We start from the raw sequence: 57,671 nt of genomic DNA, 5'->3' as shown, positions 1-57,671 counted from the left end.
AGAATTAATCTGCTTCGAGCCAATAACAAAAGATTATAGCGTCAATAGCTAATTTTACGCCTTTGGCGCTTCCCATATTACATCTAATTTAATCTCAAACTCACCTTCTGAAATTCGCTACTCTCCACTTCCTTTTAGATAAGGCATGTTTAATTAGAACTCTCTACAAGATCACAAATAGGAGAAACCGATGAAGACATGAAGACAAATATTGCTTTAGCACAAGGTCATTTTATAGAAGTCAAAAAAGCGATAGTATGACATGTAAAGTTCAATTATCACAAAGAGTTCATCATGAACATTGTCAAAGTAGACACTAATAATGCTCAGGTTTATGCCAACCTTTACCAAGGTTATGGCGCAGAATTTTCTCCAATTATAGACGATAAACCAAACGAAAATGGTTTGTTTGAGATTTACCCTCAGCTTACAGGCTCTGTTACAGGTTACTTATTATATTTGGACGGTATCCCTGCAGCTCTCACGGCAATAGACGAGAAATCTCCAAAAGCATATGAAATCTGTGATTTTTATGTATTACCGTATTTTCGTAAAAACAAAGTAGGAAAACGTTTTATCTCCAGTTTGTTTGAGCAGCTTGGTGGTTCTTGGGAAATCAAGCAAGTTGCAGGAGCGGAACATGCAACCAGTTTTTGGAGAGATGTGGTCGGGGATTATACCTCAGGTAATTACATTGAAGACATTTATGAAGACCATAAGTGGGGTACCGTAACAAGGCAGTGTTTCTCACACTAATGAATGCCATCATTTAATGCTAGGATCTTGTTAACGAGTATTTTCATAACCCATAATTAATATTTAGTGGTTTTTGTTGTAATATTTTTGGTTTAGCTTCACCTTACCCGATTAAAAATCACAATACATTAAAAACACTAAATTCAATAAAAATTTAAATTAAAATATAAAAATAAATTTAAATAAATTGAGAAATATGAGCGTAGCTTTAGCCACGCTCTTTTTATTTTTTGTTACTTAATCACATGTTCTTCATGGATAACATTAATGCTATTTGGATTTGTTAATGACAAAACCTTAACTGCTAGTGTTTTTCCTGCCGCATTTTCACATTCAATGATCTGATACAAGACAGGCTGTCCAGCCTGAGAATTATCAACTGTGATGTCAGTCATAAATACATCTGAATGGAATGGACCTTTGCCACTTTCACCGTGGAAGAGTCCAAGTTCAACTCCGCGGTTAGACAGTGTTGTGCAGCGTCCACTATTACTTTGACTATCCACACTTAGGCGACTCTCAACATGATACGCACTATGGTAGCCGTAGGTATTCGGACGGTGTACAAATTCACCTGCAGGTTGCGCGTTTATCTCCCATTCTACAAGTGGTGCACCAGGCACATTAACATATACGTCGTATTGTTCCCCTGATGCGCTGGTGCAAGAGACTTCAACGCGTTTATTCGCTGTTAAGTACTGCTCAGGAATGGTAGCTGTTGCCTGCTGAACATAATTACTTCCTGATAGCCCTTGTACGTTAGCATGCGCGATTTGCTCACCAGTTGTATGGTGATATACGTTCGCGTAACTACAAAAATCGCCCTCTCCTCGTGGGTGTAAATCAACCTTTAGGTTATGTGCAAACTCACTTGCAAGGATCGCTGTCGCTACAGGACCGTTGGTGTATTCAGTTACGCGTTCGAATCCATCAGTATCATGTGCCAGACTTGGTAAAGCCATACTATTTGCTGAGACAAATACAGCTGCTAAGGATAGTGCGAAACAAAACTTCTTCATTTTAAATTTTCCTTTTTTAATCTCATAGAGGGCATTGTTGTCTATTTGAAAGGGCCCGTTCGTAAACAACGAGTTGATAATAATTCCCAATGACAGCGCTGACAATAGCTTGTGAACACATTTTAATGATTTAAATCAATTTATCTAATTTTATTTTTAAAATGTTAATTTATTGAATTTATATGACTACATTTTAATCTAGGTTAATTTTAAACTTATCATTATTGCAAGCAAAAAAGTAGAAGATAGTAAATAACAGAGGAAAGGCCATTTAAAATAAAAAGTGAGCTAAGTGCTTTTATCTCGACACTCAACTCACCTTATTATAAAGAATAGAGTTTATAAGGGTAAAATCATCGCTGAGTCTTTACCAAACTCAAATACATTCGTTTTTCCACATTGTGCAAAGTGGTTGTTACTCATATAAGGTGTACCCTGCTGATTAATATCAGCTTCCCAACCTTGTCCATTGTTCACAAAAGCTTTAACTTCAAACCAACCGTTAAAGGTATGATTGCAATTCATCTCGACTTCCAAAAGCCAGTAGTGAGCGCCCCACTGATTAAGCGGCATCACACCAAAACCATCTCTATCATAACGTTTTTCAGCTCCCCACTGAGCAGGCCATACATCTGAGGTCCAATCGAGTGGGCTCCCCTTTGCACCATTTGCTTGCCCGTTTTGAGCTTCAGACCAGTCCAACATGGTGTCACCTACCTTCCAAGGCGCAGTGGTTACATTTCTCATATTTAGATGCTTTATTGGTAATGCACAGCGCATGGGATTAGCAGAACAATCAACACCACGCTGTGATGACGCGGTATGGTCAAGGCCACCACGAATGAACATATCTTGTCCTGATTGTGTCTGTGCTTTGATAAATACTAAAGTGCGCTGCCAATCCTCTAAATCCGGTGGTGGCGCTGTTATTTTACTTTGGTGATGAATTGCAAGTGCCTGCATCGCCTCAATTGACACATGTGCATAGCCATTCTCGTCAACTTTTATACTTTGGCCTAAGCACTGTCCTTCAACCTTTGCACCTGTTAATACATTACAATAAGTACCTGGCTCCATGCCTGTCTGCAATTGTTGGTTCATTCCAAAAGGCTCTCTGTTTATCGCGACAAATCCTAAGTTACCTCGAGAAAAAGCGATTTGGTTATTGCCGTTATCCCACCAATTGTCGACATTCCAATTTCCCGATGTATGGTTTCTAAACTGCATTGCTCCAGAGATCATTGGACGACGATGCTCACATTGCCACTGTGCACTGTTACAATTTAGATTACCGTTTTGATGTACAGGTAATGAAGGCGCGCCAGCATCAGTATTACCGTTAAACTCATAGCTAGACATGACTTTTGGATAGCCGTAAGGAAACGCCAACATAAATACATTAGCTAAGTCATAGAGGTTGCCATCTTTAAAGGTCACAATCGAGCCTGCACCTCCATGTCCGCGTTGATTGTCATGATTATCCGTAAACACTACCGCTTTATGACTCGGCATTAATCCCCATGATTCACCAAAACTTTTTAGCCACGCCAGCTTGCCTTGTTTAAAGGCGTTACTGAGCTTTATGCTATATTTAAATTCTGTGACTAACCCATTTTGATGATATTCAGATGCGGTAATGGCTTCACCGCCTTGATCAATCACCTCTTGAAAAATCACCGCTGGCTTATTTAATTTTGCAAGCACATCGGCAATATCATTTGCCGGCATGTGCTTACTGGCATCAAGACGAAAGCCTGCAACTCCCAGTGACAAGAGGTCATTTAGAAAGCCTGCAATAGTATTTTGTACGTAGTCTGCGTCAGTATCTAAATCATGAAGCCCTACCAGTTCACAATGCTGAACTCGCCAAGCATTGTTTGCGTAATCTTCAGAGTTGATTGCACATGTGTTATGAAAGTCCCGATGGCTATATATTGGGTACTGCTTGTTACCGAAGGCATTTCCAGCAACGCCTTCACCGCTCCCGTGTGCCATGTGGTTTATCACAGCATCAACATATATATCAACTCCAGCTAACTTACAACGTGAGACCATATCGGCAAACTCAGCGCGATTGCCACCGCGACTCACAATCTCATAGCTTACCGGTTGATAACGCGTCCACCATTGTGAGCCCGTTATATGCTCATTCGGTGGTGATACTTGCACGGCTGCATAACCGTTTGGTCCTAAAAATGTTTCACACTCAGTCGCAACGTCACGCCAAGACCATTCAAATAAGTGAACAAATGTTGTTGGATCGCCCTGCGAGGCATTAATAGGGGCAGCTAAGCCTAACGCAAGTAGTGCTGTAGCCATAGATTGGATTCGTTTTGTTGTCATCATTATTGCACCTTTTAATGTTACACAAATTTAACAATATAGGTATCAATAATGATCGATCCATTGAATACGTATGCAGCAGTGGTTTTTGTCAATGCACTTAGAAAAGTGCATAAACACGACTTTGCATAACTTCAATGACATTTGACCTACAACCACAAACACTAAGTAAACCAATGTAAACAAAACATCAAGTTTAATTGAATTGTCATCAATAGTGATTAGAATATCGACCCGAATAAATATTCGAAAAATTATAATACACGGGAAAATAAAAAATGATTAAAAAATCAATTTTAGCCTCTGCTGTTACATTAGCTTGCCTAAACGCTCAAGCAGACGTCATTATCTCCGAATATATTGAGGGTAGTAGCTATAACAAAGCAGTAGAGCTCTATAATGGTAGCAATACTGCGGTAGACTTGAGTGGCTACTCAATAAACTTCTTCTTTAATGGTGCAACCGAAGCCCGCACACAAATCGAACTATCTGGAGCGCTAGCGCCAAAGTCTACTTACGTTATCGCACATGCTGATGCAGCTTCAGATATCTTAGCCAAAGCGCAGTTAACTAACTCTAGCAGCTGGTTTAATGGTGATGATGCGATCACACTGACACTTGATGGCAATACTATTGATAGCTTAGGTCAGCTAGGTGTTGACCCAGGTAGTGAATGGATTGATGGCGAAATCAGAACAAAAGACAAAACTCTAGTCAGAGATCCGGCGGTAACGCTTGGACGCACCGATCCTGGTGAAGCATTTATAGGTGAAGGGCAATGGCTCGCGCTGTCTAAAGATGACTTTAGTAACCTAGGTGTACACTCAAACGGTAATGATATACCAGAGCCAGAACCTGTAAAGTGTGGTGAAAACAATACCTTAATCAGTACAATTCAAGGTGCGGGCGATTCTAGCCCAGTTGCGGGTGAGGTCGTTGAGGTTCAAGCTGTGGTCACCTCAAGCTTGCAGTCTGACACAGGTCTTAAAGGCTTCTTTATTCAAGAAGAAAGCGCTGATTACGACAGCGATGAAAATACTTCAGAGGGTATCTTTGTCGCATATAACAACACCTCGGTTAGCGCCGGAGATGTTGTGAAGCTGCGTGGTAAAGTTGAAGAAAAATATGGCCAAACGCAACTTATAAATGTTGATGCAATTGAACTTTGTGGTACAACAAACGTGTTTGCAACCGCCATAACATTGCCTGTTCAAAGCAGCCTTGAGGCATACGAGGGCATGCTTGTTTCTATTACTAACGAGTTGGTCGTCAACGATACATACGGACTTGCACGTTACGGCGAAGTGCGTTTAGCTACCGAGCGCTTGTATCAGGCGACTCAAATCGCAGCGCCTGGTGAGCCAGCAAATCAATTAGAAGTACAGAACAAACGCAAAGAAATTTTGTTAGATGATGGTTCGTCAGTACAAAATCCTGAGGTGATCCCATACCCTTCCCCTACTCTTGACGCTTATAACACGTTACGTTTGGGTGATTCGGTGACTAGTCTCGAAGGCGTCATAGGCTATGGCTATAGCCAATACCGTATTCATCCAACCACAACACCAAACTTTGTTCATACCAATTTACGTACACAAGCCCCTGAAGTGGAATCCCGTGGCGATCTGCGTATTGCCAGTTTTAATGTCCTTAATTATTTTAATGGAGATGGCCAAGGAGCCGGATTCCCTACTCCTCGAGGCGCTGACAACGCTGAAGAGTTCGAACGACAAAAAGCAAAAACAGTCGCAGCAATCACTGCACTCGATGCTGATATTGTTGGCTTGCTCGAACTTGAAAACGACGGTTTTGATGAGCGCAGTGCGATTGCTGATCTGGTTAATGCGCTAAATGTGTCAGATCCTGTTAATACCTATGTGTTTGTTAACCTAAATACTGAGCGAGTTGGTGGTGATGCTATTACTTCAGGCATTATCTATCGCAGCAATAAGGTATCCGAAGTGGGCACACCAGCTTATACGGAAACTGTCCCCTTTGACTATGGTAACCGTCCACCAGTAGTACAAACTTTTAAAGACATCACTAGTGAAGAAACATTCACTGTCGTAATGGCTCATTTGCGTTCAAAGGGAAGTTGTTCTAAAGCTGAGGGCTCAGATCAAGATCAGAACGATGGTCAAGGCTGTTGGAATCAAACGCGTGTCAATGCAGTAAATACGCTGTCACAGTGGTTAAATACCAACCCAACAGGGGTAGTAGAAGACGATGTCATTATATTAGGTGATATGAACGCGTATGCAAAAGAAGATCCAATTAACACTTATATTACAAATGGTTATGCTAATATCAAACAAGCCTTGCATGGTGATAATTTAGACTACTCGTACGTATACCAAGGACGTATTGGTAGCCTAGACCACGCGTTTGCTTCAACTTCCATGATGACAAAAATAAAGTCTGTGACTGATTGGCATATTAATGCAGATGAGCCTGTTGCGCTGGACTACAATACTGAATACAAATCAGATAACCATAAGGCAAGCTTGTACGCGCCACACCCTTATCGCGCGTCAGATCATGATCCAGTTGTTATCGATCTTAAGCTAGCGGTAGAGCCTACTGTTATCGAGGGTGAATTTTCTGGTCTTGCAGGGTGGTTTTGGTGGCAACATCGCGAAATAGAGCTACCAGCAGGTTTTGATAAATTAGAAGTGTCAATGACAGGTCAGGGTGAAGCTAATCTGTACGTGCGCCACCAGCATGTGCCAAGCTTTTTCCAGTATGACTGTCGCCCATACCTTTGGGGTAGCACTGAGAGTTGCACATTTAATCAGCCAGCCGAAGGAAAATGGAACATACGTGTGCGCGGTTTGTTGCCGTATTACAATGTCACTATTAAATATAAGGCAACCAAAGCAAATTAACCTAAGGTTTGGCTAGTTAATAACACTTATCAGCCTTTACTAATTGGCTTATTTAGATTTTCTAAATAAGCCAATTCATCACTTTTCAAACCTTTCCTTAACAAGTTGAGCTAAGCAGAAGCTTTAAAACAATTTTCTTATTGAAATGCGCTAGCCGTTAAACGCAGCTGACTGGACACTTGTCGGGGCCAAGTGGATTTTTCCTACGTACGCTATCTAATTGTACTTCAATCGCATTTGAAATTTTTACGTTTAGTGAAGCTGTATGAGGCTGATCACCATATGTTAATGAATTACCAGACACAGAGATGCGAACCGATTGACCATTACTCATATTGCGAATAGCATCTTTGGCTTTGACACCCAAGTCTTCACCAGCATAGAAAAACTCACCACTGGGGATCGCTTTATCCAAAGAGAAGATGGTACGAGCGCCGCTGAGTTTATCGTCATTTACAAACCCTGCCATTTCTTTTTTCATTTTTGACTCAAAAAATGAATCAACGAGGTTAGAAAGACCAGGAATGCTGATCCCCAAAAAGCGTGTTTCAATATCAACATCTAAATTGATAGGTCTAACACTTAAGTTGGATACTTCACCACTGTAGGGGTTGTAAGTTGCGGTTGCCCAAATCTCAGGTGTACTTATTCTTCCATACGCTTTGAATATAATAGAAGGTGTGTTTTTAAGGGTAATTTTTGACTTTGAATTAATACCAATGCCGCCGATCTTAGCGGTTACTTGACCATTCGACTCTTTCAACTCAAATACCAAAGGCCCATTGATACTTGTTGAGACATAGTCTAGGTCAAAGCTGCCATTAAGATTTGCATCCATCATCTGATACATTTGCTGTTTGATGTCCGCTTCTAGCGCATTTCTACGTGCCGAAGTCTTAGCCAACACTGATTTTACATAATTGTTTTGATCCAATGCGCAGCTTTGATAGCTACCATACGCAACTGAAGCCGAAACACGTGTAACATAATCATCACGGTTATACTGCTCGAACAAGTTATATAGGTTACATTCGCCAATATTATTATTAATTGCGGCAGAAGCGGCTGTTGGTACAACGCCAGCGGTAAGCACAGTTGCAAACACAAGTGACTTTGAAATCATTTTACATCTCCTTTGGTCTATTTCAGATTTCGGGTACAAGTTAATATTCCTAAACTTCATTGTCAAAGAATAATTAACCTAATTAACAACCAAAGTAAGGGTGTAACAAGTTGTTACATAAGTGTTTTGTTTTAGAGTTTTCATCCTAGCTGCAATGCCTAGCTATATGACAAACGAGGCAAAATACTAACGCCTAAGTTGTGATGCAAACTGACATACTCGCTGTGCTTCATCTGCGTTGCTTTGCCCTTGGGTAACCCAAAACTCGAGCTTAGTATCAATAAGAATAGCTTGACGGGTAGAATTACCCGGCTCAGGCTCCCAGCGCCATTTATTTACCGCTTGAAGTGCTGCGTCGTCAAAAATCCCTTCTGGGTAACTCTGGATCACTTTATAGCCCCCAGCTTTTCCCTCAGGAGTGATAGCTATTGATAAAGTAACGCATCCAGAGAGACCCTTTCTAGCTGCATCTATTGGGTATAATGGCTCACTCCTTTGGGTTTGCACCCAATATCCATCAGCTTGTACCTTCATCGGTAAATGTCTCATATCAAGATATTGGAAACGTTCTGCCTGTTTTTCGGTTGCTGTGGTAGCCGCATTGTTACTTTGGCACCCACAAAGTAGTAGTAATGCTACAAGCGAGATTTTTTTCATATTTAATGATTCCCTTTAAATAAAAGCGATAACGAGTGTGTAGTTGAATCTTACATATTTTGTTTGCTGCGCTTAACAGATTTTTTTATTGTAAATCTGATAGGTATAAGCATCATGCTTGTCACCCGCTATATCTAAAAATGCCGGTAAACAACTTTTACGTTTCATGCCCAATTTAACCATAAGTCTCTGAGATTGAAGATTATCGACAGCACATATGGCTTGAATAATATTAACATTAAAGCTGTTGAATCCCTGCTCAATGAGAGCGCTTGCTGCCTCTAATCCGTATCCTTTACCAATCTCACGTTCAGCCAAGCGAAGTCCAATTTCCCCTATTTTTTGCGTTTTATCAACATATTTGAACACCAACTCACCGATAAGTTGTGCTCGCGTTTTATGTATAATCGCAAGAATAAGGCGCTCACCTGGTTCTGCGTTCCAGGGTTTACATGCTTGTCTCAGCCTTTCTTTTGCAGACTCTCGAGTAGCTGGCAAACCAATATACTTAGAGGTGATCGGGCTTTTTCTGTGTGCGAATACAGCATCTAAATCTGCCATTGTCATTCGCCTTATCGATAACCGTTTTGTTTCAAACTGCATCTTCACTTTCCTTATTAACCAACGTAAAACACAACCTTGCGGCCTACTCAAACACCGGCGTTACATGCTTTACATCACCACAAGGACTATTAGTTAATCGTAAAGATTATCGTTTTTTACATTTGTTCACAAATTGGAGTCAGTGGTGTCTCTGTAAAACCTATACATCATGATAAATTAGGTTGTTTACTCCAATATAAGTGCTAGTAACGCAATGTCAGATTGCTGCAAAAGTGCATCAGCGGGCAAGTACAAGATTTGTAATACAAATATGCTTAACTAAGTGATCGATTTTGAGGCAAGAGTTTTTCTGTTTAGGTGTCCTAAACAAGAAATTTTTAACGCAATGGGCGTCAGATTTAGGCCTTCGAATTGAGCAAGAATTAAGACTAATTGATATAAATTAACGTCTTAACAAAGACAGTACTCCAGCAGTTTAGATTATGCTCACTAGCAAGCTAGATAATGACTCTAAAGGAATAACAATGAGTTCAAACCGTTTATACTCAATCAAATTTCTCTCTGTGCTATGTGGCATGACTATAATAACTACCCATGCTCAAGCGCAGTTACAGACTGATAACGTTATAGGCTCAGCAGTAGAGTGTAATAGCAAGATAGACTTGCTCACCGACAACCTTAAAACAACCATAGGTCACCATTCTATACCCGCAAAAGCGCAACTAGAGCTAATCGCTACAGACTGTCAGCAAGCGCAACCTACTACAACTGCCGACCGTACACCTCCTGAATTAAAGTCCATTTATCTCAGTAGCAAAACTGTTAATGTTGAACAAGGCGATAAGACCATTAATGTAACCATTCGGCTTTACGACGAAAGCGGTATCAAGAGTACGCGTGTGTATCTATCTCCTCCAACAGGGTTTAATTGGGGAACCAATAAGTCTGCGTTTGCAGCAAATTGGCAACAAACGGATGAAGTAGGCGTTTATGAAAGTACCGTTAGCTTTAACTTTACCGAAACAGACCTCAACGGCACGTGGTTTTTGACCTTAGCGATGCTAATAGATAATAACAACGCAGCACGCTTTTGGGTACGAGATAGCGAAATGGAAGCTGCAGGCTTCGACCCGTATGTCACCGTGGTGAATAGTAAAGTCTCAGAAACAGTTGCACCAGAAATAAAGAATATCACCATTTCAGCATCAGAGATTGATGTAGATTCTGGCGACAAAAACATTGATATAACCATTGAAGCTTATGATCAATCAGGAATGTCCAAAGGGGTTGTGAAACTATCGCCACCAACTCAGTATAAATCAGTAGCAACTAAACAGGCAGAATCTACACAGTGGCAAGAAACGCAAGAAGAAGGGATTTATAAATCGACTTATTCATTCGTATTTTCAGGGGATGCTCTGCCTGGTGAGTGGCTTATTTCTTCTGCAACATTAACAGATAGCAGTGGCAATACTGGCGTTTTCAACCATGGGCAATTACACCAACTTGGTGTGCCTGTTACTTTCAAAGTAAGCAACAGTAACCAGTTAGACATTTTCCCTCCCCGCACTGAATTTGTTGCGCTTTCTACAAATGAATTGTCATCCGCAGTAGGAGAGCAAAGTATTACTTTACAAGTCACTATGTCTGATACTTCTGCTATGGAAAAAGGCTACTATGTACTGCGCTCACCAGAAGGCAGCACGGCTCAGGATAAACTATTTACCATCGAGCAGTGGCAACAAGGCGACAAGGAGCATGAACAAATAGGCACTACAACAATCCAGTTTAGTGGTGAAGAGCTAAAGAGCGCTCAAGGGGTGTGGACGTTCGAGTCAAGTATCCAAATCGACTCGAAGGGAAATTACAGCTTCGGTGCGACGGCTCGCGAACTAACAACTTTAGGGGCAACACCATACCTGTTTGTTGATGTTGATAATGTAAGTAACCTTGCAGTATTAAACCTACCAGATCCGCATTCCATTAAACTAGGTGCTTCACAGACAATAAATTTTGAAGTATCGGAGCAGACACTGAATTTGTTGCCTGACTATTTCACCATAGAAATAGACGCAGCTTCTGAACTGGCTGTGGATGTTAAATCAGAAGATCAAAATTATTCCGTGACCTGTAGTAATGAAGGCCAAACTAAATCATGTCTGTTTAGTGGTATTAGTGGAGTTAAATCAACTTCTGCGGCGCTGACTATCACGCCAAATAAAATAGGTACTTTCCCTGTATCTTTGAGACTGACAAGCCAAAATCATGAGTTAAAGTATAGTGATAATCAACGCACTTTAGCTGTGTTGGTTGATGAGCCAACGTTATTTGAAGTTATTTTTAAGAACTGGGATGGCACCTTACTCTCAACTCAAACCATTGCTGAAAATGCTCCTGCAACAGCCCCAGAAGTACCACTTAGAGAGGGCTACACCTTTTCAAACTGGAGCGCTGATTTTAGTAAAATTACGCAAGATCTCACTATTACTGCAAAGTTTCAAATTAATAAATACCAAGTCAAATTTGTAGATTGGAATGATGCGTCAATAGCAACCGTTGAAGTCGAGCATGGCGCCGCAGCAACACCTCCGAGTGCACCAACACGCAGTGGCTATACTTTTATTGGCTGGGATACGACATTTGAACGCGTAACCGGTGAGATGGTGGTAAAAGCAAAGTATCAGGCGGATCAAGGCACCGAGAGTGGTGTACAAAATGATGCCGGTAGCTCTGGTGGTAGTGTTGGCTTTTTCATTCCGTTATTGAGCGCCTTATTAATCTCGTTTAGACGTAAGTATCGTGCTTAACTAAAAGTGATGAAAGAAACGGCTCAATATAACGTATTGTGCTGTTTCTTTTTAGGGCATCATCGATTTTTCTTTGCATATCTTTTCAATTGATTTTCGCTACAGAGCGTAACCCAATATAACACCTCTTGTTACAAACAAAGCGATGCCCCTTGGTGTGTTCTACTTTATATGTTGCTAAACTGCTAACAACAATCACTTATCAGTTAGAAGGAACCTCTATGTCACTACAACAATGGGGAGGTATTGCTGCACTCACCAAAGCTGCAACTTATCTATTTGGTTTTGTGCTTTTTTTCGGTGTATTAGATACCAGTAAGTATGATACTCCTGAACTTTCTTTAGATTTCTTAATACAAAACCGAGATACATTTTTTCTTGGCTATATTGTTATCGGCATTATCTTTAGTTTAGCCTTAATTGTGTTAGTGCAGACTATTTACCAACGCTTTAAGCGGTTTTCGCCCGAACTGATGAAGTTCACTAGTGTTATTGGTTATATTTGGGCAACAATCGTGCTGGCAAGCACTTTTGTATTCTTGACCAGTATTGAAGTAATTGCAGCATTGTATGAACAAGATCCAACCTTGGCACTAACGATAAAGCAAACCATTTCTATCGTTGTGAATGCGCTCGGAGGAGGCATTGAATTAGTGGGAGCCTTGTGGGTGCTGGCAATCAGTTATGTTGGCATAAAACATCGGGTATTTAGCCCTCTATTACATTATTGGGGGCTATTGGTCGGGTTAGCTGGGGTCTTAACTTTGTTTTCTGGTCTGTCTTTTCTCATCGAAAACCCGTTTTTTGAAGTCACCACGGCTATATTTGGTTTGGGACAGATCGTATGGTTTATTGCACTTGGTGTTATTCTCATCAAACACGCACCTGCTGGGTCACCTGACTCATATCAAGGACAAACGAGCAAGCATTCACCCATATAAAAAGTAGCTTGAATGGGAAAAGAGCTTAACCTCATTCTGTTTCAAAGCTTCTGGTTACTAGCGGGAGCTTTGGATACCACCTCCACCGGTATTATACGCGTCTGTGTTCAGTGTTTTTTTGTCTAAAAGCCTTTGGGGTCATACCCGTTTCTTTTTTAAATGCTTTGTAAAATGACGAGCGGGCATTAAACCCTACTTCAAGCGCAATATTAAGCACTGATGACTTACTTGATAGCAAATGTGACTTTGACGCTTCTATGCGCCATTGATTAACAAAATCAAAAAAGCTAACTCCTAAGGTCTCGTTTAGTGTCTGGGAAAGATAATTTGGAGACACCCCCGTGGCTTGCGCCAACTTTTGTAATGTCAGGTTGGGATCTAAAAATAATGCCTGATCTTGCATAGCCTCGTTTATTTTGCTCACAATGCGTTTTGACTGAGCAGCCCCAAGTGCAGATTTAGCGTATTTTTTATTGTCCAATTCGTTTACTATGGTTCCATCGGTTCCTTGCAAGGTGCCCGCAGCTTGAAACTCCAAAGGCAAAAGTAGCCGTTGCTTTTGTTGCATCGCAAAAAATGTCACACACCAGATCAATACCAATGCTGTAAACACCTCAAGTCTCAGTGTCAGTATGGCCTGACCCAATAAATTAGATAAAAACGTAGTAAATAGTACAAATATCCAAATACAGATCAACGCAAAGACTAAGCGCTTAGCAGCATAAAAGTGATGGTTGTCTAGGTTGGAATAGTAGCCTTTGATATGTGCATTAAATACAAACAGCCGCTTTGTGATGATAATAAGCGTATATGCACATTCAATTAACCACATACATATAAGTAACAACATCGAGACCGCTAATAAAATAGAGAAGCGTGCACTTGGCTCTTCATTTTTAACGAAAAGTGCATGGTGTTGCTCTGGTGGAAGCACGGCCATCATCGCAGCAACGAGCATCGCGGGCCATAACAACAAAAATGCGCGCAATTGTGAGCGATGCAACGTCCAGCTGTCTACCGTTGTGATCCCTTCAATATATAACCTCATTGCGGGGCACAATACAAATAGCATGACAAACCCAAAAACTGTGTAGGCTTGATACCACGTCGGTAAAAACGTCTGCACTAAGGTGTTCATCGCCAGCACACCACAAGCTGACAAAAATAGTACTAAAGGTAAGCGAAAAGTCCGAGCTCGTTGATGACTCAGCAATACTGGCACACTTAACACAATTTGACCAACAAGCATTGCGCTTAACACCATCACTATCGGATCTGTCACTTTTCACCCCTGAAATGTTATAAACAGACTTATATAGTCCTTTGTTTTTAATACTTTTAAATTTTATTTTGGCACTTTTATGTCCGTGCCTTTACGCATGGACGACCCATTCGTACATAACACTTATCCTCAAATGGTTCTGTAAGCAACCACGAAACAAAAAAAGTAACCTAAATGGGTACTTCATACGACTTGAGGAATTGGTATGACACATTCAACACCAGCAGATGAATACAAACAAGACCCAAAAATACGAATTAAACTAGCAACACTATGGCTTTTAGTCATGCTCAATATGGCATACGCTGACATTCTTGCTTTTGTATCAGCGTTTATCACACCAGGTGTGATTGACTCACTCATGGCCGGCTACTCTGGCGATGTTAAGCTATCACAACCGTTACTACTGATTTCTGCAATATTAATAGAGATCCCAATCGCCATGATTTTTCTATCTCAGTTTCTTAACTATCCATGGAACCGAGTATGTAATCTGATTGCCGCCCCATTAACCTTTGTATTTATACTCGCAGGCGTTGAAACTGAGCCATTTTATGTTTTCTTGGCAACCATTCAGCTCACTTTACTTTTATACATCGCATGGACAGCCATTAGGTGGCCTAATCCACTCACCCTTTCTGTGCAAAAAACACTTTCATAAACTCGCAGCCATTACATATTGTTGAATTTAAGGAATAAAACTATGTATATTCACGCTATATTACTATTTATGTTATTCGCCCATAGCACACTTACCCATGCTAACCTTGAACTCAGTCAACAAGCGTTTGATGAAGGAAACCTGCACCTTGCTCAGTCATTGTTAATCGAGCAACCGGCCTCAAGTTATAAAAAACCATTGCTGCTTGCCCACATTGCCATGAGGCGCGATGATTATAAAGCGGCGCGACAGCAAATCGAAGAGGCACTCAATCTTTACCCAACAGTGCCAGAACTTTATTTTGCCCACTCTCAAGTGGTGGCAAAAATCGCTGAACAAGCCAGTATTTTTAGTGTTGCAGGACATATCAAATCCCTCAAGCAATCTCTTATCAAAGCTGTTGAGCTTGCACCAGAGCACGCCGATTATCGTAGCGCTCTCATCAAGTTTTACATTAATGCCCCGTCGATGTTTGGCGGTGATAAACAAGAAGCTAAAAGACACATTGAAAAACTAGAAAAAACAGACGCTTTCTCTGCTCTATTAACACGGCTATGGCTGTATGCAAGGTTAGACGAGCAAGCAAAGTTTACTTATGAACTTGAACAAGGAGTACAGCAATACCCTCTAGAGCCTGCGCTTTATCATACTTTAGGTGCACTGTACTACGAATTAGACAAGCCACAACTTGCCTTATCATATTTACGTCAAGCCACCGAGATAAAAGCACAAACCAAAACACAACAAAAATACAAAGCCTTGTCGTTAGTGTTGATAGGGACTGTTAGTCTGCAACTTGAAGCGCACTATGATGAAGGCCAAAAAGCGTTAGAGCAATACCTAAATAACATGACCCCTAGTCATGATATGCCTGATAAGAGTCAGGTTAAATTTAAGTTAGCAACCATCGCCATACAGCAAAACAATGGTGAAATTGCCCGGCAATGGCTACAAGCGGTAATACGGGAAACGCCAAGCAACAAACTCAAACGCGAAGCGAAATCCGCACTCAAGAAGCTGGCTCGCTCGTAACGAGTACTTTCGCTTTGCAGCAACATAAAGTAAGAGGGCTTACCTGCACTCTCACTTTTTGTGCGTAAATTAGCCGTACTAGGATTATGACCGCTCTGCATTACTCCCAGCGCATCACACTATCGTAGGTTTCACAATACTGCATAGCGTCTTGCGCTTCTACAATAAAAAGTTGCTGAGACTCAGAAACAGGATAACTGAGATATTCCGAACATTTTGCACTTTGGCCATTGCCAACCACGACTTTGGTTCCAGCCTTTAACGTGCATTTTGCCAACTTATCCAGAGGTGACCACTGGTAGCAAATCTCAAAATCTTTGCGATAGTCAGCTGTGAGGCCTGATGGACGTGAAAATGACCACCATTGACCAAACTGGCTTTTTGGATTGGTGCTGTTCCACGCTCTATACACAACAATGTCTTGCGTGCTTTGATAAACGGCGCCTTGACACAATTTGCCTTGCAATGGCGCTCCTATCGCCTTGGAAAGTAAAGCGTCGTCTTGGATTGGCAAAAATTTATCGCTAAATTCACTTTGCACCGCAGTACTGCCGATACAGTATGACTGTGGCTCTGCTGTTGCCGCTGTGTGGGTATTGGCACACCCTTGAAGCGCACCGAGAGCAATAAAAATACCAACCTTCTTCATATTAGCTACCTAATTTTACTGATTTAACCTGAGGTTTAGATAAGGAAAAGGAATGCGCTAACTCTGGTTTTTAAAGTCACACTGAATTATTGCTGCTCTAGCCAGAGAGTTTTGGCGAAAACACCGCTTCTGCTCACGCCGAGGTACCTACATCATGTAGGCAAACCGAATTCACTTCCAATAGCTGGGATTAGAAGTGAATTCAATTCAGTTCGCGCTAACACCAAATGCTATAAAAACATTAATAATCAAAACTTTAGCTTGATTTAACCAAGCAGGCTACGCTTTTGCCTTTTCCAATTTAACTTTGCTACGCGCCAGCGTTGAAATTGAGATTAGCTTTGGCTTCTAGTTCCGCTTACTTTTGCATTCCTGTCGAAATCCAACTATCAAAATCTGCAATTTTATTTCGACTCAGGCGACCCGACGGTGGCATGGCATGGGCTGCATTTACGTGAATAATGGCTTGTTCGACACTGGCTTCGACAGCCCCTTCAATACCTTCCACAATCGCCTCTAATTTATGAATACTATCTATGATATCAATGAGACGACTCTCAAAGTTCACATTGAAGCCCTCAATATTATTAGATAATACATAGGTCTCAGTAGTACGCAGCGCTCGTAATTGGGCTAATACATTTCGCGCATCTATTATTTGTGAAAGGTATTCGGTGGTATCTGCCGCTTTAGTTTTGTCCAAGTCGTGACCATGAATTGCTACTTGTATTTGTGAGGCAAACCGCACCACAACATCATAATCAGACAAGTCTAAAAACTCTGTGCCATCATCATCCGAAACTTGGATGTTTCTCATGCAATTGGTTGCACTGGCAAAATTATTTTTGACTTGATCAAAAGTCACTTGAGCCATGTCCATTCCCCCTTATTTAAACTCAATTTTTAATGGTTCAAAGTGGTCAGCAGTTGCAGCTTCATGACCGCTTACTACCAGTACCAATTGCCATGGTTTGGCTTTATTTTTACCACGCAGGATGGCCCCGATTAGATGTACTAACTCTTGATCTAAAGAGACTGATGAGGCTTTACTCATATGTTCACTGTGTCCGCCATGACCATCGTGGGCACTATGATCACCTAGTGCCCAATACGCCGTACTGACCGCTAAGTGGCTCGCCCTAAAGTCATCATTTTTAATCACCTCTGGCGTTACTTTGACGCTTGCTGGAACCAAATAAATGTCAGCTTGAAAGCTGTAGTCTTCAATGTCCATTGGCTTGCGAACAATCTTTAACTGCGCCGTATTAATCGTCGTAAGATTAGCCTCAGGTAATATCAGCTTGCTTGTTTTGATTTGCGACTCAGTTACGCGCGACGCGGGCGCATGTGCGCCATAGCTTAATAACTCACTGAATAATGACGCAGTCGTATCAATGGATTGACGTGTAGTGCCATCTTGAAGATAGAAGTCAAAGCCAGCATCGCGATGCTTTTTAATCAGCTGCGCGATAACTTCACCATCTATAAACTCCTTGCTCGGATCCGCATAGTTATAGCCAACTTTCTCACTATCAAAGTACAACTCTGCACGGCCCATATTGGCAAACCGTCCTTCAACAGGCTTGGTTTTTCCTTCACTAAAACCTTGTGGTACAGGTAATGAGTCACTTTGTGTGCCGCGCATGAACATACGCCCACCAGTGACACAATATTCGTTATTATTTACACATTTAGCAGCATTTGTTTGCAGCCATTGATCGTACGCAAAGTCGATAAAAGCATGAAACGAATAGAAAACCGGATCAAACCCTGCTTGGCTATTATCTTCCATAAAGCAAACTGGTCGATTTGACTGTCCTTCACATCCAGCATAAATGGCGTGCATTGGATTATGAATTTGCGCTTCAAACGCGCCAAAATTACCAGCGCGGTTATAAGGAGAGCCACCAAACTCACGCCAATTATTAAAGTGGATTTGGTATGCTAGAAGATAGGGTGAGGTATAACCACAACTAAGTGGTTTGTCCGTTGTCGAGCCTGAGCGATTGAAGCCACAGAAATTGGGATCAGAGACCGTCGAACTACGTCTATTGTTACTAGGGCTCAGCGCTGGCTTCATGTTTCGATGAATTGAATACAAGGGTGAATGTGTATTCTCAAATGCCTTAGGGTAGCGCTGGCCAGTCGGTGCTTTGGTAAAGTTCCAAAAAGGGACTGTTACATTCTTAGTGCTTGGGCCAAATTTGCCTTCGGGATCAGCATTTTGTAATGCCTTTTCAAAGAAGTAAAACTCCGCCCGATGCCAATGCAAAAATGTATCTTTGGCATGTTCACACTGACCAGGATGTACTTTCACAAAATCATCATCACCCAGCCCTAGTTTGCTTTTCAGCAAGGGTCTAAAGTCACAATATTGCAAAAACTCATTACTATTACCAATCCAGTCCTGTTGCGTGCTCAATGCTGCTAATGGCACTACACCTTGGTTCTTAGGTTGCCACACGGTAGGGCAATTATGCACCCAAGCTTGCCACAAAAAGCCTTGAGGATCGTAAATATTGTCACGACTCTTTTGCTTCATTCTGGCAATAGCGTGCTCATAGGTCTTTAGCTCATTATCCGTCAAGGCATCGATGTTTTTTCTGGTTAGCACTTCATCATGGCGTGGCGGCTCACTTGGAGGTGAAGTTAACTTACAGCCCCCAGTAAAAGCCGCCAGAGTCGCTAACGCCAATGAGCTTAATGTATTACTTTTCATCTTCATTTTCCTTAACGAGTATTACTTGCTCTCTATTAACTTCACTTTTTGCATCATGCCTTGATCTTCATGATCCAGAATATGGCAATGTAGTACAAATTCACCGGTGTATTGTTGTTTTACATTGCCGTTAAAACCTGGCAGTGACTCCGGATAGCGATACTTGCTATAAACCACAGTATGCGGTGCTGAGCCTGATAAATTGACGCCATTTTCGTCAGTTTTAGGCTTATCTGCGCCTTTTTCTATCGCTAAAGTATCTCGCCACACCCATTGCTCTTTCCCATCAGGCCCAACTCTTGGAGCATAAAAAGGGTTCACATGAATATGAAACGGGTGCATTGGAGCAAGCCCTCGAGTACATAAGTCCCATCTTTGCCATGTGCCCAGTGTCAATTCTCGAGTTTCAATTTGACCATAAGGTTTACCATCTACAGAGAAAATAGTGTCTTTGCCTTTCTCTTTATCACTGAGATGATGGTTATCTAAAAGCACCCCATTATTAATATCTTCATTCCAAATGTTCTGACAATTAAAGTCTTTTTTCTCTTGTTTTGCCGTTGCTATCGCTGCATTGACTGACACGCGAGATCCCAGATAAAACATCATGCTTTCTTTATTTTCGCTCTTATCCATCGCGGCGATTTCACCTTGGGTTGGTGCATCATGAGCACGGTAAGATATTAGCTCAGCACTGGTTGGTAACACCGCATCTTTGCTGGCAACAGGTTCACCTTTTACTACTATTTGTAGTAACTCAGCGGTGTCTTCTGGTACACCCTGCAAAGATTTTTGCGGTGCAGAGTCTAAATCCACTAGCCAGTACACCCCCGCTTTACTCGGTGCTTGATACAGGTAGTCAGCACGATAACCAGGTTGAAGTGCTTCAATTTCAGTCTTTTGACCGTCTAATTGCCATCTATCGATGCGGCCAGTATTGAGACCATCAACCGATATTTGGTTCAAAAAGCCCAGTGGAACTGGGTTCATATTGTTTTGCCATTCAGGCTTATCGATCACAGACAACTTTATCGTTTCTCGTACACCTGCATGGATAAAGCGCCAGCGCTGAATTTCATTTGGTCGCATCTCAATTTTTGGTACAACCTGACCATTAATCAGTGTTCTTCGTTTGGTTTTTTGCCAGTCTCCAGGGCCAAAAATATTGAGTGCTTTATCGTCCGCTTTACAATCCTTAACGTACTCAGGTCGTTCATCGGCTTCATAATATTCAATGGTACCATTACAGTCATAGGCAACCTGCTGAAGCACAAACAGCTGATCTGTTTTATCTTTGATCTGAGCTTGAGTACCAATATCTTTTTTAGGGTTACCGCCTTCAATAATAATGGCACCTGCCATACCACTAGAAACTTGTAATGCTGTAGAGCCGTGAACATGGGCGTGATACCAGAATGTTCCCTGAGGATGAGATTCAGGTATTCTCACTTCATATTCAAACCCTTGACCTGGCTGGATCTCAAGTAATACGTTGTCACTTCGCTCGCTCGGTGATACCCATAAGCCATGGGTATGGAAATTAGTGACATTAAAGTTATGCGGGGTGTTGATGTGATTGGCTTCTTCATCTGATAGCATGGCATTTGAGTGATGACCCGCATGACCTTTTCCTGAGCATAAATAATCAGGTGCAAGTTCACAGCTCGGTAAGCGATTTTCAAGCGTGAAACGCAATACATCTCCCGGAGCAACTTTAAGCGTCGGTCCAACTGGTGCAGGTTTAAATTCTTTTTGGCCATCTTGTTTATACGCATAGTTTCTTAACCACGTATTACACCCTGCTATCTCTCGCTCGTGATACTGTACCGCTAAAGTAAAGTTAAGTGAGCCACCTTTTGATTGGATGACGGCAGGCGCTACAAACTTATCCAGTTCTGGCGCAATATATTGATAGTCGCAGCTATTTATCCCTTGGGTATGGGCTGCTGATATAAACTCGGGTGTTATGTTAACGGGGTTATAATCTCGTAGATCAAAGTAATTCGGTTCGAATACTTTGTGCTGCTCACTATGGTTTGGGTGATCCGCTGTGTGGCTCTCATGTGAGTGTTCTACTGAAGTACATGAGGCGGTCATAACCACACCTAAAATCGGTAGTATCAGGTTTTTCATATGCGCTGCTTATATGCGTTACAAGTATGTAAAAACAATATTAAAAGCAAAAAAAATATAGCGCTATTACATGGCATTACATCAAATTACGAGCGTCAAACTGTTAATGCTAAGTTTTTCGAATAAAAATCATATTCTCGGCGAGACATCGAGCACCTTAGCTCTGGATACTTTGTGGCTCAATATCAAAATTCAGCAAACCCTTTCCACTAACTCAAATAACTCGTCAAGCCCAGTACGTTGCTGCTCAATGGCTTGTGCTGCAAAACCCAAGCGTATATGGCTAAACCGACTTCCTTTATCAAGTGAAAATTCTGGTTCACATTGCACATAAATATCCTGCTTTTTCGCCAAACGAGACAACTCAGAAACATCACGTTTGCTATCCACCCAATATGCCATACCACCTTGGGGGACAATAAAATCAATATTTAAACGCTCCTTAAGTTCACTTAAATGTGTATTCATGGCTTGATGACGCGTCTGATACGCTTTAGTCATGCGTCTCATATGCCGCTCAAACCCGCCCTCTTCCATCCAGTAAGCCACTGCCAATTGAGTTAGCGCGTCATTCTTATGATTCAACAATTGCTTTCGAGCCACAAGCTGCGCTAACACATCAGCCCGAGCACTCAAATATCCGACTCTTGCGCCTGCAAACATGATTTTAGAAAAGCTAGAAATATAAATCACAATGCCACTGGGGTCATTTGCTGCCATCGGCTGAAGCGGTGGACACAAATAATGAAATTCATGATCATAATCATCTTCAATGATGAACACGCCGTACTGTTGACATAGCTGATAAATTGCCATCCGCCGTGGTACAGATAACGTAACCGTTGTCGGATATTGATGCAGCGGTGTCAAGTACAGCAATTTAATATTATTTTGCCGCAAACAACGCGCTAGAGCCTCAACTTTGACCCCTTCATCATCCTGTGCCAGCGCAAAAATATTAGCACCGATACTTTTAAAAGCATGTCTTGCGGGAGGGTAGCCCAGCATTTCAATTGCCACTCCATCGCCTTTATTGATAAACGCACTGGCAACCAACGATAGTGCCTCTTGAGCACCATTACACACCAATAAATCGTCACAAATAAGACCCCGGGCTCGGCGCAGGTACGTTTGGATTTGGACTTTTAATAACCCACAACCTGCACCACCTGCGTAATGGAAGTGCTCAATATTACTCTTACGACATGCCTTCACTAAGTAACGCTTAAACTCATCATATGGAAATGCACTCAAGTCAGGCAAGCCTCCTGCGAAATTATAGCGAAAACCACTGCGCTCGCTGTCTTTAGGAGGGTTAAGAACAGCAGCAAACCTTGGCGCGACTACAACATTTGGCGACAATGCCGTGCTCACCTGCTCACTACTTGATATTGGCAGTTGAGCATTTACCCAATACCCACTTCTTTCCTTTACGACTAGCCACCCTTCAGCCACCAAATTTTGTAAGGCGGACATCACAGTGTGGCGGTTCATTCCGTGAAGTTGCGCAAGTTTACGTGCAGAAGGAAGCTTATCACTTGGCTTTAATTTACCTTGCTTGATCATGCTCCGTAATTGATTAGCAAGCTTTTTATGTTTTGCCTCTGACTGATGAGAGTTAGTGTCTATCGAAATCACAAACTGGTCTATTTAAATTGTAAATTCTGGTTGTTTTATATCAACCAAAAACAGCGCATTATGCAAGCAGTAAAACACAAGAGGTGCAATTATAATGCTATCAAAACAAACCTTAGAATCTAGCCGGATAAGATTGGTTCCACTGGCGAGTGAACACCTTCCTGAATTACTACGCTGCGGTAAAGATAGTGAGCTTTGGAAGTGGGTATTTACTAACTACTGTCGAGATCAACGCACTATAGAGCAATGGTTTTATGGTTCTGCTCAATTTGATGAAAGCGAACAATTAGTGGTAGCAATCATAGACAAAGCATCAGGTAAAGTAGCAGGTAATACTCGGCTTTTTAGAGTCGATAAGTTAAACCTAAGCGCAGAAATTGGCCATACCTTCGTTGCCACTCAGTTTCAGCGCACTCATATAAATACCCACGCCAAGTACTTGCTTTTAAAGTACGCATTTGAAGCAATTGGATTAGTCCGGGTGCAGTTCCAAACTCATGAACAAAATCAAAAATCTCGTGATGCCATCACAAGATTGGGCGCACAGTTTGAAGGTATATCTCTCAAAGATAGGCGCTTACCCAATGGCAACTATCGTAACACCGCACGCTTTTCTATTACTGATGAAATGTGGTCAGACGTAAAAATGAATTTAGAGGCAAAGCTATGAGCTATCCAAGAAAGTATTACACCGAAAACAACCAAGAAACACTATATGCACTCATCGCGATGAACCCCCTTGCAACGATTAACGTGATCCAAGCAAACAAAGTTCGTTCTGTTTTTATACCACTCACCCTAAGTGATGATAAAACCTATTTGCTGGGGCACGCTACTAAAGATAACCCACTCTTTAGTGAAGATGATGATAGCTTCCAAGCCATTTTTCATTGTCAGAATCATTACCTATCGCCTGCGCTGCTTCCCGACATCAAATTACCGACTTGGCTATATGCCAACGTGATTGTTGAAGGTGAGCTAACCTTGGTCAGCCAAGACAATGAAAAATACGCACTAATGCAAAACCAATTACAGCACTTTGAGCAGTTTTCACGAAGCAATTGGCAGCTTGATAGTGTACCACAACCACAACAACGGTCTCTTTTTAACGCCATTAACTTCTTTCAAATCAGGATCACACAACTGCACGGCGCTTTTAAGTTAAGCCAAAACAAATCACCGCATACCCGCATGCAGATTAAGGCTCACCTTGAGCAGTATAAACCCACATTGAGTCAACGAATTATATAAATAACCTGCGAGTTGAACGTAATTTGATAGTAATCACCAACATTAAAAAAAGGTGACATCTATGCCTGTTTTTACTATGTTATCCAACGGATTGGATAACAATCAACCTAAATCTGTATCTATACTGCTAGACTGACCTTAGAGTAAGTTACTTTGTAAGGCTAATTTTCACCAAAACCGAATATATTATATTAGGCTGGTGCTGCTAATAGTGTCTCACCGCACCAGCTGCTATGTTTCAATAAAAAACTTCTATTTTAAGGATAAAATAATGAAAAAATTGACCATGCTTGTCTCTTTATACTTACTCAGCGGTTGTGCAACAACAGACTACACTACTATCCCCCTCAGCAACGCCTCGCTATCTAATCTAAAAACGTCAGAAACAGGGAACATACAGCAACGAGAGCACACGGTTACTGTCTCGTTTGATTACGCCATTGAAAATTTCAATGAAGCAACCAACCTATACACTTGCTCTGTGCTATTTATTAACGTTGATGGTACAGCCGTCACCAGCACCAAAAGCGGTAAAAAACATCCCTGTATACTTGATAGTGCCAACGGCAGTATTTCTGTAAGCTGGCCTACACCACTGGATAAGAGCAGAAATGCACCTCAAATGGTGCTATCAAGAATGAAATATCCAATTGAGTACTTTGTTACTATCCATCAAAAAACGGGCAAACATTCCACAAAATTAATTGCAAAGTCAGAAGTAATTAAAAGCCGTCTATAATCTGACATTGTGAATATGCGTTAGCCTCACAGCACGTAAAGCGTAACTGTGGGCTACTACAGTTCACTTTGTTGCCTGATCTGCGCCCTTGTGGGCGCATTGGATGGTGTAAAATATTCAACTTCAGCATCCGCCCCAAAGGCTTGCGTAAACAGTTCGGCTACCTGCGAGGGGGAGCGCTTGGGATCTATCATAAACAAAGGCTCAAGTTCAGCGTTATCAATACCTTTTTGCTGCGCTATATCCAATAGCTTTCTGCCCATATCAGCAAAGCCATTTTCATCTATACCACCCACTATCTGGCCTTCCACTTTAAATACTGCCACTTGAGGAGCTTGATCAAACATGATTTTATTACGCAGATATTGGTCTTGCTCCAGCTTCGCTTGATCGCTTGCGTGCTGACGTGAAGTGATTTCTTCTGCCACAAAACTCTGAAAGCTTTGGCCAGTGTATCGCTCAAAGATTTCGGCATTAGTTGGCCGATTTGAACCTTGAAAAACCTCAACCATAGCGCCATCGCCATATTTTTGCTGAACTAGTCGTTGCAGCTGCTTTACATCGCCATTAGCTTGTTTGATAAGCTCTCCAGCTTCATTCTTACTTGTTATGTAACCCTGCTGATTTTGATATGCCTTCAGCTCACCGTTGATAGTAATACCAAGCACAACTTCCTGTGCTTGCCCATGCTTCAAATAGGCTGATTGAGCTACATCAGGTAACACCTGACTTCTTTCTAGGATCTGCTTAATGTCATTGAGGGCTTCTGTTGAAATCTTGTTGATGGCTTTATTTTCTATCTGAAACATCAGATTAGTTTTTCCAACAAGGTCTGTGGACTGTTCAGTCGCGTGTGCTTTTTTTGAGGATAATGATTCAGCCCCGGTGCTCAACATCGAGTTATATGCACCCTTTGGACTTACCGAATTAAAATACATAACCTAGCTCCTTGATTAAAAATCAATATCGGTGTTTTATTGCCGCATGGCGGCGCCTTTGTAGTTTTTAGCAAAAAATACGCCAAATTTATGAAAGCTAAGTCTTTATAAGTAGAGCCAATTTTTTTAATTAAACACACTATATTGAGGCGAGAAAGCATGGTTAAAAGCTAAGCTAGTGTCACTTATTCTCGGCAATACGCCATAGTACTCCACTTGGATCCGTCACACAAAATTCAAGCATCCCCCACGGTTGTTCAACAAGTTCAGAGATCTGAGCACTAAACTTTTCTTCCAAATCTAATTGTAAAATGTGCTTGTACCAGCTTTGCGCATCCTCGACGAGCAAGTGCATCATGAAGTTTTGACTGTGAGTTGGCTCATAAAAGTCTTGGAGTAAAAATGCGCACATACCTAATTTAAAATAAGCAACTCCCTCAAACTCAGAGGCCATTTCGAAGCCAATAGATTGGTAAAATCGCTTAGAAAGTGCAAAGTTTTTAGCAGGCACGAACGATTTTATTTCAACTGTATTGAGGTTATACATTTTATTGTCCTTGTGAAAAATATATGGAGGCAAACCATTTTTGTACTGCTAACCTATGCGTTTTAAAACCAACGCATGATTACAAGGTAAATAGCTTTCAGCTCAGTTAAATAGTTTAAACTCCTGATAAGACAAACCTTTGGAGCTTTCTATTGTGCCATCCTCTGTGAATGTCACCAGAGCCCACGCTTCACATACATCTCTACAATTACCTCCGCTCCAAAAGGCAATAATAGCCTCTCGTTTGTCTGTACATTGCTTGATCGTCGCAGAATAATACCTGGTGGGGTCTATGCGTTCATATTCAGGCCACACATTAGATATTGAATGTGTTGTGACGCCAGCCTTCGAGATATAAACCAGTTCTTGCGTCAACAGATAAGGGTTGCCAAAGTGACCCGCTGACTCATCTAAGATGGATTGTTCAGGGATGTTACGATTTAACTCAAGAGAAACTATTTTTAATTGATAGTCCCCACATTCAGAAACCACTTCCTTTCTAACTGGACCGGGCTGCGCACCAGGAACTGATGGTGAAAACAATATAAAGCTCAACAATAGCCACAACATAATACAATCCTTTTTTATAAAAATACCAATTCGCTAGATGAGCTTGTTATACCAATTTTCTTAATTAAGTGGTCTATTTTGAGGCGAGAAAACCTTGTCGATAACTCCGCTACTGCGTCCTGCTATCGCCAAGGTACCTACATCTGTGTAGGCAAGGTAAAAATGGTGCTATTTAGTCGTTCTAAATAAGACGTTTTTTACACTGTTAGCGTCAGATTTACGCCTTCAAATTGAGCAAGTATTAAGACTAATTGGTATTAACCCTAATGTTACTCAACAACACTATCGCACTCGCGATAATATATCAGAGTTCGAACAACTCTCATAAAAGTAAAGCATTATGGTTTTGTTTGTACTTCAACCCTATCTCTGCCTAACTCTTTGGCACGATAGAGGCATTGGTCAGCAGCTTTAAAGGCGCTATCATCATCCAAATTTGCGATTGGTCGGCTAGCGCTCACACCGAATGATGCGGTGACAGAAATGCGCAGCTCACCTAATTCAAAAGGTTCAGAGCGCAATGCAGAAGCCATTTTTTCAACAGCATCTTGAATGTTTTCTCGGGCCTTTAACACCATCAAAAATTCTTCGCCTCCCCAGCGTATAAATAGCTCTTGAGGCTGAACAAAACGCTGTAAGCGAGCGGCTGCTATCGCCAATACAATGTCTCCTTTATCGTGTCCATAGGTATCATTGATACGCTTAAAATGATCCAGATCGATGATCACTAAGTGATACTCTGCTTTTTTGTCCAGCATACTGGGAGTGTGTATTTCTTGGTGATAAAGACGGCGATTTGACGCTCCCGTTAATGGGTCTCGATAGCTTAAGTCATGTAATCTGCGGTTATCTTTTCGCATCAATCTGGTGTTTACTCCAAGCCAAATTAGGATGATCACGGCAGCAAACAACCACAGAGCAAGGAGCCTTAAGCGTTGTTTATCTACGAGTAACTCAAGCTTAGAAAGTTGATGTTTGGCACTCAATAGATCTCTTTCTTGTGCGATCTGCTGAATTTCTAATGCGCTATTTAATGCAGATAACTGCCCTATAATCATTGCTTTTTCTTGTGTATGAGCAGCTTTTAACACGTTCAGTGCATTGCTGGACTCCCCCAGCCCTTCCAGTATTTGTGAGCGTGTAAATTGACTTCTAAGCAACCACCTTTGATGATTCAGCGTAGTAAATATTTGAGTCGCTTGGTTAATCAAAATGGCTGCTTCATCTAAGCTATTTTGCTGATAAAGCGCCTGTGCTTGAATAAGCGCACAGATCCCCTGCTGCTTGGCAAGTACTTCCTGTTTGGCGAGCTGTATACATAACTGAGCTTTTGCTATAGCAAGCCTAGTATCGCCTTCAAGTAACAGTAATCTCGCTTCATTTTTGAGTAATATTGCCTTGTAGAATTCACTTGTCTGTTTATTTTTGAAGGTCAGCGCTTGTTGGAATTTCTCTCTCGCGTCACTAAGTTGGCCAAGACGACCATACGCAAATGACTGATTTAACAGAATAACCAGCATATAATTGGGGTTACTATTTGGTGATAGCGCGTATAGTTCTTGTGCTTTGCCAAGATGTAATAACGCATTTTGCCATTGCTCTAAATGCACATAGAGCAAACCCAAGTTGTTATTAAAAAGTGCATTAAAGTCACTTTCTGGGTATGCCCCCACCAGCTTTATACCATGTAAAAAATACTGCTGTGCCTTAATCAAATCATTTGTCGCATTATATGCAACACCAGCCGTGTTATAAATCTCTAGCAATAAAAGCTCAGCTTGCGCGCTTTTTGCCAGATTAACACTGTGCTCAATGGCAAGTTGTGCTTGTGCCAACTCGCCGGCTCTGATCGCTCGCTTGGCATCCTCCTGCGCACTCCATGCTGCCAACCAATCTAGCTGGTTTGTAACTGCAAAAGTGTCAATCTCACGCTTTATCTGTGCAAATTTAGTATCGTCTCCCATCTTTTGTGCCGCCCGTCTTTGCGTCCACAACAGATAAACTTGCTCTATGTGTGATAAAGATTGACGACTTTCACGCCAAGCTGATAGTGCTTTAAGCGCCGTTGCAGGTTCAGTTTTTGCGCGCTCATAAATGCTCAACAGCGGGTGGTCAGGTGCAATACGTTTTAACTGTGCTTCAGGCGTCAGCCATTTTGCTGTGCCTGTGTTTGTTGCCTTGTCGGCTTGATGAAACCAAAATGTATCTAGCGTTGCAACGACGAGCAATAACAAAAGGGTAAGGAGCAGCGCTATAGATACTTTTTTGTACATATTGGATATTGATAATCAAAATTTATCTAAATTATACAATAATGTCACCGGCTTGCCATGACCTCTCTTCGCAGATAGGAGTCGAAAATGTGCCTGTACCTTTGCGTGTTGGCCCCCATTTCGCCAACATGCTCCTGTCATTTTACCTCGATTTACTTTGTGTAAAAGCTCACTTTTAGATACAAACGCTTTATACTAATTATTAACCAGCTAATACCTTAGCTTTTCGTTCAACTTGAGCTGGAATCAAACCCACAGACACGTATCAGTTGCTACGATGTGCAAAACTAAAACGTTGCTCAGGTACAACTTGACCACTTAAGTCGCGTGGCGTGGTATAAAATGCCACGTTAAGAATATCATTGTGGTTATCAAGCTCGATATGGGCAAACCCCCAGATAAAAGCTTTGTTCCAGACTAAGTCATATTCTGGGTAACGTAGTGCTTGGTAGTGAGCAAGCGGAGAATGGGTGCCACGCATTTTTGAGGCTGCACCACTAATGATAAGTGGTAATTTAGGCTTTTTATTATTCGGTAAAACCCGTGAGCAGTCATCTGTTAGTAGCTCCAAATCATGCTCGTGACCCGCGATATAGGCATCAGCATATTCGCATAATTCAGGTAAAATCAGGCGGCGAAGTACGTGTGCTTCGTCATATTTAGTGCCACCCACAGACCAAATCACGTGATGGCCATACACAATTTTCCATTTTGCTGTGGAGTGCTTTAATCCATTTGCAAGCCATGCCAGCTGTTTATGATCTTCACCATTGACGGGCTGCTCATGTCTTTCAATATCTTCAACCTTAGCTTGACCACTAGCAAGTGCACTGGCTAGTCCTTGCTCGCTACCATCAGGCTTTAGAGGAATTTCGTAATAATGCTGACCAGAGAGCAGCATATTAGTATCTAACACAAAAAACTCAACGTCATTGCCTTGTTCTCCTATGGTATAGCTGTAGTATCCTTTCCTGCCCATATGAAAGTTAGCGTGCTTTTCCATCCATTGTGTTTGTAATTTGACACCACGGCGAGAGGTTTTCCAATCATGATTCCCCAGAGCCGAATAAACGACCAAATTAGGATTTTGAAGCAACAAAGGGCTAAGTGGCGCTAAAATTAAATCATCCATACGCTGCTTATCATCCTTACCATCGTTTGCAGCAGCGCCGTCAGGGTAAATGTTATCACCGAGCTGAATCGCAAAATCACAAGGTTTGTTTTGACATAACTCAGCCATCGCTTTGCCAACCACTGCGGCACCTGATGCTTCAGTTGCTGTTTCTGTTCCTGGGTAAACATAAATCGGCGCATGATTAAACTCTGCAATTGGACGGTGCTCTGCAAGCCAATCCGCTTTTTCAGCCGCGATAAACTCGGCCTTCGTTTTTGGAGAATGAATATGTTTAGCCTTGGGATAATCAGGGTGGTACCCACCATCTCCAAAAGCCAAAAAATTAATATTATTTGCGGCCAGTGCCGTGCTATTTAGCGTCAATAGTAAAACAACAAGGGTTATTTTCATTATTATTGCACCGTGTTACCACGGTGCGCTCCTACCTATGGAAGTGGGCTGCGGTATTTAAGGGATAACTCAACAGCAGCATATTCTAAATTAACCAAAAATAATTAAAATGAGGTCACTATCACCCCAATTTCAAATGAACGACCGTAAGTCTCATATTGATAGTTATACCGTGTATCCCCTTGGTAAATACTCATCGCTTCATCTGTGATGTTTATTGCATTAAAATATAGTTGCGTCTTGTCGGTGTAAAAATACTTCATACTCAAGTCGAGTTGCAGATGGTCGTCTTGATAAACAGCTTGATTGTTTTCTTCAAATAAAAAACTTTTGCTTTTATAAGATGCACTTAGACGAGCACTAATGAGGTTACTTTCGTAGCCAACCATAAAATTAGCAATGGTATCAGATTGATTTGGCAAGTTATCGTCAGCATCAATTAATGTGCCGTTTGCCGAGATCATCAACCCATTTTGGAAGTTTTTCGTGTAGGCTAATTCTACCCCTGTTAAATCAGCTGCACCGCCGTTAATGCTTTGGATAACTTCTTTGTAGCCTTCCCATTTGCCATTATCTTGTACCTGCGCTTTGATAATGAAATTATCAATACTCTTATGAAAAACCCCAGCTGATAGCACCCCAATAGAACCTGGGTAATACTCCAAAGAAAAATCATAATTACTCGACTTGTATGGGTCTAGGTCTGGATTCCCCACCTCAGCTTTGCGTTCAATTTCAATCGCATCATCTTCTTGTGTAGTTTCGGTCTCTATAAGTTGGAATGCCGCGGCATCTTCAAAGCTGGGTCGTGCAATGGTTTGTGTATACGCAAATCGGGTGATCAGTTGTTCACTTAGCTCATACCTCAAAGTCAAGTTCGGAAGTAAATGATCATAGCTATCTTCCACTTGCCACTGATTTATTGCTACACGTTCTATGTCACTGACTTCATCATTTATCAACTCGACACGATTGCCTGTGGTTGCGTAGTCTGTATCCTCATACCTAAATCCTGCAATGACATTCAGCTTTTCAACATCAACCGTTAACATGGCATATAACGCTGTCACAGTCTCTTCACTGGTGTATGAACGCCCTTTGGTTTCAATATCTGTTTCAAGTTGATTTATCGTAAGCGCATCACGCTTGCTAAAGAAGTAATCTTTGATCTGGTTGCGACTTAGGCCAAGGCCAAATTTACCAAGATCATACTCTGGCTCCGCTGCGCTGAAATCTTGCGCTGTTAACGCCCCAAAACCATCATCGTATAAAGTTGCATCAACACGATTAAATTTTTCACGATCCGCATACTTACCACCAAACTTAAACTGGGCATTATGTCCAAGCAAAACAAAATCTTTGGTTAAATCCAGCCTAAAACTGATATTTTCATCTTCACTTAAGTTGTTCTCCCATACGATTTCATCTAATACAAATTGATTAAGCTGACCAGATGCTTCGTCTGCGGCTAAAGTAGGTGTCTTGCCATCAAGTACATAACCAAGTGTAAAGTCCTCTCCAGCAAATGCGGTGTCTAAACGATTTGGCTCACTTTCTTCAGACTTTGAGTAGCCTAAACTGTATTCAATAAACCAATCTTGTATTAGGTTTTCTCCACCTAATACCAAAGATAAAATACTTTGTTCTTCGTATCTGTCCTTGGTATCTCTGTCCATCTCTGCGCCTCGAAAGTACGCTGCACTTTGACTTAATTCGTCAGCTAACACATCACCTTTGTCAAATTTGTACTCATTACGCTGGCGAAACTCATCATCAGAAAACTGACTGTAAAGTGTACGCAAGTAATATTTATTAAACCCTTTGTGATGGACGTCTACGTTCAATGCCGCCCCTAAACGCTCCCGAGTAATACGATAATGACGTTGTTCCATTTCTTCGGCACCGAAAAAACTCACTTCTTCATCAGTATTGACATCGGCCATCTCAAGTGTCTTCCACCCGCCATCGGTTTCAATATTATGAGAGCCAAACTCACGCTCGAACCAAGAAACCGCTGTCGCAACGCCAACTTCAGTGTTGTTGTTCAGTGTATAAATATCAGTAAAGCTGAAGGAGGCTTTAGGGCTAGTTTCGCTAACTTGTTGGTTATGCGATGCTTGCAGCGTGACACTATAACTTTGTTGCTCGCGGTCAAATGCACTTAGACTTTTGACTTCAATGCTACCCCCAACCGCAGAAGCATCCATGTCAGGGGTCACAGTTTTACTTACCTCTAGACTTTGCACAAGCTCACTGGGGATCACATCCATTGCAACTGAGCGCACACCAGCTTCTGGTGAAGGTACATTAGCACCATTGATGGTCACATTATTCAAGTTTGGATCGATACCACGGATAGCGACAAAGCGCCCCTCACCTTGATCTCGCTGAATGGACAGCCCAGGTAAGCGCTGGAGTGCTTCTGCCGCGTTTTGATCTGGCAATTGGCCAATCGAATCAGCGCTGACAATAGACTTTAACGATAAAGCATTTTTCTGTCTATTTAATGCGCCAGCTTGACCTGCACGTTGCCCAATAACAATAATGTCATCCATTTGGTTCGACTGTGAGCCTAATTGCACTTGAACATTAGTCACTTGGTTTTCATCAATGGTGATGGTTTTTGTTACTGTCTTCGCGCCTAGATAGCTTATCTCAAGTGTATAAGTGCCAGCCGGTACATTGGTTGCTGTAAAGCGACCATCTCGCTCAGAAATAAGCGTTCTTTCTAGCTCTTTTATTAATACTTTCGCCCCTTCAAAGTGGCTTTTTTGTGATACGGAGCTAACTTGGCCAGTTAACGTGTTAGCGCTTGCTGCTGAGCTAAGCACAGATCCAGCACAGATCATTGCAACAGCTGAAAGTTTAAAGCTCGTCGGTAGATTTTTTTTCATTATTTGCTCGCACAGGTTGAGTTATACCAATTTGCTTAATTAAGTGAACTATTTTGAGGAAAAATTGAGCAAATATTCAAACAAATTGATATTGGGTTTTGATACCTCGATAAAACATCGTGGCTACCCTAGTGCGAAAAGGTGACGTTTTTATTTCACGTAGATGCTCAAACTCATGACTTTACTGAATAAATATGAATAAATTAGCCGTCTGAGCCAATTAGACCCCTTTACAAGCAGGGCACATGCTTACCAGTTGATTGGTTTAGTAAATAAAGAATATTCTTATTACTAACAAGTCCTTATACAAATTTTAAGTTAGCATCGCTGCGCCTTTTCTTACCGTTAGACCTCGCCGCTCGATGGTGCAAGCATTAAATGCTTGTAGCACAGTCATAACACTTACCGTGCGTAGAAATGGGTGATTTACTTAACCTAAATTCGGAGTTAATAGGTAAGTTAATCAAACTAATACCAAAGTTCAAAAGACGTAATACCACGCTAGTCAAAAGTTATGATGGTCTTAAATTTTAAAAATTGCAGTGCCTGTCATAAAAATACCGCCTTTACTGCGCTAAATTGACCCTATCGAGTCCAAGCACAAGTTTTTACCATGGCACGCCTTTTAGAACTGAACGATTAATATGAAACTGCAACCTTTTTTGTTACACCAATCAAAATGGAGCACACTTGTGGGATTGACGTTGCTTGCGATAACGGCCACTTACCACACCTCTGTGCCTAAACCCTTAGCAGATATTAATTTACTCGACTGTCTTGGTGAAGGTGGACTGGCATTAATAACCTTAATGTGGATAGTCGTTACTCTCCTTACTCGTCCAAAAGGTCTGGTAACTAACCTATTGTTTGCAGGATTAAGTGCTATGTATGTATCAATGCTATGGGATTTTTTAGACGAAATGGTGATTTTTACGCCGCCCTATTTAACTAGTTTTGAAGCTATTCCCGCCTGTATTGGTATGATCTTGATGAGTATTGCTGCTCACTATTGGTACAAAGAGCAAAGTATATTTAATCAAACATTGATGAAAAAGGAGCGGTTTTATCGCGATCACAGTATCACTGATTTTGTGACTGGACTTTACAGCATCGAGTACATGAAAAATCAGATAAGCCATGAATTGGCACGCTTAGAAAGCGAACATTGTACTTTTTGTTTAACCATGTTTGATATTTGCAATTTCGCCGCCTTTTCGCGTCAACATGGTCTACAAAAAAGCAATCAACTACTCAGAGATACTGCTGATATGCTTTCTTTAAGTATGCGTGAAAGCGACTTACTATGTCGATTTGCGGCAGATAAATTTGTCATCATTCATCCTCAAACCACACAAGCACAAGCCAATGCTTTTGCCGCCCGCGCAACCGCTTTTATTGCTCGCCACGCCAACTACCATGACGACAAAAATCAACCACAATTCAGCGCGGTAAGGTGGAGCAGTATTGAAATACATAACCAGCAGTGGGAATTTGAGTCGCTCATGACAAATCTTGTCGCTGCATTAAATCGCACTAAGGTCGCTGCTTGATGCAAACGCTTGAATGTCATATGAAGCAATTAGAAAGTTGTTATTTTGCACAGCCTCTCGTCGATTTAGCGCAGCAGTGTGGTGTCCATGCAGACATTACACTAAAAGGCAGCAAGCTATTTCGCTCAGATCTTTTTGCAAACACTACAACCATTTCTTTTGAGCAACTTGAGCGCATTATCATCAATATTTGTGCACAGCCAAGCTGTCGAGAGTTAAGCTTTATATACGGCCAATATCTACTCAACACACTTATCAGTCACTACGGCTCTTTACTGTTTAATTGTCGCAGTATACAACATCTCATCAATGTATTACTGCTCAGAGGGCTGACGATATTTCCGCTTTTCCATTTTAGAAAGTTGCACAAAGAAGATGGTTATCACTTAACTTTTTCACCGGCTATCGCCCAAACTAACGCCACAGTATTGCGTTTTCTATATGAAGTACTGGCTAGTATCCTCTGCGGATATGTTAAATGGCGCTGCCCTGAGGCACGCTTTACCATACAGTTTCCTTTCGATAAACCAAAAGAAATTGCGCAATATCTCAGTTATTTATCTCAAAGCTATAGCTTCCAGCACAGTGACTTTGTGGTTGCCATCAACAAGCCAACATTAATAAAGCAGCAGATCAATAACTTCCCATTTTTGGTCAACAAACAATTACAAATAACACCAAAAAACACACGCGGATTTCTTGCACAGTTACACCGGCTGCAATTGAAATACCCAAAGTATCACAGTGAGCAAATAGCATCATTAATGGGCATGAGTGCGGCAACGTTCAAGCGTAAACTCAAACTTCACAACACGACTTTCTTAACAGAAAAAGATAGGGTACACCGTCAACAAGCTATGTTTTATGTCGCTGAACAAGGCTACTCAAATGAACAAGTCGCCAGTGCACTACACTTTAGTGATATTACAAATTTTCGCCGCGCTTTCAAGCGCTGGACAGGGCTTACTCCTTCTTATTTTCGTAAAACCTAATAACATTTCCCCAACTTGAAATGTAAAGAATTGTTTACCAAAAAATTACAAAAAACATTAACAGATAGAAAATTCGTAGATATCTTTGAAAAAACTTTCCCTGTAACCATACACTATATATTTTAACAATTTCTAGAAAATTATCGTAACCTTCTGTCTTTTATACTTATAAAGTTACTTGTCTAATTCTCGTAATGAACTAAGTAGCACTTTACTCAGTGTACCCACAACACTTTGTAAATTTTATTTGTATTATTTGTTTATTTTTTAATCTTGTGTTCTATTATAATGTAACTAGTACGAGTTGATGTACTCAGGTTCAGTTGACTTTGGTTACCCTGATATTCATTTGTTACTTTTTAATCAAATTGAGTTGAATGGTGAGTAGAGTGTCTACAGCAACTGCGCCAAATCGAACTTGTACTAGATAACACAACTAAATAAAACAACATGTAAGGAACAACAAAATGCGTAAATTAAGTGCAATTAGTTTTGCCATTTTAGCGGGCATGACCTCGGTTAATGCTCAAGCGGCTAAGCTCGTTAGCGTAAGTGCTGAAAAAGCAATAGAGAACCAATATATTGTGGTGTTTTCTACACCTTCAGTACTTGATGTAAATGATAGTAAAGCCGTTGCAGCTTTTGCTAAAAAGCAAGCTAACGAGTTGCAAAACAAGCATAATGTCAGCATAACAAGAGAGTTTGGCGGTATCCTTAATGGCGTTGTGATAAACGCATCAGCAAAACAACTCAAAGGGCTAATCCAAAACCCGAATATCGATTATATCGAGCAAGATCAGACTGTCACCGTAACCCCTTCAATTTCTGCAAACGGTGATCAAGCTAACCCAACTTGGGGCTTAGACCGAGTTGACCAACGCAACTTACCCCTCAATTCAAACTATCATTATGATTTTGATGGCACGGGCGTAACAGCGTATGTAATCGATACCGGTGTTCGTATTAGTCACAATGATTTTGGTAACCGTGCCACTCATGGTTATGATTTTGTAGACAATGATAACGACGCAACAGACTGCAACGGTCACGGTACTCATGTAGCGGGTACAATTGGTGGCGGAGAGTATGGTGTCGCTAAAAATGTAAATATTGTTGGCGTACGAGTGTTAGGGTGTAACGGCTCAGGCTCATATTCAGGCGTGATCGCAGGTATTGATTGGGTTAAGAACAACGCTTCAGGCCCTTCAGTTGCTAACATGAGCTTAGGTGGTGGTGCTTCTCAGGCAGTAGATGATGCCGTGAATAATGCTGTGGCAGCAGGTGTTAGCTTTGTTGTTGCTGCGGGTAACGACAATAGCAACGCTTGTAATTATTCTCCAGCACGCGCAGCTAATGCTATCACTGTTGGTTCAACAACAAGTAGCGACGCTCGCTCTAGTTTCTCAAACTATGGTAACTGTCTTGACATTTACGCACCTGGCTCAGGTATCAAGTCTGCTTGGTACAACTCTGACTCAGCAACAAACACCATCAGTGGTACGTCAATGGCTGCACCACATGTTGCAGGTGCAATTGCACTATACTTGGATGAAAACCCAAGTTTAAGCCCATCTCAAGTTGATTCACTGCTTAGCCAACGCGCTTCTAAAGGTAAAGTATCTAACCCTCAAAGTGGTTCGCCAAATGAGTTACTATACACACTTGCCGGAGGCACAGATCCAGACCCTGATCCAGATCCGGTTCCTAAGCTAGAAAATGGACAAGCAGTTACAGCTTCAGGTTCAACGAACCAAGAGTTGCTTTATACAATTGATGTACCTGCTAATGTAACGCTAAACGTGTCTATTTCAGGTGGTTCTGGTGATGCAGACCTTTATGTAAGAAAGGGCGCTGAGCCAACAACAGGTGTATTCGACTGTCGCCCTTACCGCTATGGTAACAATGAATCTTGTACTTCAAATTCAGGCCAAGGTGGCACTTATTACATTAAACTGCGCGGCTATACAAGCTTCTCAGGCGTATCACTAGTTGCAAGTTATTAAGGTAATACGTTATCAATAATTCTCATTTCGTTTGGGATTTATTGAGAAAACACGTACAGTGGTAGCCCTTATTGGGCTGCCACGTTTGTATTGATGAGTATAGTTTTAGATCTCCATTCCAAGTTGTTACAGCAACACTTTTACGATCATGTATCTCAGCATGAGCTGCACACTGAAGTTCCACTGATTTCAACAAGTATCTCCCAAGTTAAATTACGTGGCATTATCTACCATCGTAATGCTCAGGTTGCCTCGTCAATGCCAGAAGATTATGGCAGTCTCATTTTAATCCAAAAAGGGTCGGGATGGTGGCTTACTCAGCAATCCATAAGTGCCGCAGATAACATGCAGCTGATTTTTATTGAAGCAGAGCAAAAGCATATCTTTCACCTGCCAGCACATTATCATGCCATTAGCTTTAACTTTCCTATTAGCTGGTTGGTTAAACATACCGGCAAAAGGCTATCACATGGACAAGCAATCAAAATAACTCCAGCGCTCTCACAGCTATTTACTCAAGCACTATTCGTTAAGCAATTAACTAAAACCCAAGCCCAGTGGCTTGAAGCAAATATTCTTCAAAGCCTGAGCCATGCCCTACAATGTTGTCATCTACACTCACCGCTTACAGCGTTGAAGCAGCTGATAGTTAAACATGCGAGTAATGATGCGCTGTGTATCGATATGTTGTGTGAGTATTCAGGTTGGTCAAAACGGTATATTCATAAGCTTTTTACTCGCTCTGATCTCAGTGCCTCAGAATACTTAATTCGTACACGCTTAAATCACGCTTATTTTGAATTGGTAGAGCAAAATTCATCACTTAACCAAATCGCCATTAACTCGGGTTTTAAGAGCCAAGCGCACTTCAGCCGTCGCTTTAAACAGCTTTTTGCTCTTTCTCCTAAGCAAATTCCACAAAGAGTGCACTCTTAGGCAAAACCTTCCACCACAACATGGTATAATAAGAATCACTCTCATTTTTATAGCAATAAATCACTGGCACTGTGATCGTCGCAACTATCCTAGGTTCGTTATCAACATTGGCCAAACAGAATGATAAAAACCCGTGATGTAAGCAGATTGATATAGATATTCAGCGTATCTAACCTGAGTTTTAGGTAGCGCATCAGCTAAGGTGGTTTAGTTTTTAAAGGATAATAATGCGCAAAACATTATTTAAATGGCACAGCCTAATGGCACTGATCGCAATGTTGCCATTACTCATCATTTCACTCACTGGCAGCATGTTGGTATTCAAATTTGAGATAGATAGCATCCTTCTCAAAGATCAAGCCACCTTGAATTATGTAGGCCAAGATATTCAGCGCAAGCCAATGAAAGAGTTAGTCAATTTGGTTGCCGATGCGCACCCCAACTATGAAATTGGTAGTTGGGAGCTATTTGATGACGGCTACGAGGCCGATAGAGTTTATCTACTAAAACATGGTACTGATACTTGGTTTAAAACCTACCTCGATCCCTACCAAGGAGAAATGCTGAGTACGCCTGTGGGGATACACAGCGACTTTACCGACTTTATACTTCACCTTCATTACACCTTGTTGCTCAACGACAGCAACCGCTATTTTCCAAATATGGGCGTCGCTATCGGCTTATTTATTGCGATTCTGTTTACCTTTTTAGGAGTGTCTGGTTTAATTATTTACCGTCGTTTTTGGCGACGTTTTTTTAGCTTTAGACGACACACTCCAAGAGTAATCTTGTTTTCTGAGTTACATAAATTAATTGGAATATGGAGTGCACCGGTATTACTGTGCCTTGGGATAACAGGTGTCTATTTTAACGCCGTAGATTACTACCATGAGGCTTTTGAACATGATGAAGCTGATCATCATATTGTCAGTCAAGCAATGTTTAATCGCACACTCGACTTTGATGCAATGATGGCGCAGAGCCTTGATGCAATTGGCGGCTTTACCCCCACTTACTGGTTATTTCCGTTTGAACCACAACAAAAACATATCACTATTTTTGGCAGCGTTGCAGATACGAACCCTTTTATTAGTAACTACGCCTCTACTGTAAGCTTCGATGCCACTACAGGCGCACAAATTGCCGTGTATGACATTCGCACAGCAACCTCTCTAGAGAGGATAATTGATAGCTTTAGAAAACTACATTTTGGTCACTTTGCGGGGCTTCCCAGTAAAATTATTTGGTCTTTAATGGGGCTTGCGCCTATTTTACTTGGCTTTAGTGGTGTCTATTTATGGTGGCAACGAAAACGCAAAAAACATCAAAGTCGACGTTTGCGTAATGCCAATTTGCTTAATTAAGTGGTCTATTTTGAGGCGAGAAGATCTTGCCGATAACTCCGCTACCGCGTCCTGCTATCGCTTTGGTACCTACATCCATATAGGCAAGGCAAAAATTTTGCTATTTAGTTGTTCTAAATGAGAAATTTTTAACGCAGTTAGCGTCAGATTTACTCCTTCAAATTGAGCAAGCACTAAGTCAAATTGGTATAAATTCGCTTCTCAGTAAGCTAAGGCAGGGGCAAGGGCTGAGCCGCCACTTTGTTTTTGGACTCGCGTTACGCTATCCCAAATCTGGTCTGCACGCTTTGCTAAAGCTTAGGTACCTAGACCTTCTAGGCTAGACAAATTCACTTCCAATAGGTGAGCTTTGGAAGTGAATTTGAGGCAGCTTCCGCTATGTATAATTAGCGCTCAGCGCTAGCTAAAACACACCCTGCACCAATAAATGTCATGCCAAACATTTTACCAATTACATGACCGGACACCCATTTTATCGCTCGCTTTTTAGCACTTTGAGCCAAAAATGAATACATACATAAACAACAAAAAGAAAGGCACATAAAAGTAGTGACCAGCAACGAAAACTGTGCTAAGAGTGGTGCTGAAGTATCGATAAATTGAGGGAATAACGCCGTTGTAAAGACAATAGCTTTTGGGTTAGTTAACGCCACCAGCACGCCATCTAGATATAGCCTCACTGCACTTTTTTGTTTTTTTACACCATCAGGAAGAGATACTTGATCTAACCCTTTTCGCCATAAGTTGACCCCAATATAAATCAAGTAGAGCGCGCCTAATATTTTCACAACCGTAAATGCCGCTGTTGAGTGGAGCAATAAGCCACTCAAACCAATAACGGCACAGCTCGACATCAGCAACAACCCTGAAACGTTACCAAATACAGTTAGCAACGCCCGCTTAAAACCCACAGCTAAACTATTCGTCGCCACCAACAATGCAGCGGGACCTGGTGTCGCTGTGGCCAGCAGCGCAATTGTACAAAAAGCTAGCCAACTTTCAATTGTCATAAAACCACCTATTTCAGAGATGAGCTTACTCATTTAGACACGGTTTTAACCAGTGCCCAAAATATAGACACTTGCATAATAACCACATCACCGCTCATATTTAAAGCATTTTCAGTAATAAGAAATTAAATAACCTGAGGTTTGGATCAAAGCATGAGCTAGCTCAGTGTTTTTAAGACCATATTCAATTATCCCCTACTCTAGCCAGACTGCTTTGGAGATAACACCGCTTTCGCGTCCTGCTTTTGCTAAGGTACCTACACCTTGTAGGCAAGGCGAATTTACGTACCAATAACTGCCTATTGGAAGTGAATTCAACGCAGTTGGTGCTAAATCTGGCTGCTAGCAAGGCATTAATTATCTGAAGCTCTGATTAAATAATCAATAAATAAGCGTAACCGATATGGCATGTTGTCTCTATCTCGATATAACAAGTGAACCGTTCTCGGTTGCCCAGACCACTTTGGTAGCAAACGAACTAACTTGCCACTTTCTATCCACTCACTAGCCATAAAATAAGGGATAAAACCCACACCAAGCCCTTCAATCACAGCTCGAGAAACAACATGTAAATCATCAGCTTCTAGTCTAGCGGGAGGCAAAGGCGTATAGCTAAATTTTTCACCGGTGGTGGTCTCAACCAACTCCCAAACCCTGACAGGGTTACTTAAAATAACAGGCAGCTTTTGTAGTTCTTTAGGGTGGCTAATTGTATTTGCTTCAATTAAAGCTGGACTACTACACACTATTGACTTTACTTGCTTCAACGGCCTGCTTATCCAATCAAGCGGAACCTCGTCACAGGCTCTGAAAGCGAGGTCAATATGCTCTTTTTCAAGATCAATATTTTTATTAGACAGTGAAAGGTTAATAGATATTTTTGGGTATTCGCGCAAGAATGCATTAAAGATATGCGCTAACTTATATTGAGTAAAATTATTCGGTGCTGACACGTTAATCGTCCCACTCGCCTCTCCTTTTTCATCAAATAGCGCATCACCTGCACTTTGCAATGCTTCTAATAATCCGCCACAGCGCTGAAAATATTGCACACCGCTTCCTGTTAATGTCACTCTATGCGCATCACGATTCAGTAATCGCAATTGTAATGATTGCTCTAAGCTTTTGATACGTCTGCTTAATGTAGAAATAGGCATACTCAATTCAAGCGCTGCTTTACTAAAGCTACCTTGCTTCGCAACGACCCAAAATAGTCGCATATCATCTAAAGAATAGTTAATTTTCATATTTGGAATCTAATATATCAAAAACGCTTATATCTTGTTGATATTGGAATATATAAACTTATCTTAATTTCATTCAATTAGTTACCCATTTATATGAAAAAAAATGCCATTATCGTAATGATGCTTGTATGTGCATTCTCTTGGGGCAGCGTATTCCCCTTAGCAAAAGTTGTACTCCAAGATATGTCAGGCTTATCGCTGTCCATTTGGCGCTTTGCGATTGCTGTTTCTAGCCTTTTAGTTTTTATGTATATAACCAAAAAGCGCATAGTTTCATTATCACTAACTCAGTATCTTGCGTTAGCAGTCATCGGCTCTATTGGCATTGGAGGGTTAAACTTTGCTCTGTTCTCTGGACTGGAGCACACATCAGCCACTAATGGCGCGTTAATCATGGCTTTAAGCCCCATTGTTACTGCACTTCTGGCAGCCATCGTTGATCAAACCTCCTTGCGGAAATTACAGCTGTGCCAACTTGGCATCGCCTTATCAGGGGTTTTATTGGTCATTACCAAGGGTGATTTAAACAGCCTTATCAATCTAACAATCAATAGAGGCGATGTGACTATTCTCATCGGTATGTTGGCTTGGTCATGCTACACGGTCTGTGCATCCAAGGTATCGCATTGGTTAGCCCCCCTTGAATTTTCATTAATAACGATGGCTATGGGACTGACGACCTTGTTAATAATTAGCTTGTTTAGGGCAGAAGTAACACCTTGGGAATCGTTTATCACTTTGCCTAACTTCTCATTGGCGAGTTTAATTTACATCGGCGTCTTTGGCACCGTGGTTGGATACCTGTGCTGGAACAGTGGAGTGAAAGCGTTTGGCTCCGCAAAAGCCTCGTTATACTTCAACTTGGTGCCGGTATTTGCTGCTTTGGTTTCTGCGTTGATGGGACAAGCAGTCAGCGCAATTCAGTTAATGGGGATGTGTGTTGTATTAACTGGATTAATGATGCCTACCCTACTGCGCTTTATTAATACCAAATATGCAGCTGTCACAGCCTCAAAAATTAAAAGTTAAAATTGGATAATGGCTCTTTTATATTAGTTGGGGTATTACTTCAATTGATAGCAGCATCAGGGTGAAATTCTGCATTGAGCAGTCGCTGCCATTGGCGATCCCACTCTCTAGAGCGCTTTAGCTAGCTTAAGCCTTTGTTAAAATCGTTTTTCAACACCAGGCTACCCTCTCGAGATTTAGGAAATAAAGCGTGGGCGGTGTAGGCCAAAAATGGTTTGTCGCTCGCATGAATTAACGTGGCATGCTCTGGTGTAAAGGCTTTAATGAGCAGCGCCTGCATCGCGACATCACTTAGCAGCACCAAGTCAACGCGGTCGTTGAATAGCATGTTTAAGCTGTGTTTATCATCCGTCACCATCAACACATCCAACTCACCTTGCTCTACTGCTTTATGAAACTCTGGCACATATTCATACCCCAATGTTGCACCAATCCGAAACTTTTTCAGATCATATATGTTTTCCCATTTTGGCAAAGGAGTTGTCTTTCTAAAATAGGCGAGCAAATTGCCTTTATAAATCTCATCGCTACAATAAAACGAATCAGCATATTCAGGCTCACACACCCAGTAAGACGCCATATCAAATTGCCCCAAGTTAGTTGATTGAAAGCTACGCTTCCAAGGCAAATACTCAAAGTGTACTTGGTAGCCTTGGCTTTCTAGTGCTAGACGGATGATATGGTTAACAAAACCATCGTTTGCAAGTTGCTTGCCCGTATATGGAGGGTATTCTCCGGTGGCAACCGTTACTACACGCTTAGGTTGAGCCGAAGCGAACAATGAACAAGCCAATAAAATTAAACTCAAAAGTTGAATCATTGTTTCTTCACTATAAAAAACGTCTCTTTTAACTATAGTTGCTTTTTCGAACACCTTCTTCCATAAGCTAATTGCCAGCTTTAATACCAATTTTCTTAATTAACTGGTCTATTTTGAGGCGAGAAAATCTTGTCGATAACTAGGCAAAAATTTTGCTATTTAGTTGTTCTAAACAAGAAACCTTTAACGCGGTTAGCGTCAGATTTACTCCTTCAAATTGGTATAACTCCCGCCTTTTGTGGTTGAAATAGCGTGTTAGCGATGTGCAAATAACACATAGACACCCAAAGACTTCACTTATCACGTAAAAGCTCTTACAATACCGAGGCCATTTTTGTTGCAGATAGTTATGTATAACCCATTGTCAAAGCTAGTTTTAATGATAACGTTATTGGTTGCCCTTGTTGGCCAAACCATGGCTTTTGACTTTGTAGGCAGCAAGGTTTCAGCTTCAATCATAGAAGCAGCCGAGCATCAAACTGTAGTATTGAGCGATGGTAACCTGTCTACAGATACCGATGACTGTTGTGATACACAGTGCTGTGAAAATGACTGCATTTGTCCAGACAACGCATGTACTACATTTGTTTTCATCACACTTCGGCTCAACGTTCCATATCGATTACATACTCATGACCTAGATATTGGTCTGACGCATCGGTACACCGGACGGCATGTGCCGCCCCTTGAACGACCACCTATTTTACCTTCTCCATTAATACCGATATAGCCTGAACCTCAGGTTTTATATCCCGTAGGCTAACTACAACCAATACAAAATAATACCAATGTGCGTAGCCGTCAGTGTGCAACGGACACAGCATGCGTTGTAATACCACTTTGTTTTAATACTTGCTCAACTTGAGGGAGTAATACCAATTAGACTTAATAAAGCAAATTGGTAAAAGCAGAATATGTTGCAACTGAACTTTACAGCTTGAGTGCTTGGTATTGCTATTCAAATGAAGTAGACATTGCTAAACGTTGGTGTCACACCCAACGCTTTGTATTATTAGAGGTAAAAATGCGATATACATACTCTCCAGTGGCACTCGCCATCCTATTAGCTCCATCTATATCTCATGCTGGAGAACAGCATCACCATGAACATGACGACAATAAAATTGAAAAGATTCAAGTAACGGCATCACGCTTAGGACGGATCGTAACCGAGTCAGCAACAAGAACAGAGATTATAAATGGTGAGGAAATCCAAGAAAAAGCCCTAATGCGTCCGGGTAATATTTCAATGTTAGTTGCCGAAACAGGCGGAGTGCGAGTACAAAATACCTCCCCAGCCCTTGGCAGCGCCAATATTCGTCTACAAAGTTTATATGGTAGATACACCCAGTTATTGAGTGATGGATTGCCACTCTATGGCGGGCAAACAGCTTCAATTGGGTTATTGCAAATCCCGCCCACTGATTTAGCCAACGTTGAAATCATCAAAGGCTCAGCCTCCTCGCTTTATGGTGGCTCCGCACTTGGTGGAGTGATTAATTTGATCTCTCGTACTCCTTCAGATGAATTTGAAGGAGAAGTATTACTCAATGCTACATCAAAAAGTGGTCAAGACATCACTTCGTACTTCGCAGCACCTATTCATGACACCACAAGCATGTCATTAACTGCTGGGATACACCATCAAGCTCAACAGGATTTAGATGATGATGGCTGGCTTGATATGGCAGGATATGAACGTGCAACAGTTCGCCCTCGTCTATATTGGGAAGGTGAAGACGGGGAAAGCTTGTATTTTACGCTTGGCGCAATGACAGAAAATCGTGAAGGCGGTACTCGAGAAGGAGCAACACTAGCTGATGGTAACCCCTTTGTTCAAAGTCAGGACTCACAAAGCATAGACGCTGGCTTTATCTTTGATAAGCCACTGGCACAAACACTGAGCCTAAACCTACGAGGCTCGATGATGCACCAAGAGCATGATCACATTTATGGTATCGTTGAAGAAAATGACACCCATGAAAGCTACTTAATTGAGTCTAGCGTATCCGGGTATAACGACCATATTGCATGGCTTATTGGTATGGCATATCAAGAAGATAGCTTTGATTCACAGGACTTTTCAACTTTTAATTATCGCTATCAGGTGCCGGGATTATTTTCACAGGTAGATTATGAAGCAAGTGAAGATCTTGCTGTGTCATTGAGCGCGCGTACGGATTGGCATAATGAATTCGGCACTCAGTTTAGCCCGCGTATTTCGGTATTATACAACCCGGAACATTGGATTATTCGAGGCTCTTACGGACAAGGTTTTTTTGCCCCAACACCTTTTATTGAAGACATCGAAGATACGGGCTTGTCACGCCTTATGCCCATCACCGATCTTGAGGAGGAGGAAGCAACAACTGCCTCTATTGACCTAAGTTATGTCACTGATAAATTTGAGAGCAGCATTACTTTATTTTCCTCTGACGTTGAAAATGTCACGGCGCTAGAAGTTGTTAATTCGAATACGCCTTCACAGCAGCAACAGGTTCGCTTAATAAATACGAGTGGCCAGAGCGAAATACGGGGCGCAGAGTTACTACTGCGTTATCGTTGGCACGATATCAAATTCACAGGAAGCTATTTATACACAGATGCTACTAAAAACAGCATGTTCGATGCCTCTCGCGTACCACTTTATTTAACCCCAACACACACCGCTGGTGCAGTTATCATGTGGGAGAAACATGGCAGCCACTTATTGGGTTTTGAAGCTTACTACACGGGCACACAACACCTTGAAAACAACCCATACCGAACCAAAAGCGATGCCTATTGGCATCTCGGTCTACTTGGGCAAATTACAGTGGGAAATATTAGCTATTTTCTGAACGCAGAAAATTTACTCAATGTAAGGCAAACTAAAGAGGAACCGCTGCTGTTAACTGCACAAGCGCCAAGTGGCCGCTGGACAACTGACATTTGGTCACGCAATGATGGATTTACCGTCAACGCCGGGATACGAATAAAATTTTAACCTTAATGATTCTTTAACAAAAATAGAGTAAACTACCTAAACTTAGTCATTTTTGATTAACTAAAAAACAAAAGACAATGTTAATTCATTACTTTTAAAATAACATGTTAAATCAATGGCTGAGTTTACGTAGTTAACCTGGGGCTGGATAAAAAGAGCACTAAGTCCTTGCGGGTTGTGTTCACCCCATTTAACTAGCACGCTTGGAGAATAGCTTCACGTATCAAAAGCGTGCCTCGGGATAGTTATCCAAATCTCAGGTTAGTTAATAACTATATGTGTTAATAAGGATTATTTTAATGAAACTTAGTTCAATCGCCGCAATAGTCAGTCTAACGCTATGCAGTGCAACATTTTCTGTTGGTGCTACCGAACAAGAAGAAAAAACAGCAACAATCGGCGAACAAATCTTAGATAAAGTAAAAAGCAAACTATTAAATGGTTTTGGCTCTTTACTTGCCGACGCTGTATTTGGCTCTGGTGGCCCGCAATACGTAATGCTTAGCGAAGAAAGCCTACAAGCGATACAAGATAGAGTTAGAAAGGAAATTGTTCGTGATGCTGAGTATGACTTTATTGCAGAGTTTCGCAGTGTAGAAGCAAGCTTAAAACATTATGGAGATACCGTAAAATACAAGGGTGAAGATCCAGTGTTATTAGGTGGTCTGTTAATTAAAGCCAATGATTTAATTAACCACAGAGCACTTAACAGTCGCTATAATGATGACTTTTTCTACCTTGCTGATACCTACGCGCTAGCTGCATCTGTAGTAGTTGCAATATATACTGAGCGTCACTTAGCAGGGCTGGTACCTAAGTCTACCGTCGTGACCGCAGCAAGAAATTTAGCCAACCAACTCAGCACAATGCTCGCACAGAAAAAACAAGCCGATCTCCCACTTAGATCAGGCTGTGACGACCCAGACCCTTATGATCAAGCGGTTGAATATAGATGCTGGCTAAGAGACCCGTACGGTAATCACCTAGCGTCTTATGTGGTTGAACCTCAGTACCCTGAAGACCATGCTTATTGGGAGAGTAGAAAAGCACAAGCTGAGCTGGAATACAAACAAACAAAGTTTGATAAGATCCAAGCCGTTATCGACCAGTTAAGAAACCTGTAACGTATCGCATACTCGCGTACATTATAAATATGCTGAACGTGGCATAACTTTAACTTTTAGCTAAAGCGATATTACGCTGTTAACCATAGCTATTTTAGTTGATTAACTCCCTTTTATGCTAAGTTCAAGTTAAGTAAAAAAGCCAGTGACGCTATCACTGGCTTTTATTTTGATGCAATAGCTATATTACCTAAGCTGTTACAGCGCTAATCCTAGTATTTGCGCTGCTTTTTCTAAATCGATATCGCCGTGCTCACCCAAAGCAGTCATGCCGTTCTTTTCAAGATTAGCAACTACCGCCGAGATTGCTTTTTCGTCCAAATCGTAGTCTGTTAAACGCGTTTTAACTAGCATCGCTTCAAAAAAGTCTTGCACTGCTTTGATTGTTTTATCAATTTGCACCGCCGTGTCGGCTTCGTTAATATCAAAAACACGCTTACCTAACTGCTGGATTTTCTCTGCTTTTTGCTCTTTCTGTACATACATAAGCGCTGGCAAAACAATAGCAAGCGTTTGTGCATGATCTAGGTTGTATAGTGCGGTCAACTCATGCCCTATCATATGTGTAGACCAATCTTGTGGTACACCTTGACCAATTAAGCCATTTAACGCCATGGTAGCCGACCACATCACATTAGCTCTGACATCATAGTTTTCAGGCTCGCTCAGTGCTTTTGGACCTTCAGTGATGAGTGTTTGTAAAATACCTTCTGCAAATCTATCTTGTAGCGGCGCGTTTACCGGATAAGTCAGATATTGCTCAATTACATGAACAAACGCGTCTACTACACCGTTACTTACTTGACGAGGCGGTAACGAGTAGGTGTATTCAGGGTCAAGTACTGCAAACTGTGGTTGTACTGTGGGCGATGAAAATGCGCGCTTCTGCGAAGTGGCCTTTTTTGTCACCACTGAGTTGCCGTTACTTTCTGAACCTGTTGCTGGTAAAGTCAATACCGCTCCGATAGGTAAAGGGTCGCTAAAGCTTGCACCTTTAACCAAAATATCCCACGGCTCACCATCAAAATGATAGGCAGCTGCAACGAACTTTGCACCATCAATCACGCTACCACCACCCACAGCAAGAATAAAGTTGACGTCGTGCTCCTTTGCCGTGGTCACCGCCTGCATTAATGTTTCGTAGGTTGGATTAGGCTCTACCCCCCCAAACTCAATGACATCAACACCAGCCAGTGCGCTCATTGCTTGGTCGTATACCCCATTCTTTTTGATAGAACCACCGCCAAACAGCAATAGCACTTTTGCTTGCTCTGGTAATCTTGATGTTATTTCACTCATTTGGCCTTTACCAAAGAGGATTTCGGTTTGGTTTTTAAATACAAAATTAAGCATGCTTAATTCCTCTGTGTTGTCTATACGGTAGATATAACGTTCATTCTCTACACTTTGGCTCATTCTCAGTGTAGTTTTTATTGATTTTTGTCTTATTGTCGCCTGTCTGCTACTGGTTGTGGCTTAATCGCGCCCAATACTTGCAATAGCGATAAATATTTTTATGTTTAGGCGAGTAACCAAAAACAGTGAGAGCCTGCAAGCTATGCAAGGCGGTATTCGACATTGCACCACTACTCTTTTAATACAAAGCGCTGTAAATAAAGCACGGCGATTTAAAAGTCTGATATCGTTGCGCTTTACCTGTGTTAATGGAAGCATAATACGTGATTTGCGAATTGAGGAGAATTCGGATAAGTTTGGAGGAGCAATCAGAATTCTTATGGCTTAATATGTTATGTCCCATCTAACCCAGTTAAAAACCTTTGTTGAAGTGTACCGCTGCAAAAATATTACCAAGGCTGCTGCCAATTTAGGCATGTCGCAACCCGCAGTCACGGCACATATTCAAACAATGGAATCAGTGGTCGGAAAAGCCTTATTTGAACGCCAAGCAAGAGGCGTAAAACCAACTCCAACAGCACATGACTTAGCACTTCAGGTATCTAGTCATATTGACATTTTAGAGCAGAAGATAACCTCTATACGGGCGAGATCAGAGGCTGTGTTTGGAACACTAAACATTGCAGGCCCTGCTGAATACATCAGCTTTGTGTCGGGCCCACAAATTGCTAATTTACTCCAAGCAGGTAATATCAATGTAGTGCTACATATCGGCAATAAGATTAATATTTTTGATGCGTTGCTCAACGATACCGCAGATATTGCAATTGCTGCATCAACCCCCGATCCTGCAATATTCGACTATCTAGTGTTAGATAAAGAGCAACTATGGCTCGTCATGAATCGTCTAGAAGGACGAGAGATCCAAGACCGTAAGATCACCGCAGAGTTACTCTCAACCTATAATGTTGTAACTTACGATCAAGACTTGCCACTAGTACGACAATATTTTGACCGCGTATTTAATGCCAGCTGTAACTCCAATGTTATTGCAATTTGTCCAGACATTCGCGCCATCGCACACATTATCCGCTCGGGCATTGGTTATTCAGTACTACCAGACTACTTATGCCGTGATTTAATTAAAGCTGGAGAGCTTATCCAATTGGGATCTGTTGGCCCAGAGAACAACATCTACTTAGTATGGAAAAAAGGCGCTTTGAAGCACCCGCGTATTGCATTTGCAAAAGATGTCATCTCTGCATTTGCAAATATTAACTACCTATCGAATTAAAAACTTGTAAAAAATAATTCTCCGCAGATTTTTTCTCGGTTTCCCTGTTACTTTCATGTGAACGAATAGAGACGGGGTTGGAACAACAATGGACTATCAAAGCCAATATCGTGACTTAACAATTTATTATAACGCGCTAAAAAAAGCGACCAAACAAAATGGTGCAGTACCAGACACAACGCTAAAGTGGCTCAGGCTGGTTGAAACGACATTATTTGAATTACAGGAGCTTGCCCACATGGAAAAAGCCTATATTCAAAAATCAAGAACCATGAATAACCTGATTGAAATGGTATACTCTAGTGCGCCAAATCTAGAATAATCACCGTGCGGTTCGATTATAAAGCAAATAAAAAAGGTGCAGTTAAAAGCACCTTTTTTATTAAAACTGGCGAGCCTAATCTTAGGACGGAAAAACAGTCAGCTTATAGCAATTTTCTTAATTAAGTGATCTATTTTAAGGCGAGAAAATCTTGTCGATAACACCGCTTTCACGTCCTGCTCACGCCGAGGTACCTACGTCCTGTAGGCAGGCAAAAATTTTGCTATTTAGTTGTTCTAAATAAGGATTTTCTAACGCTGCTCACGTCAGACTTACTCCTTCAAATTGAGCAAGTATTAAGTCAAATTGGTATTACTTATCTAGTCAGTGCATTTTAGCAGTAAGTATGAGTTTATTCCTCGTAGCTAAAACCCTGTAGACAAGGTCAATTTACTCCCCCCATCAATACAATAACCAGCTGCTGGAATCTAATTTACGTACCAATACAGTAGCTAACCGCTATACCGTTATGAACTCTTCAAAGCTCAAATTAAATGCTGTGGATTTTGTAATGGTTGCTGTCGAACAATAAAGCCAATATAAAGTACCGCTACACACAACAACATAGGTAGTGCTTTTAAATACTCAAAATAATCATAAAAGAAAGTTACTTCCCAAAATATTTTTGCGAACTCTTCGTTAACACCCACCTTCTCAAGGTTACGAATGAAGTTTTCAACTAGCGCAAGTAAATCTACAGTAGTCATAAACATTACCAAAAAATATAGTGGCCCTTCTGCGTAATTCTTCTCAAAAGCAGTGCAAGAGCTTCCTCGACTAACCAATACAAGTAAAACTTGTCTATTTTTTAATAACGAAAGTAAAACTATATTAATACATAACTGAATCCCAAAAGCAGAAGTATTTTGTATGAAGTTACTTTCAACATTTGGAAAAATTAAGTACTTAATAATAGCGATCATGAAAACATCTAGGCTAAATATAGCTGCAAAAATTAACGCTAAAGATGCACAACTCCTATCACTTCGGAAAAGAATTAAAAGTATACAGATCAAACTACAAATAATAGGCTCAAATACCAGCGAGCTTAATGCTGTAGTCATTATTAATGTTACGAGCGTGCTCTTATCTTTCAAGTTATTTGGATATAACCTCGAGAGCGTCTCTGTATCATCCAAAATATCAGCAAGTCTTACGCGGCATAAATCTGCAAACTTTAATAACGTCCCCAGCTTAAAAGAACTTGCACCACTCAAATAATTGTCCAATGTACGTGTGCTAATATCTAAGTGCCGACATATTGTCTCTTTCGACATGCCTCTACGATGCTTAAGCCCTTGGATTAAATGTCCGACTCGCTGACTGACTTCATACTCTTCTGGTGTTTGCATCGGCTTACGTTCTTTCCCTTATATCCGTTACATTAAACGAGCTTTAAAGCAGTTATCTTCACCGGGTTACCAACTGTTCAGGCTAGCTTTATTATCTTTACGTGCGATTATTGCTGTAAACAGTACCATTACACATGCCCAAGTTGGAGCAGCCTTAAGGTACTCAAAATAATCATAAAAAAAAGTCACTTCCCAAAAAGCTTTAGCAACACTTTCTTCAACACCCAGCCTTTCCAGATTGCGAAGAAAATTCTCCATGAGCGCTAAAAAGTCGACTGATGCTAAGGTAAGAACCAAAAAATAAACGGTTGCCTCTATAGGGCTTCTCTCGAGCACAGATGCAGAGCGACCCCTCGTCACCAAAACACTTAAAAACGCTCTATTTTTAAGCATAAAAAGTAGCAGTAAATTTATACAAAGCTGCAAACCAAAGGCATAAATATTTTCAAAGTAGTAACTTTCAACAGCAGGAAAGATAATAAATTTCAAGCAGTAGGCGACGATAACCTCTAGCATAAAAGCAATAACAAATATGCCAATGACACTTTGACTATTTTTATCTTTATTAGCGTAGAAAAACAACACGCAAAGAATTATCAGTATAATATTTTCAAAGAAAAACAAGCTCCAGATAGAGCTAAAACAAACAATTAGAATACTAAACTTATCTTTTAACTTATGAGGGTGTAATCGCGATAACGCTTCTGTTTCATCTAAGATATCAGCCAGTCTGATACGGCATAAATCTGCAAACTTTAATAAGGTACCTAGCTTAAAAGAGCTTACGCCGCTTAGGTAATTGTCCAATGTGCGTGTACTAATCCCCAAATGCTGACATATTGTCTCTTTCGACATGCCTCGACGATGCTTTAGCCCTTGGATTAGCTGTCCGACTCGCTGACTGACTTCATACTCTTCTGGCGTTTGCATCGTCCTGATACTCTTTTGACTAAATTTAACACAGGCTTTGAATGAGAATCATACTATAAAAGCTGAGAGACACTCCAAAATTAACATTTTGGATTTAAAAGCAGAAGCCCCAGTCAGGTTATAAATATGATCAGTTTCAACTTAATTTGGAAGTGATTAATAAAAGCTGGGGAATGCAATTCAATAGCCGTAACAACTACATTCAAAATACATTAACTAGCTTTGTATTGGTTGCCTTTTCGTTCTAACAACTAACCCAACGTACAGCAGGGCTACACACAACAACATTGGTATTGCTTTAAAGTATTCAAAGTAATCATAAAAAAAGGTCACTTCCCAAAAAGTTTTAGCTAACTCCTCATTTACCCCTATTCTGTCCAAATTGCGCAAAAAGTTTTCCATAAGAGCCAAACCATCAACAACGGCTAAGATAATCACTAATAAATATAATGGGCCTTCAGCATAATTTTTTTCAAACACAGTTGCTGATTTTCCGCGAGTGAGTAAGACAGCTATCGTCATTCGATGCTTCAATAAAAATAGTAGTGTTAGGCTTAATAATAAACATGTGGCAAAAGCAACTGTATTACCGATAAAGTTATCATTTACAGCAGGGTATATTATGGTTTCAAGCGTATACATGGCAATTGAAGACAGAACAAAAACAGCAGCAAAGCAAAGTGTTAATAGCTGACTGTTATCATCATTTTTTGATATAAGAACCAATAAAATTAAGGTCAAAGACATCATAATCTCAACAAGCGGTGCACTCGCGAATGTAACCAAGCCAGCTGCAACTAAGCTCGTCAATAACGCTAATTTAAATAAACTTTTCATATTCTGCCCCTAACTACCACTGCTTTTATCAGCCTTTTCGACCCTTGGCCCATCATTTTTAGAAGTACCAACTCCTCCATTAACCAGCTTACACAATGAACGGCTAAGGACTATTTTTATCGGCTTGTTCAGTTCTGCATTCATTGTTCTCTTCCTCATTTTTCTCTCCGTACAGGCCTGAGAGCTTATCTGTATCTTCTAAAATATCCGACAGCTTTACTTTACAGATTTCAGCAAACCTAAGCAATGTACCAAGCTTAAACGAGCTGGAGCCATTTAAGTAATTGTCTAAAGTTCTGTTACCCACGCCGATACGGCGGCTGACTTCTTCTCTCGTCAAGCCTTTTTTACGTTTTAGCCCTTGTATCAGTCGGCCGATACGCTGGCTTACCTCATATTCTTCTGGCGTCTGCATCGCCCCACCATATCTCTCATTCGCCCCACTTAAAGTTAACCAAAAGTTTACACATGGTTAAATTTAAAGACAAGTAGGTGACGGTATTATTTATAGGCGGGTCGACACAAGAACACCTACTTCCAACCAAATATCTTATCACTATCTTGTTAATTTTGGTATAAATGGATTTTAAAAAATACTCATTATAAAGAAGTGTAAAATCTATTTTACTTAATTATTTTCATACTAACTTGCTATTGCATCCTCGCGGCTCGCCGATCTTTTTCTAGTTTCGACCCCCATGTACAATACTGATAATATCATTAATGAAGGGATTGCCTTAAAATACCAAAAATAATCGTAAAAAAAGGTGACTTCCCAAAATTGTTGCGCTATTTCAAGTGGTACTCCTAACCGTTCACTACTACGAATAAAGTTTTCAATAAGCGCCGCAAAATCTACAAACATCAAGCAGCAAGCTAAAGAGAATAGCGGGGCATCAACATAATTTCGCTCAAAAATGCTAGGCACTTTACCCCTTGTTACCCAAGCAGCTATCAACATTCTGTGTTTTATCGATAGCGCCATCATGGTACTGAGTAATAAATGCAAGCTAAAAGCGTAAGTATTCTGCATATAATAGCTCTCAGCCATAGGAAAAATGATGTAATTAAGACAATAACCTGAAATCAACGTTAGGAAATAAATCACAAGTAGTATAGAGATAATACTTAAACTATTCTTATCTTTATGTGCGTAGAAGAATAACGCAACCAATAATAAAAAGACTGTCGACTCAAATACCATTACGCCTGCTAATGAGCCAAGCAATATGGTAAATATACCTCCTTTGTCTTTCATGTTTTTTGAGTACAAACGCGACAGCGCATCTGTGTCATCTAAAATATCTGCAAGTTTTACTTTACATAAATCGGCAAGTTTTAGCAGCGTACCGAGCTTAAAAGAGCTAACCCCACTTAAATAGTTGTCTAACGTACGAGTGCTAATTTCCAAGCGTTTACATATTGATTCACGGGTCATACCACGTGTATCTTTTAGGCCAGCAATTAACCGACCAATACGTTGGCTTACCTCATACTCTTCAGGTGTTTGCATTGTACTACCATGATTGTGTTGCTATCCTTTTACATTTAACCCAAACATTACATTTAGTTAATTATAAAGACAAGTCTCTCACGATAAAGTACATAGATAAAATTGCAAAAGTACACTATCGAAGAGGCAAAATGCCAATATGTTAACAAGCATACCAGCCCCTAACATGGAAAATACTCTACACTTCACCATCACAGTAAGTACAATTACAACCTCACCTATACAATAAAATTTTGAAATAAAAGCTAACTTTTTAGCAGCCAATAATCGTCATGAACTTTGCAAAAGCAATTAAGAACGTGTTAGCTATTTTGTAAATAGTATGACAAAGTAGAGGAGTGCGGCAGTGTTTCCAATGGGTAACGGTTATACACAGTATATGATGTGAGTTCGAGTCTCGCCCTGCCGCCATCTCCTCTTTTGAATAAGAACGCGATAACATATCAAAAACCCATTACGTCTCCTTTACCAAACAAAGACACAATCAGCTTAAACACTGAATTTCACATTACTCACTGAGGTTGTAATCCACGCGCCTGCGGGAGGCGCGACCATCACGGGCTAAATCGCTGGTCGCGTTTGCAGTGTTTCAATCCACGCGCCTGCGGGAGGCGCGACGTTTGCTGCAATGGCAGCTGATGGCCGATTGCAAGTTTCAATCCACGCGCCTGCGGGAGGCGCGACAAGCATGTGTCGTTTGATTGCACCAGGCTTTACTTGTTTCAATCCACGCGCCTGCGGGAGGCGCGACCCATCCACGCAGCGCAATGATGACATCCCCCATAGTTTCAATCCACGCGCCTGCGGGAGGCGCGACCAATTCGTGAAGCAATTAATGTTATGGGTAGTCAGTTTCAATCCACGCGCCTGCGGGAGGCGCGACATGCTGCTTTTGGTCACCCGTAGCGGCGGAACTAGTTTCAATCCACGCGCCTGCGGGAGGCGCGACGAGACATTATTAAGAAACGTCACCTAGATGAGCTGTTTCAATCCACGCGCCTGCGGGAGGCGCGACTAGCCATTGCAATATAGGATTGATGACAAATGAGTTTCAATCCAC

At 41.2% G+C, this 57,671-nt stretch carries 47 protein-coding genes and 1 CRISPR repeat array (1 of these 48 running past the window's edge); of the genes, 21 read left to right on the top strand and 26 right to left on the bottom strand.

What is annotated here, in order from left to right:
* Both HUZ36_RS17765 and HUZ36_RS17760 read left to right on the top strand, forming a co-directional pair.
* On the top strand, positions 1-8 hold the end of the coding sequence (locus HUZ36_RS17765; protein WP_128732140.1) for a DUF1579 domain-containing protein. The gene continues 481 nt to the left of window position 1, outside the view; 8 of the gene's 489 nt are visible here — the last part of the coding sequence; its start codon lies off the left edge, out of view; it ends in the stop codon at positions 6-8.
* Positions 9-294: 286 nt separating this feature from the next.
* The gene (locus tag HUZ36_RS17760) at positions 295-756 is read left to right on the top strand and encodes a GNAT family N-acetyltransferase (protein WP_176033568.1); all 462 of its coding nucleotides are present in this window, start codon (positions 295-297) and stop codon (positions 754-756) included.
* Positions 757-989: 233 nt separating this feature from the next.
* Here the strand turns inward: HUZ36_RS17760 and HUZ36_RS17755 are convergent, their stop codons facing one another.
* Together HUZ36_RS17755 and HUZ36_RS17750 are read right to left on the bottom strand one after the other, a co-directional pair.
* A complete protein-coding gene (locus HUZ36_RS17755) occupies positions 990-1,775 on the bottom strand; it encodes a hypothetical protein (protein ID WP_128732138.1) in 786 nt (261 codons plus the stop codon).
* Positions 1,776-2,114: 339 nt separating this feature from the next.
* A complete protein-coding gene (locus HUZ36_RS17750) occupies positions 2,115-4,094 on the bottom strand; it encodes an alpha-amylase (RefSeq protein WP_254879577.1) in 1,980 nt (659 codons plus the stop codon).
* A gap of 302 nt (positions 4,095-4,396) precedes the next feature.
* Between HUZ36_RS17750 and HUZ36_RS17745 the strand changes: the two genes are divergently transcribed.
* The gene (locus HUZ36_RS17745; protein WP_176033567.1) at positions 4,397-7,003 is read left to right on the top strand and encodes an ExeM/NucH family extracellular endonuclease; all 2,607 of its coding nucleotides are present in this window, start codon (positions 4,397-4,399) and stop codon (positions 7,001-7,003) included.
* Between the two features lie 157 nt (positions 7,004-7,160).
* Here HUZ36_RS17745 and HUZ36_RS17740 read toward each other — a convergent pair whose 3' ends face one another.
* From HUZ36_RS17740 to HUZ36_RS17730, 3 genes are all read right to left on the bottom strand, one after another.
* Positions 7,161-8,126 carry a hypothetical protein gene (locus HUZ36_RS17740; RefSeq protein ID WP_147390141.1) on the bottom strand — a complete coding sequence of 322 codons (966 nt, stop codon included), beginning with the start codon at positions 8,124-8,126 and terminating at the stop codon, positions 7,161-7,163.
* Positions 8,127-8,312: 186 nt separating this feature from the next.
* Complete coding sequence (locus HUZ36_RS17735; protein WP_176033566.1) at positions 8,313-8,783, bottom strand: energy transducer TonB; 471 nt, start codon at positions 8,781-8,783, stop codon at positions 8,313-8,315.
* 72 nt (positions 8,784-8,855) lie between these two features.
* The gene (locus HUZ36_RS17730; RefSeq protein WP_176033565.1) at positions 8,856-9,386 is read right to left on the bottom strand and encodes a GNAT family N-acetyltransferase; all 531 of its coding nucleotides are present in this window, start codon (positions 9,384-9,386) and stop codon (positions 8,856-8,858) included.
* 485 nt (positions 9,387-9,871) lie between these two features.
* Between HUZ36_RS17730 and HUZ36_RS17725 the strand changes: the two genes are divergently transcribed.
* A complete protein-coding gene (locus HUZ36_RS17725; protein ID WP_176033564.1) occupies positions 9,872-12,154 on the top strand; it encodes an InlB B-repeat-containing protein in 2,283 nt (760 codons plus the stop codon).
* 221 nt (positions 12,155-12,375) lie between these two features.
* Complete coding sequence (locus tag HUZ36_RS17720; RefSeq protein WP_176033563.1) at positions 12,376-13,095, top strand: DUF4386 family protein; 720 nt, start codon at positions 12,376-12,378, stop codon at positions 13,093-13,095.
* 91 nt (positions 13,096-13,186) lie between these two features.
* Here HUZ36_RS17720 and HUZ36_RS21990 read toward each other — a convergent pair whose 3' ends face one another.
* Positions 13,187-14,377 carry a helix-turn-helix domain-containing protein gene (locus tag HUZ36_RS21990; protein WP_176033562.1) on the bottom strand — a complete coding sequence of 397 codons (1,191 nt, stop codon included), beginning with the start codon at positions 14,375-14,377 and terminating at the stop codon, positions 13,187-13,189.
* 205 nt (positions 14,378-14,582) lie between these two features.
* Between HUZ36_RS21990 and HUZ36_RS17710 the strand changes: the two genes are divergently transcribed.
* Positions 14,583-15,038: a DUF6326 family protein gene (locus HUZ36_RS17710; protein WP_176033561.1), complete on the top strand. Its 456-nt coding sequence runs from the start codon at positions 14,583-14,585 to the stop codon at positions 15,036-15,038.
* A 42-nt stretch (positions 15,039-15,080) separates the two neighbouring features.
* A complete protein-coding gene (locus HUZ36_RS17705; RefSeq protein ID WP_176033560.1) occupies positions 15,081-16,070 on the top strand; it encodes a tetratricopeptide repeat protein in 990 nt (329 codons plus the stop codon).
* A gap of 100 nt (positions 16,071-16,170) precedes the next feature.
* Here the strand turns inward: HUZ36_RS17705 and HUZ36_RS17700 are convergent, their stop codons facing one another.
* The 5 genes from HUZ36_RS17700 to pdxR all read right to left on the bottom strand — a co-directional run bounded on the left by HUZ36_RS17700 (position 16,171) and on the right by pdxR (position 23,209).
* Complete coding sequence (locus HUZ36_RS17700; RefSeq protein WP_176033559.1) at positions 16,171-16,719, bottom strand: hypothetical protein; 549 nt, start codon at positions 16,717-16,719, stop codon at positions 16,171-16,173.
* A gap of 358 nt (positions 16,720-17,077) precedes the next feature.
* Positions 17,078-17,593 carry a hypothetical protein gene (locus tag HUZ36_RS17695; protein ID WP_176033558.1) on the bottom strand — a complete coding sequence of 172 codons (516 nt, stop codon included), beginning with the start codon at positions 17,591-17,593 and terminating at the stop codon, positions 17,078-17,080.
* A 12-nt stretch (positions 17,594-17,605) separates the two neighbouring features.
* Positions 17,606-19,438 carry a tyrosinase family protein gene (locus HUZ36_RS17690; RefSeq protein WP_176033557.1) on the bottom strand — a complete coding sequence of 611 codons (1,833 nt, stop codon included), beginning with the start codon at positions 19,436-19,438 and terminating at the stop codon, positions 17,606-17,608.
* 21 nt (positions 19,439-19,459) lie between these two features.
* Entirely contained in the window at positions 19,460-21,571 is a 2,112-nt protein-coding gene (locus tag HUZ36_RS17685) for a multicopper oxidase family protein (RefSeq protein WP_176033556.1), read from the bottom strand.
* A 192-nt stretch (positions 21,572-21,763) separates the two neighbouring features.
* Entirely contained in the window at positions 21,764-23,209 is a 1,446-nt protein-coding gene (pdxR, locus tag HUZ36_RS17680; RefSeq protein WP_368659804.1) for a MocR-like pyridoxine biosynthesis transcription factor PdxR, read from the bottom strand.
* A gap of 94 nt (positions 23,210-23,303) precedes the next feature.
* Between pdxR and HUZ36_RS17675 the strand changes: the two genes are divergently transcribed.
* From HUZ36_RS17675 to HUZ36_RS17665, 3 genes are all read left to right on the top strand, one after another.
* Positions 23,304-23,879, top strand: a complete 576-nt coding sequence (locus HUZ36_RS17675) for a GNAT family N-acetyltransferase (protein ID WP_128731724.1) — start codon at positions 23,304-23,306, stop codon at positions 23,877-23,879.
* Entirely contained in the window at positions 23,876-24,460 is a 585-nt protein-coding gene (locus HUZ36_RS17670) for an FMN-binding negative transcriptional regulator (protein ID WP_128731725.1), read from the top strand. Before HUZ36_RS17675 ends, HUZ36_RS17670 begins: the two co-directional genes overlap by 4 nt.
* Positions 24,461-24,731: 271 nt before the next feature.
* A complete protein-coding gene (locus tag HUZ36_RS17665; protein WP_176033555.1) occupies positions 24,732-25,199 on the top strand; it encodes a hypothetical protein in 468 nt (155 codons plus the stop codon).
* A gap of 56 nt (positions 25,200-25,255) precedes the next feature.
* Here the strand turns inward: HUZ36_RS17665 and HUZ36_RS17660 are convergent, their stop codons facing one another.
* The 6 genes from HUZ36_RS17660 to HUZ36_RS17635 form a co-directional block, all read right to left on the bottom strand.
* Complete coding sequence (locus HUZ36_RS17660; protein WP_147391131.1) at positions 25,256-26,137, bottom strand: hypothetical protein; 882 nt, start codon at positions 26,135-26,137, stop codon at positions 25,256-25,258.
* A 181-nt stretch (positions 26,138-26,318) separates the two neighbouring features.
* Positions 26,319-26,684, bottom strand: coding sequence for a VOC family protein (locus HUZ36_RS17655; RefSeq protein ID WP_176033554.1), 366 nt, complete (start codon positions 26,682-26,684; stop codon positions 26,319-26,321).
* Between the two features lie 102 nt (positions 26,685-26,786).
* The gene (locus tag HUZ36_RS17650) at positions 26,787-27,254 is read right to left on the bottom strand and encodes a hypothetical protein (RefSeq protein WP_176033553.1); all 468 of its coding nucleotides are present in this window, start codon (positions 27,252-27,254) and stop codon (positions 26,787-26,789) included.
* A 338-nt stretch (positions 27,255-27,592) separates the two neighbouring features.
* Entirely contained in the window at positions 27,593-29,527 is a 1,935-nt protein-coding gene (locus HUZ36_RS17645; protein WP_176033552.1) for a tetratricopeptide repeat-containing diguanylate cyclase, read from the bottom strand.
* A gap of 265 nt (positions 29,528-29,792) precedes the next feature.
* Positions 29,793-31,052, bottom strand: coding sequence for a metallophosphoesterase (locus HUZ36_RS17640; protein ID WP_147390742.1), 1,260 nt, complete (start codon positions 31,050-31,052; stop codon positions 29,793-29,795).
* 104 nt (positions 31,053-31,156) lie between these two features.
* Positions 31,157-33,946 carry a TonB-dependent receptor gene (locus tag HUZ36_RS17635; protein ID WP_176033551.1) on the bottom strand — a complete coding sequence of 930 codons (2,790 nt, stop codon included), beginning with the start codon at positions 33,944-33,946 and terminating at the stop codon, positions 31,157-31,159.
* A 692-nt stretch (positions 33,947-34,638) separates the two neighbouring features.
* Between HUZ36_RS17635 and HUZ36_RS17630 the strand changes: the two genes are divergently transcribed.
* The 5 genes from HUZ36_RS17630 (at position 34,639) to HUZ36_RS17610 (ending at position 40,791) form a co-directional block, all read left to right on the top strand.
* Positions 34,639-35,496: a GGDEF domain-containing protein gene (locus HUZ36_RS17630; RefSeq protein WP_241651665.1), complete on the top strand. Its 858-nt coding sequence runs from the start codon at positions 34,639-34,641 to the stop codon at positions 35,494-35,496.
* Positions 35,496-36,488, top strand: coding sequence for a helix-turn-helix domain-containing protein (locus tag HUZ36_RS17625; RefSeq protein WP_125251785.1), 993 nt, complete (start codon positions 35,496-35,498; stop codon positions 36,486-36,488). Before HUZ36_RS17630 ends, HUZ36_RS17625 begins: the two co-directional genes overlap by 1 nt.
* A gap of 467 nt (positions 36,489-36,955) precedes the next feature.
* On the top strand, positions 36,956-38,491 hold the full coding sequence (locus tag HUZ36_RS17620) for a S8 family serine peptidase (RefSeq protein ID WP_125251786.1): 1,536 nt from the start codon (positions 36,956-36,958) through the stop codon (positions 38,489-38,491).
* Positions 38,492-38,584: 93 nt separating this feature from the next.
* The gene (locus tag HUZ36_RS17615) at positions 38,585-39,427 is read left to right on the top strand and encodes a helix-turn-helix transcriptional regulator (RefSeq protein WP_176033550.1); all 843 of its coding nucleotides are present in this window, start codon (positions 38,585-38,587) and stop codon (positions 39,425-39,427) included.
* Positions 39,428-39,654: 227 nt separating this feature from the next.
* Positions 39,655-40,791, top strand: coding sequence for a PepSY-associated TM helix domain-containing protein (locus HUZ36_RS17610; RefSeq protein WP_176033549.1), 1,137 nt, complete (start codon positions 39,655-39,657; stop codon positions 40,789-40,791).
* 386 nt (positions 40,792-41,177) lie between these two features.
* On the opposite strand, the gene HUZ36_RS17605 is transcribed toward HUZ36_RS17610, so the two are convergent.
* Together HUZ36_RS17605 and HUZ36_RS17600 are read right to left on the bottom strand one after the other, a co-directional pair.
* Positions 41,178-41,801 carry a LysE family translocator gene (locus HUZ36_RS17605; protein ID WP_176033548.1) on the bottom strand — a complete coding sequence of 208 codons (624 nt, stop codon included), beginning with the start codon at positions 41,799-41,801 and terminating at the stop codon, positions 41,178-41,180.
* A 353-nt stretch (positions 41,802-42,154) separates the two neighbouring features.
* Positions 42,155-43,048 carry a LysR family transcriptional regulator gene (locus tag HUZ36_RS17600; RefSeq protein WP_176033547.1) on the bottom strand — a complete coding sequence of 298 codons (894 nt, stop codon included), beginning with the start codon at positions 43,046-43,048 and terminating at the stop codon, positions 42,155-42,157.
* A 93-nt stretch (positions 43,049-43,141) separates the two neighbouring features.
* On the opposite strand from HUZ36_RS17600, the gene HUZ36_RS17595 reads away from it, so the two are divergent.
* Entirely contained in the window at positions 43,142-44,077 is a 936-nt protein-coding gene (locus HUZ36_RS17595; RefSeq protein ID WP_147390748.1) for a DMT family transporter, read from the top strand.
* Positions 44,078-44,198: 121 nt separating this feature from the next.
* Here the strand turns inward: HUZ36_RS17595 and HUZ36_RS17590 are convergent, their stop codons facing one another.
* Positions 44,199-44,897 carry a substrate-binding periplasmic protein gene (locus tag HUZ36_RS17590; RefSeq protein ID WP_176033546.1) on the bottom strand — a complete coding sequence of 233 codons (699 nt, stop codon included), beginning with the start codon at positions 44,895-44,897 and terminating at the stop codon, positions 44,199-44,201.
* Between the two features lie 379 nt (positions 44,898-45,276).
* Here HUZ36_RS17590 and HUZ36_RS17585 point away from each other — a divergent pair, with 379 nt between their 5' ends.
* The 3 genes from HUZ36_RS17585 (at position 45,277) to HUZ36_RS17575 (ending at position 49,007) form a co-directional block, all read left to right on the top strand.
* Complete coding sequence (locus HUZ36_RS17585) at positions 45,277-45,627, top strand: hypothetical protein (protein ID WP_147391283.1); 351 nt, start codon at positions 45,277-45,279, stop codon at positions 45,625-45,627.
* Positions 45,628-45,921: 294 nt separating this feature from the next.
* A complete protein-coding gene (locus HUZ36_RS17580) occupies positions 45,922-47,883 on the top strand; it encodes a TonB-dependent receptor plug domain-containing protein (RefSeq protein ID WP_176033582.1) in 1,962 nt (653 codons plus the stop codon).
* Positions 47,884-48,182: 299 nt separating this feature from the next.
* Positions 48,183-49,007, top strand: coding sequence for a hypothetical protein (locus tag HUZ36_RS17575; RefSeq protein ID WP_128732594.1), 825 nt, complete (start codon positions 48,183-48,185; stop codon positions 49,005-49,007).
* A 198-nt stretch (positions 49,008-49,205) separates the two neighbouring features.
* Here HUZ36_RS17575 and HUZ36_RS17570 read toward each other — a convergent pair whose 3' ends face one another.
* Complete coding sequence (locus HUZ36_RS17570; protein ID WP_176033545.1) at positions 49,206-50,360, bottom strand: iron-containing alcohol dehydrogenase; 1,155 nt, start codon at positions 50,358-50,360, stop codon at positions 49,206-49,208.
* A gap of 397 nt (positions 50,361-50,757) precedes the next feature.
* On the opposite strand from HUZ36_RS17570, the gene HUZ36_RS17565 reads away from it, so the two are divergent.
* Both HUZ36_RS17565 and HUZ36_RS17560 read left to right on the top strand, forming a co-directional pair.
* Positions 50,758-51,657: a LysR family transcriptional regulator gene (locus HUZ36_RS17565; RefSeq protein ID WP_147391285.1), complete on the top strand. Its 900-nt coding sequence runs from the start codon at positions 50,758-50,760 to the stop codon at positions 51,655-51,657.
* 88 nt (positions 51,658-51,745) lie between these two features.
* A complete protein-coding gene (locus tag HUZ36_RS17560) occupies positions 51,746-51,979 on the top strand; it encodes a hypothetical protein (protein WP_128730932.1) in 234 nt (77 codons plus the stop codon).
* Positions 51,980-52,464: 485 nt separating this feature from the next.
* Here the strand turns inward: HUZ36_RS17560 and HUZ36_RS17555 are convergent, their stop codons facing one another.
* The 5 genes from HUZ36_RS17555 to HUZ36_RS17535 all read right to left on the bottom strand — a co-directional run bounded on the left by HUZ36_RS17555 (position 52,465) and on the right by HUZ36_RS17535 (position 56,611).
* Positions 52,465-53,331, bottom strand: a complete 867-nt coding sequence (locus tag HUZ36_RS17555) for a helix-turn-helix domain-containing protein (protein WP_176033544.1) — start codon at positions 53,329-53,331, stop codon at positions 52,465-52,467.
* A 66-nt stretch (positions 53,332-53,397) separates the two neighbouring features.
* Positions 53,398-54,261: a helix-turn-helix domain-containing protein gene (locus tag HUZ36_RS17550; RefSeq protein WP_176033543.1), complete on the bottom strand. Its 864-nt coding sequence runs from the start codon at positions 54,259-54,261 to the stop codon at positions 53,398-53,400.
* Positions 54,262-54,477: 216 nt separating this feature from the next.
* Complete coding sequence (locus tag HUZ36_RS17545) at positions 54,478-55,098, bottom strand: hypothetical protein (protein ID WP_176033542.1); 621 nt, start codon at positions 55,096-55,098, stop codon at positions 54,478-54,480.
* Between the two features lie 103 nt (positions 55,099-55,201).
* Complete coding sequence (locus tag HUZ36_RS17540; protein ID WP_128730936.1) at positions 55,202-55,513, bottom strand: helix-turn-helix domain-containing protein; 312 nt, start codon at positions 55,511-55,513, stop codon at positions 55,202-55,204.
* A 228-nt stretch (positions 55,514-55,741) separates the two neighbouring features.
* On the bottom strand, positions 55,742-56,611 hold the full coding sequence (locus tag HUZ36_RS17535; protein WP_176033541.1) for a helix-turn-helix domain-containing protein: 870 nt from the start codon (positions 56,609-56,611) through the stop codon (positions 55,742-55,744).
* Between the two features lie 520 nt (positions 56,612-57,131).
* Positions 57,132-57,626: direct repeats of the CRISPR family, unit length 32 nt; unit sequence GTTTCAATCCACGCGCCTGCGGGAGGCGCGAC.
* Positions 57,627-57,671: the final 45 nt, after the last annotated feature.

Origin of the sequence: Pseudoalteromonas sp. McH1-7 (genome assembly GCF_013366255.1) — a bacterium.
Classification (GTDB): domain Bacteria; phylum Pseudomonadota; class Gammaproteobacteria; order Enterobacterales; family Alteromonadaceae; genus Pseudoalteromonas; species Pseudoalteromonas peptidolytica.
The sequence above is the reverse complement of the archived record's forward strand: the minus strand, read 5'-3'. Positions and strand labels throughout refer to the sequence as shown.

Coding starts and splice junctions, on each gene's coding strand:
- HUZ36_RS17760 (WP_176033568.1), top strand. CDS start 295: ATGAACATTGTCAAAGTAGACACTAATAATGCTCAGGTTTATGCCAAC.
- HUZ36_RS17755 (WP_128732138.1), bottom strand. CDS start 1,775: ATGAAGAAGTTTTGTTTCGCACTATCCTTAGCAGCTGTATTTGTCTCA.
- HUZ36_RS17750 (WP_254879577.1), bottom strand. CDS start 4,094: ATGGCTACAGCACTACTTGCGTTAGGCTTAGCTGCCCCTATTAATGCC.
- HUZ36_RS17745 (WP_176033567.1), top strand. CDS start 4,397: ATGATTAAAAAATCAATTTTAGCCTCTGCTGTTACATTAGCTTGCCTA.
- HUZ36_RS17740 (WP_147390141.1), bottom strand. CDS start 8,126: ATGATTTCAAAGTCACTTGTGTTTGCAACTGTGCTTACCGCTGGCGTT.
- HUZ36_RS17735 (WP_176033566.1), bottom strand. CDS start 8,783: ATGAAAAAAATCTCGCTTGTAGCATTACTACTACTTTGTGGGTGCCAA.
- HUZ36_RS17730 (WP_176033565.1), bottom strand. CDS start 9,386: ATGCAGTTTGAAACAAAACGGTTATCGATAAGGCGAATGACAATGGCA.
- HUZ36_RS17725 (WP_176033564.1), top strand. CDS start 9,872: ATGAGTTCAAACCGTTTATACTCAATCAAATTTCTCTCTGTGCTATGT.
- HUZ36_RS17720 (WP_176033563.1), top strand. CDS start 12,376: ATGTCACTACAACAATGGGGAGGTATTGCTGCACTCACCAAAGCTGCA.
- HUZ36_RS17710 (WP_176033561.1), top strand. CDS start 14,583: ATGACACATTCAACACCAGCAGATGAATACAAACAAGACCCAAAAATA.
- HUZ36_RS17705 (WP_176033560.1), top strand. CDS start 15,081: ATGTATATTCACGCTATATTACTATTTATGTTATTCGCCCATAGCACA.
- HUZ36_RS17700 (WP_176033559.1), bottom strand. CDS start 16,719: ATGAAGAAGGTTGGTATTTTTATTGCTCTCGGTGCGCTTCAAGGGTGT.
- HUZ36_RS17695 (WP_176033558.1), bottom strand. CDS start 17,593: ATGGCTCAAGTGACTTTTGATCAAGTCAAAAATAATTTTGCCAGTGCA.
- HUZ36_RS17690 (WP_176033557.1), bottom strand. CDS start 19,438: ATGAAAAGTAATACATTAAGCTCATTGGCGTTAGCGACTCTGGCGGCT.
- HUZ36_RS17685 (WP_176033556.1), bottom strand. CDS start 21,571: ATGAAAAACCTGATACTACCGATTTTAGGTGTGGTTATGACCGCCTCA.
- HUZ36_RS17675 (WP_128731724.1), top strand. CDS start 23,304: ATGCTATCAAAACAAACCTTAGAATCTAGCCGGATAAGATTGGTTCCA.
- HUZ36_RS17670 (WP_128731725.1), top strand. CDS start 23,876: ATGAGCTATCCAAGAAAGTATTACACCGAAAACAACCAAGAAACACTA.
- HUZ36_RS17665 (WP_176033555.1), top strand. CDS start 24,732: ATGAAAAAATTGACCATGCTTGTCTCTTTATACTTACTCAGCGGTTGT.
- HUZ36_RS17660 (WP_147391131.1), bottom strand. CDS start 26,137: ATGTATTTTAATTCGGTAAGTCCAAAGGGTGCATATAACTCGATGTTG.
- HUZ36_RS17655 (WP_176033554.1), bottom strand. CDS start 26,684: ATGTATAACCTCAATACAGTTGAAATAAAATCGTTCGTGCCTGCTAAA.
- HUZ36_RS17650 (WP_176033553.1), bottom strand. CDS start 27,254: ATGTTGTGGCTATTGTTGAGCTTTATATTGTTTTCACCATCAGTTCCT.
- HUZ36_RS17645 (WP_176033552.1), bottom strand. CDS start 29,527: ATGTACAAAAAAGTATCTATAGCGCTGCTCCTTACCCTTTTGTTATTG.
- HUZ36_RS17640 (WP_147390742.1), bottom strand. CDS start 31,052: ATGAAAATAACCCTTGTTGTTTTACTATTGACGCTAAATAGCACGGCA.
- HUZ36_RS17635 (WP_176033551.1), bottom strand. CDS start 33,946: ATGAAAAAAAATCTACCGACGAGCTTTAAACTTTCAGCTGTTGCAATG.
- HUZ36_RS17625 (WP_125251785.1), top strand. CDS start 35,496: ATGCAAACGCTTGAATGTCATATGAAGCAATTAGAAAGTTGTTATTTT.
- HUZ36_RS17620 (WP_125251786.1), top strand. CDS start 36,956: ATGCGTAAATTAAGTGCAATTAGTTTTGCCATTTTAGCGGGCATGACC.
- HUZ36_RS17615 (WP_176033550.1), top strand. CDS start 38,585: ATGAGTATAGTTTTAGATCTCCATTCCAAGTTGTTACAGCAACACTTT.
- HUZ36_RS17610 (WP_176033549.1), top strand. CDS start 39,655: ATGCGCAAAACATTATTTAAATGGCACAGCCTAATGGCACTGATCGCA.
- HUZ36_RS17605 (WP_176033548.1), bottom strand. CDS start 41,801: ATGACAATTGAAAGTTGGCTAGCTTTTTGTACAATTGCGCTGCTGGCC.
- HUZ36_RS17600 (WP_176033547.1), bottom strand. CDS start 43,048: ATGAAAATTAACTATTCTTTAGATGATATGCGACTATTTTGGGTCGTT.
- HUZ36_RS17595 (WP_147390748.1), top strand. CDS start 43,142: ATGAAAAAAAATGCCATTATCGTAATGATGCTTGTATGTGCATTCTCT.
- HUZ36_RS17590 (WP_176033546.1), bottom strand. CDS start 44,897: ATGATTCAACTTTTGAGTTTAATTTTATTGGCTTGTTCATTGTTCGCT.
- HUZ36_RS17585 (WP_147391283.1), top strand. CDS start 45,277: ATGATAACGTTATTGGTTGCCCTTGTTGGCCAAACCATGGCTTTTGAC.
- HUZ36_RS17580 (WP_176033582.1), top strand. CDS start 45,922: ATGCGATATACATACTCTCCAGTGGCACTCGCCATCCTATTAGCTCCA.
- HUZ36_RS17575 (WP_128732594.1), top strand. CDS start 48,183: ATGAAACTTAGTTCAATCGCCGCAATAGTCAGTCTAACGCTATGCAGT.
- HUZ36_RS17570 (WP_176033545.1), bottom strand. CDS start 50,360: ATGCTTAATTTTGTATTTAAAAACCAAACCGAAATCCTCTTTGGTAAA.
- HUZ36_RS17565 (WP_147391285.1), top strand. CDS start 50,758: ATGTCCCATCTAACCCAGTTAAAAACCTTTGTTGAAGTGTACCGCTGC.
- HUZ36_RS17560 (WP_128730932.1), top strand. CDS start 51,746: ATGGACTATCAAAGCCAATATCGTGACTTAACAATTTATTATAACGCG.
- HUZ36_RS17555 (WP_176033544.1), bottom strand. CDS start 53,331: ATGCAAACACCAGAAGAGTATGAAGTCAGTCAGCGAGTCGGACATTTA.
- HUZ36_RS17550 (WP_176033543.1), bottom strand. CDS start 54,261: ATGCAAACGCCAGAAGAGTATGAAGTCAGTCAGCGAGTCGGACAGCTA.
- HUZ36_RS17545 (WP_176033542.1), bottom strand. CDS start 55,098: ATGAAAAGTTTATTTAAATTAGCGTTATTGACGAGCTTAGTTGCAGCT.
- HUZ36_RS17540 (WP_128730936.1), bottom strand. CDS start 55,513: ATGCAGACGCCAGAAGAATATGAGGTAAGCCAGCGTATCGGCCGACTG.
- HUZ36_RS17535 (WP_176033541.1), bottom strand. CDS start 56,611: ATGCAAACACCTGAAGAGTATGAGGTAAGCCAACGTATTGGTCGGTTA.